General features: G+C 64.9%; 51 protein-coding genes and 1 pseudogene (2 of these 52 only partly in view). 19 read left to right on the forward strand and 33 right to left on the reverse strand.

Annotated features, from left to right (window positions below; all coding sequences use genetic code 11):
• On the forward strand, positions 1 to 485 hold the final stretch of the coding sequence (locus N0B28_RS24830) for a DUF3482 domain-containing protein (RefSeq protein ID WP_078480707.1). 880 nt of this gene lie to the left of the window's left edge; 485 of the gene's 1365 nt are visible here — the last part of the coding sequence; its start codon lies off the left edge, out of view; it ends in the stop codon at positions 483 to 485.
• Between the two features lie 78 nt (positions 486 to 563).
• Here the strand turns inward: N0B28_RS24830 and N0B28_RS24835 are convergent, their stop codons facing one another.
• The 6 genes and pseudogenes from N0B28_RS24835 to N0B28_RS24860 form a co-directional block, all read right to left on the reverse strand.
• The gene (locus tag N0B28_RS24835) at positions 564 to 1679 is read right to left on the reverse strand and encodes a TIGR03364 family FAD-dependent oxidoreductase (RefSeq protein ID WP_275729415.1); all 1116 of its coding nucleotides are present in this window, start codon (positions 1677 to 1679) and stop codon (positions 564 to 566) included.
• 107 nt (positions 1680 to 1786) lie between these two features.
• The gene (locus N0B28_RS24840; protein ID WP_054915526.1) at positions 1787 to 2812 is read right to left on the reverse strand and encodes a putative 2-aminoethylphosphonate ABC transporter substrate-binding protein; all 1026 of its coding nucleotides are present in this window, start codon (positions 2810 to 2812) and stop codon (positions 1787 to 1789) included.
• Between the two features lie 39 nt (positions 2813 to 2851).
• Positions 2852 to 4569, reverse strand: a pseudogene (locus N0B28_RS24845) (putative 2-aminoethylphosphonate ABC transporter permease subunit).
• Position 4570: 1 nt separating this feature from the next.
• Complete coding sequence (locus N0B28_RS24850; RefSeq protein WP_058541770.1) at positions 4571 to 5635, reverse strand: putative 2-aminoethylphosphonate ABC transporter ATP-binding protein; 1065 nt, start codon at positions 5633 to 5635, stop codon at positions 4571 to 4573.
• A 183-nt stretch (positions 5636 to 5818) separates the two neighbouring features.
• On the reverse strand, positions 5819 to 6688 hold the full coding sequence (locus N0B28_RS24855; protein ID WP_058541769.1) for a LysR family transcriptional regulator: 870 nt from the start codon (positions 6686 to 6688) through the stop codon (positions 5819 to 5821).
• A gap of 8 nt (positions 6689 to 6696) precedes the next feature.
• Complete coding sequence (locus N0B28_RS24860; RefSeq protein ID WP_275729420.1) at positions 6697 to 8979, reverse strand: heavy metal translocating P-type ATPase; 2283 nt, start codon at positions 8977 to 8979, stop codon at positions 6697 to 6699.
• Positions 8980 to 9063: 84 nt separating this feature from the next.
• On the opposite strand from N0B28_RS24860, the gene cadR reads away from it, so the two are divergent.
• The 3 genes from cadR to N0B28_RS24875 all read left to right on the forward strand — a co-directional run bounded on the left by cadR (position 9064) and on the right by N0B28_RS24875 (position 10474).
• Positions 9064 to 9507 carry a Cd(II)/Pb(II)-responsive transcriptional regulator gene (gene cadR, locus N0B28_RS24865; protein WP_043863455.1) on the forward strand — a complete coding sequence of 148 codons (444 nt, stop codon included), beginning with the start codon at positions 9064 to 9066 and terminating at the stop codon, positions 9505 to 9507.
• A 420-nt stretch (positions 9508 to 9927) separates the two neighbouring features.
• Positions 9928 to 10206: a hypothetical protein gene (locus N0B28_RS24870; protein ID WP_058541768.1), complete on the forward strand. Its 279-nt coding sequence runs from the start codon at positions 9928 to 9930 to the stop codon at positions 10204 to 10206.
• On the forward strand, positions 10199 to 10474 hold the full coding sequence (locus tag N0B28_RS24875) for a DUF3077 domain-containing protein (protein WP_058541767.1): 276 nt from the start codon (positions 10199 to 10201) through the stop codon (positions 10472 to 10474). Before N0B28_RS24870 ends, N0B28_RS24875 begins: the two co-directional genes overlap by 8 nt.
• 131 nt (positions 10475 to 10605) lie before the next feature.
• Here the strand turns inward: N0B28_RS24875 and N0B28_RS24880 are convergent, their stop codons facing one another.
• Genes N0B28_RS24880 through N0B28_RS24890 form a run of 3 tightly spaced genes read right to left on the reverse strand, consistent with a single transcriptional unit; the run spans position 10606 to position 13235 of the window.
• Positions 10606 to 11577, reverse strand: coding sequence for a thymidylate synthase (locus N0B28_RS24880; protein WP_088514635.1), 972 nt, complete (start codon positions 11575 to 11577; stop codon positions 10606 to 10608).
• Between the two features lie 48 nt (positions 11578 to 11625).
• Complete coding sequence (gene lgt / locus N0B28_RS24885) at positions 11626 to 12438, reverse strand: prolipoprotein diacylglyceryl transferase (protein ID WP_088514634.1); 813 nt, start codon at positions 12436 to 12438, stop codon at positions 11626 to 11628.
• A gap of 14 nt (positions 12439 to 12452) precedes the next feature.
• The gene (locus tag N0B28_RS24890) at positions 12453 to 13235 is read right to left on the reverse strand and encodes a sulfite exporter TauE/SafE family protein (RefSeq protein ID WP_088514633.1); all 783 of its coding nucleotides are present in this window, start codon (positions 13233 to 13235) and stop codon (positions 12453 to 12455) included.
• A gap of 129 nt (positions 13236 to 13364) precedes the next feature.
• On the opposite strand from N0B28_RS24890, the gene N0B28_RS24895 reads away from it, so the two are divergent.
• Positions 13365 to 14111 (forward strand): NRDE family protein, encoded by a 747-nt coding sequence (locus N0B28_RS24895; RefSeq protein ID WP_054915521.1) that lies wholly within the window; start codon positions 13365 to 13367, stop codon positions 14109 to 14111.
• 85 nt (positions 14112 to 14196) lie between these two features.
• Here the strand turns inward: N0B28_RS24895 and ptsP are convergent, their stop codons facing one another.
• A complete protein-coding gene (gene ptsP, locus N0B28_RS24900; RefSeq protein ID WP_043863450.1) occupies positions 14197 to 16476 on the reverse strand; it encodes a phosphoenolpyruvate--protein phosphotransferase in 2280 nt (759 codons plus the stop codon).
• 22 nt (positions 16477 to 16498) lie between these two features.
• Positions 16499 to 16978 carry an RNA pyrophosphohydrolase gene (locus N0B28_RS24905; protein ID WP_043863449.1) on the reverse strand — a complete coding sequence of 160 codons (480 nt, stop codon included), beginning with the start codon at positions 16976 to 16978 and terminating at the stop codon, positions 16499 to 16501.
• Positions 16979 to 17118: 140 nt separating this feature from the next.
• Between N0B28_RS24905 and N0B28_RS24910 the strand changes: the two genes are divergently transcribed.
• Positions 17119 to 17775, forward strand: coding sequence for an HAD family hydrolase (locus N0B28_RS24910; RefSeq protein WP_043863448.1), 657 nt, complete (start codon positions 17119 to 17121; stop codon positions 17773 to 17775).
• A 74-nt stretch (positions 17776 to 17849) separates the two neighbouring features.
• Here N0B28_RS24910 and N0B28_RS24915 read toward each other — a convergent pair whose 3' ends face one another.
• Together N0B28_RS24915 and ilvA are read right to left on the reverse strand one after the other, a co-directional pair.
• The gene (locus tag N0B28_RS24915; protein ID WP_058541766.1) at positions 17850 to 18278 is read right to left on the reverse strand and encodes a DUF2269 family protein; all 429 of its coding nucleotides are present in this window, start codon (positions 18276 to 18278) and stop codon (positions 17850 to 17852) included.
• Between the two features lie 40 nt (positions 18279 to 18318).
• Positions 18319 to 19833, reverse strand: a complete 1515-nt coding sequence (ilvA, locus tag N0B28_RS24920) for a threonine ammonia-lyase, biosynthetic (protein WP_054915520.1) — start codon at positions 19831 to 19833, stop codon at positions 18319 to 18321.
• Between the two features lie 136 nt (positions 19834 to 19969).
• Between ilvA and rpiA the strand changes: the two genes are divergently transcribed.
• Complete coding sequence (gene rpiA, locus N0B28_RS24925; protein WP_058541765.1) at positions 19970 to 20641, forward strand: ribose-5-phosphate isomerase RpiA; 672 nt, start codon at positions 19970 to 19972, stop codon at positions 20639 to 20641.
• Between the two features lie 87 nt (positions 20642 to 20728).
• Here the strand turns inward: rpiA and N0B28_RS24930 are convergent, their stop codons facing one another.
• From N0B28_RS24930 to N0B28_RS24945, 4 genes are all read right to left on the reverse strand, one after another.
• Positions 20729 to 21631 (reverse strand): SdiA-regulated domain-containing protein, encoded by a 903-nt coding sequence (locus tag N0B28_RS24930; protein WP_058541764.1) that lies wholly within the window; start codon positions 21629 to 21631, stop codon positions 20729 to 20731.
• Between the two features lie 77 nt (positions 21632 to 21708).
• The gene (locus N0B28_RS24935) at positions 21709 to 22641 is read right to left on the reverse strand and encodes an SdiA-regulated domain-containing protein (RefSeq protein ID WP_043863443.1); all 933 of its coding nucleotides are present in this window, start codon (positions 22639 to 22641) and stop codon (positions 21709 to 21711) included.
• Positions 22642 to 22803: 162 nt separating this feature from the next.
• Positions 22804 to 23469, reverse strand: a complete 666-nt coding sequence (locus tag N0B28_RS24940) for a fumarylacetoacetate hydrolase family protein (protein ID WP_043863442.1) — start codon at positions 23467 to 23469, stop codon at positions 22804 to 22806.
• Positions 23470 to 23507: 38 nt separating this feature from the next.
• Complete coding sequence (locus N0B28_RS24945; protein WP_275729436.1) at positions 23508 to 24905, reverse strand: FAD-binding oxidoreductase; 1398 nt, start codon at positions 24903 to 24905, stop codon at positions 23508 to 23510.
• A gap of 172 nt (positions 24906 to 25077) precedes the next feature.
• On the opposite strand from N0B28_RS24945, the gene serA reads away from it, so the two are divergent.
• On the forward strand, positions 25078 to 26307 hold the full coding sequence (gene serA, locus N0B28_RS24950; RefSeq protein ID WP_043863440.1) for a phosphoglycerate dehydrogenase: 1230 nt from the start codon (positions 25078 to 25080) through the stop codon (positions 26305 to 26307).
• Between the two features lie 70 nt (positions 26308 to 26377).
• On the opposite strand, the gene N0B28_RS24955 is transcribed toward serA, so the two are convergent.
• Positions 26378 to 26851, reverse strand: a complete 474-nt coding sequence (locus tag N0B28_RS24955) for a DUF4399 domain-containing protein (protein WP_058541763.1) — start codon at positions 26849 to 26851, stop codon at positions 26378 to 26380.
• 229 nt (positions 26852 to 27080) lie between these two features.
• On the opposite strand from N0B28_RS24955, the gene N0B28_RS24960 reads away from it, so the two are divergent.
• Positions 27081 to 27620 carry a transporter substrate-binding domain-containing protein gene (locus tag N0B28_RS24960; RefSeq protein ID WP_116052395.1) on the forward strand — a complete coding sequence of 180 codons (540 nt, stop codon included), beginning with the start codon at positions 27081 to 27083 and terminating at the stop codon, positions 27618 to 27620.
• On the opposite strand, the gene N0B28_RS24965 is transcribed toward N0B28_RS24960, so the two are convergent.
• Both N0B28_RS24965 and N0B28_RS24970 read right to left on the reverse strand, forming a co-directional pair.
• Positions 27617 to 28105, reverse strand: coding sequence for a DUF523 domain-containing protein (locus N0B28_RS24965; protein WP_229588982.1), 489 nt, complete (start codon positions 28103 to 28105; stop codon positions 27617 to 27619). The genes N0B28_RS24960 and N0B28_RS24965 overlap by 4 nt on opposite strands.
• Before the next feature lies 1 nt (position 28106).
• Entirely contained in the window at positions 28107 to 28739 is a 633-nt protein-coding gene (locus N0B28_RS24970) for a 2OG-Fe(II) oxygenase (RefSeq protein ID WP_043863436.1), read from the reverse strand.
• Positions 28740 to 28853: 114 nt separating this feature from the next.
• Between N0B28_RS24970 and N0B28_RS24975 the strand changes: the two genes are divergently transcribed.
• Entirely contained in the window at positions 28854 to 29603 is a 750-nt protein-coding gene (locus N0B28_RS24975; RefSeq protein WP_054915516.1) for a DUF2059 domain-containing protein, read from the forward strand.
• Here the strand turns inward: N0B28_RS24975 and N0B28_RS24980 are convergent, their stop codons facing one another.
• Positions 29604 to 30533, reverse strand: a complete 930-nt coding sequence (locus N0B28_RS24980) for an alpha/beta hydrolase (protein WP_058541761.1) — start codon at positions 30531 to 30533, stop codon at positions 29604 to 29606.
• Between the two features lie 163 nt (positions 30534 to 30696).
• Between N0B28_RS24980 and N0B28_RS24985 the strand changes: the two genes are divergently transcribed.
• Positions 30697 to 31254: a DUF6436 domain-containing protein gene (locus N0B28_RS24985; RefSeq protein WP_043863433.1), complete on the forward strand. Its 558-nt coding sequence runs from the start codon at positions 30697 to 30699 to the stop codon at positions 31252 to 31254.
• Here N0B28_RS24985 and N0B28_RS24990 read toward each other — a convergent pair.
• Positions 31251 to 31799, reverse strand: coding sequence for a sugar O-acetyltransferase (locus tag N0B28_RS24990; protein WP_043863432.1), 549 nt, complete (start codon positions 31797 to 31799; stop codon positions 31251 to 31253). The two genes, N0B28_RS24985 and N0B28_RS24990, sit on opposite strands and share 4 nt — an antisense overlap.
• A gap of 100 nt (positions 31800 to 31899) precedes the next feature.
• On the opposite strand from N0B28_RS24990, the gene N0B28_RS24995 reads away from it, so the two are divergent.
• A complete protein-coding gene (locus tag N0B28_RS24995; RefSeq protein ID WP_275729445.1) occupies positions 31900 to 34272 on the forward strand; it encodes a penicillin acylase family protein in 2373 nt (790 codons plus the stop codon).
• Positions 34273 to 34374: 102 nt separating this feature from the next.
• Here N0B28_RS24995 and N0B28_RS25000 read toward each other — a convergent pair whose 3' ends face one another.
• The 7 genes from N0B28_RS25000 to N0B28_RS25030 all read right to left on the reverse strand — a co-directional run bounded on the left by N0B28_RS25000 (position 34375) and on the right by N0B28_RS25030 (position 42674).
• Positions 34375 to 35268: an ABC transporter permease subunit gene (locus N0B28_RS25000; protein ID WP_043863430.1), complete on the reverse strand. Its 894-nt coding sequence runs from the start codon at positions 35266 to 35268 to the stop codon at positions 34375 to 34377.
• Complete coding sequence (locus N0B28_RS25005; RefSeq protein WP_173925095.1) at positions 35265 to 36146, reverse strand: ABC transporter permease subunit; 882 nt, start codon at positions 36144 to 36146, stop codon at positions 35265 to 35267. Before N0B28_RS25005 ends, N0B28_RS25000 begins: the two co-directional genes overlap by 4 nt.
• A gap of 35 nt (positions 36147 to 36181) precedes the next feature.
• A complete protein-coding gene (gene potA, locus N0B28_RS25010) occupies positions 36182 to 37324 on the reverse strand; it encodes a polyamine ABC transporter ATP-binding protein (protein WP_043863428.1) in 1143 nt (380 codons plus the stop codon).
• A gap of 58 nt (positions 37325 to 37382) precedes the next feature.
• Entirely contained in the window at positions 37383 to 38477 is a 1095-nt protein-coding gene (locus N0B28_RS25015; protein ID WP_116052398.1) for a polyamine ABC transporter substrate-binding protein, read from the reverse strand.
• 164 nt (positions 38478 to 38641) lie between these two features.
• Positions 38642 to 39739: a polyamine ABC transporter substrate-binding protein gene (locus N0B28_RS25020; RefSeq protein WP_043863426.1), complete on the reverse strand. Its 1098-nt coding sequence runs from the start codon at positions 39737 to 39739 to the stop codon at positions 38642 to 38644.
• A gap of 169 nt (positions 39740 to 39908) precedes the next feature.
• The gene (locus tag N0B28_RS25025) at positions 39909 to 41267 is read right to left on the reverse strand and encodes an aspartate aminotransferase family protein (protein ID WP_043863425.1); all 1359 of its coding nucleotides are present in this window, start codon (positions 41265 to 41267) and stop codon (positions 39909 to 39911) included.
• A gap of 48 nt (positions 41268 to 41315) precedes the next feature.
• Entirely contained in the window at positions 41316 to 42674 is a 1359-nt protein-coding gene (locus N0B28_RS25030; protein WP_043863424.1) for a glutamine synthetase family protein, read from the reverse strand.
• Between the two features lie 603 nt (positions 42675 to 43277).
• On the opposite strand from N0B28_RS25030, the gene N0B28_RS25035 reads away from it, so the two are divergent.
• Entirely contained in the window at positions 43278 to 44654 is a 1377-nt protein-coding gene (locus N0B28_RS25035; protein WP_043863423.1) for a glutamine synthetase family protein, read from the forward strand.
• 75 nt (positions 44655 to 44729) lie between these two features.
• Here the strand turns inward: N0B28_RS25035 and argA are convergent, their stop codons facing one another.
• Both argA and argE read right to left on the reverse strand, forming a co-directional pair.
• Positions 44730 to 46028 carry an amino-acid N-acetyltransferase gene (gene argA / locus N0B28_RS25040; RefSeq protein ID WP_043863422.1) on the reverse strand — a complete coding sequence of 433 codons (1299 nt, stop codon included), beginning with the start codon at positions 46026 to 46028 and terminating at the stop codon, positions 44730 to 44732.
• A gap of 123 nt (positions 46029 to 46151) precedes the next feature.
• Positions 46152 to 47309, reverse strand: coding sequence for an acetylornithine deacetylase (gene argE, locus N0B28_RS25045; RefSeq protein ID WP_253086252.1), 1158 nt, complete (start codon positions 47307 to 47309; stop codon positions 46152 to 46154).
• Between the two features lie 120 nt (positions 47310 to 47429).
• Here argE and N0B28_RS25050 point away from each other — a divergent pair, with 120 nt between their 5' ends.
• The gene (locus N0B28_RS25050) at positions 47430 to 48797 is read left to right on the forward strand and encodes a CYTH domain-containing protein (protein ID WP_054915510.1); all 1368 of its coding nucleotides are present in this window, start codon (positions 47430 to 47432) and stop codon (positions 48795 to 48797) included.
• A 3-nt stretch (positions 48798 to 48800) separates the two neighbouring features.
• Here N0B28_RS25050 and N0B28_RS25055 read toward each other — a convergent pair whose 3' ends face one another.
• A complete protein-coding gene (locus N0B28_RS25055; protein ID WP_043863419.1) occupies positions 48801 to 49265 on the reverse strand; it encodes an Lrp/AsnC family transcriptional regulator in 465 nt (154 codons plus the stop codon).
• A gap of 126 nt (positions 49266 to 49391) precedes the next feature.
• Between N0B28_RS25055 and N0B28_RS25060 the strand changes: the two genes are divergently transcribed.
• The 5 genes from N0B28_RS25060 to N0B28_RS25080 all read left to right on the forward strand — a co-directional run bounded on the left by N0B28_RS25060 (position 49392) and on the right by N0B28_RS25080 (position 53407).
• Positions 49392 to 49733 carry a hypothetical protein gene (locus tag N0B28_RS25060; protein ID WP_275729460.1) on the forward strand — a complete coding sequence of 114 codons (342 nt, stop codon included), beginning with the start codon at positions 49392 to 49394 and terminating at the stop codon, positions 49731 to 49733.
• 89 nt (positions 49734 to 49822) lie between these two features.
• On the forward strand, positions 49823 to 51565 hold the full coding sequence (locus N0B28_RS25065) for a GspE/PulE family protein (RefSeq protein ID WP_275729462.1): 1743 nt from the start codon (positions 49823 to 49825) through the stop codon (positions 51563 to 51565).
• A gap of 83 nt (positions 51566 to 51648) precedes the next feature.
• The gene (locus tag N0B28_RS25070) at positions 51649 to 52569 is read left to right on the forward strand and encodes an SPFH domain-containing protein (protein ID WP_043863416.1); all 921 of its coding nucleotides are present in this window, start codon (positions 51649 to 51651) and stop codon (positions 52567 to 52569) included.
• A gap of 2 nt (positions 52570 to 52571) precedes the next feature.
• Positions 52572 to 53021, forward strand: a complete 450-nt coding sequence (locus tag N0B28_RS25075) for an NfeD family protein (protein WP_054915507.1) — start codon at positions 52572 to 52574, stop codon at positions 53019 to 53021.
• 71 nt (positions 53022 to 53092) lie between these two features.
• Positions 53093 to 53407 carry a DUF2388 domain-containing protein gene (locus N0B28_RS25080; RefSeq protein ID WP_043863414.1) on the forward strand — a complete coding sequence of 105 codons (315 nt, stop codon included), beginning with the start codon at positions 53093 to 53095 and terminating at the stop codon, positions 53405 to 53407.
• A 62-nt stretch (positions 53408 to 53469) separates the two neighbouring features.
• Here N0B28_RS25080 and gcvP read toward each other — a convergent pair whose 3' ends face one another.
• Positions 53470 to 56098, reverse strand: partial view of an aminomethyl-transferring glycine dehydrogenase gene (gene gcvP / locus N0B28_RS25085; protein ID WP_196932020.1) — the 3' portion only. 245 nt of this gene lie beyond the right edge of the window; only the last 2629 of its 2874 coding nucleotides appear in the window; its start codon lies off the right edge, out of view; the stop codon is at positions 53470 to 53472.

Below are 56098 nucleotides of genomic sequence, written 5' to 3' on the forward strand. Positions count from 1 at the left end.
GCTGGGGCGATGACCTGTTCAACCCCGAGACCCTGAAATTGCTGGGCGTGCGCCTGGGCAGCGGGGTTGCCGCGGGCGCGGCGGCCGGTGCCGGGGTCGACCTGCTGGTCGGCGGCATCACCCTGGGGGCGGCCGCACTGGCCGGGGCGATTGCCGGGGGTGCGCTGCAGACGGCACGCAGTTACGGTTCGCGGCTGATGGGCAAGCTGAAGGGCCAGCATGAACTGACGGTGGACGACGGGGTGCTGCGCTTGCTGGCGTTGCGTCAGCGTCAGTTGCTGGCAGCGCTGGAGGGGCGCGGGCATGCGGCGACAGCTCGCATCAAGCTGACGTTGCCCAGCGACAAGGGCTGGCGCGAGGGCAAGTTGCCGGAGGCGCTGAGCAAGGCGCGGGCGCACCCGCAGTGGTCGTCGATGAACCCAGGGGCCAAACTCGGGCAGGCGGAGCGGCAGGAGCAGATCGACAGTCTTGTACAGGAGCTTTAAGGCCAATCGCGGGTCAAGCCCGCTCCCACAGAGAGTGTGCGATCCCTGTGGGAGCGGGCTTGACCCGCGATGGCGGTCTCAGATCAGACGTGCAATATGCCCCTCCGCCAACGCCGGCCCAACGCTCATCCCCACCCCGCTGTGCATCAGCGCCGCACTCACCCCCGGCGCTACCGCCAGCAGCGAAAACGGCCCCGGCCCACCCGAGCCGTACACCCCCTGCCAGCGCTCCAGCACCTCGATGCGCCCACCCAGCGTCTGCTCGGCCAGCTCGATCATCCAGTTGTCCACCTGCTCGGCATTGAACGGCGACGCATCGCTGGCGTAGGCATGCGAATCGCCGATGATCAGCTCGCCATGGGGCGTCGGGCTGATCAACAGGTGAATGCCGTTTTCCAGCAGGTGCGGGCTGTCGGCCTGCACCTCGGCGCGCAGGGCCTGCGCCTGCGGCAGGTCGGCATACGCCCCGTAATGCAGGCAGCTCAACCCGGTCAGCAGCGAATGCTGCAGATCCAGGCCGAAGCGTGGCCGGGCGCGCATCATCTGCAGGCGACATACCTGCGGCTGCAACTGCGCCATCGGCTCGGCGAGCAGCGTCTGGTAGTCGTGCCCGCTGCACACCACGATATGCTCGCCGCTGAAGCGACCGGCGGTGGTGGTCAGAAACCCCGGCTCCACCTCGCGCACCAGCGTGGAAAAGTGGAACTCGACGCCCAGTTGCTCGCGCAGGTAGTTGACCAGCGCAGGGATGGCCTCGCGCGAGTACACCTGCTGATCGTCCAGCCCACGCAGGGCGGCGCGATGATGGCGGAACTGGCCGTCGTACAGCGCATCGAGCGCGGCGCCCTGCAGCAGTTCGACCGGGTAGCCGTGCTCGAGTGCACGCCCGTTGCAGAAGGCTTCGAGCAGGTCTTGCTCCAGCGCGGTGCGGGCCAGCAGCAGCGAGCCGTTGCGCTTGAGCGCAAAGCCGGCGTGCTCGGCCCAGTGGGCCCAGATGCCGCGGCTGGCCTTGGCCAGTTCGAGCATCTGGCCGGGTGGCTGGCCGCTGACCAGGGCCTGGCCGAAGTTGCGAATGGAGGCGCCCAGCGGGGTGGCGCTGCGTTCGAACACCTTGACCCGCAGGCCGCGCCGGGCTGCGGCGTAGGCGTGGGACAGGCCGAGGATGCCGGCGCCGACGATGAGAAAATCTGACATGGGGGTTCCCTTGAGATGGTGGTGCGACTTTCGCCGGCAAGGCCGGCTCCTACAGACGGCGCAGACCTGTAGGAGCCGGCCTTGCCGGCGAAGGGAGCGAAGCGGATTTACTGCTGCGCCACCTTCTCCGACTTGCCGTCATAGCGCTTGCGCCACTCGGCCAGAATGCTGTCGCGGTTCTTCGATGCCCAGCCGAAGTCGTTCTTGATCAGACGCTGCTCGTAATCGGCCGGCAACTCGGTCTGCGGCTTGGCAATGCCCGGCTGCGCCAGCACCGCGAAGTTCTCCTTGTACAGCTCCATCGCCGCCGGGCTCGCCGAGAAGTCGGCCAGGCGCTTGGCCGCGGCTTCATGCTGACTGCCCTTGATCAGCGCAGTGGCCTCGATCTCCCAGCCCAGGCCTTCCTTGGGCAGCACGATATCCAGCGGCGCGCCCTGGCGCTTGAGCTGCACCGCCGGGTACTCGAACGAGATGCCGATCGGGAACTCTCCCGCCGCCGCCAGCTTGCACGGCTTGGAACCGGAGTGAACGTACTGGCCGATGTTCTGGTGCAGCTCGTCCATGTACTGCCAGCCCTGCTTCTCGCCGAAGGTCTGCAGCCATGCGCTCACATCCAGAAAACCGGTGCCGGACGAGGCCGGGTTGGGCATCACGATCTTGCCCTTGTACTCGGGCTTGGTCAGGTCCTGCCAGCTCACCGGCTTGCTCAGCCCCTGCTTCTCGGCCTCGATGGTGTTGAAGCAGATGGTCGCCGCCCACACGTCCATGCCCACCCACGCCGGCGGGTTGGCCGCATCGCGGTAGTTGGCGCCGATCTTGTCCAGGTCCTTGGGGGCATAGGTCTGCAGCATGCCCTGCTGGTCGAGGATCGCCAGGCTCGACGCCGCCAGGCCCCACACCGCGTCGGCCTGCGGGCGATCCTTCTCGGCCAGCAGCTTGGCGGTGATGATGCCGGTGGAGTCACGCACCCACTTGATCTCGATATCCGGGTTGGCCTTCTCGAAGGCCTGCTTGTAGGTCTTGAGCTGTTCGGCCTCCAGCGCGGTGTACACGGTGAGCTGGGTGTCGGCGGCCTGGGCCTGCACGGTCACGGCAGCGAGCACGGCAGCGGCAAGAGCAAGTGGCTTGAACATGGTGCGGTTCCTTTGAGCAGTACAGGGTTGGAAGAGCAATCAGTGGCCCGGCGCGCGCTGGCGCCAGGCCTGGGAGCGTTTGAGCAGGCCACGCGAGGCCCACGCCAGCAGCAGTGACACGCCGGCGCTGGTCAGCAGGATCAGGGTGGACATGGCGGCGGCACCGCCGACGTTGCCGGCATCGTCCATGTTCAGTACCGCCACCGCGGCCAGGATGGTGTCGGGGCTGTAGAGGAAGATGGCCGCCGACACGGTGGTCATCGCCGAGACGAACAGGTAGCGGATGATGTCCAGCAGCGCTGGCAGGCAGATCGGCACGGTAACCCGCGCAAAGTGGCGGTACAGCGGGGCCTTGAGCGACAGCGCGGCGGCCTCGAACTCGCTGTCGAGCTGGCGCAGTGCAGTGGTGGCGGTCATCTGCGCGGTGGTCAGGTAGTGCGCGATGGTGCACACCACCAGCAGCGTCATGCTGCCGTAGAACACATGCAGCGGGTTGCCCGGCAGGTTGAAGAAGAACACGTAGCCCAGCCCCAGCACCAACCCCGGCACGGCCATCGGCACGAAGCTGAGCAGGCGCAGCAGCAGGTTGAGACGGCCTCTGGTCTTCTCCATCAGGTAGGCGCCGCTGAAGATCACCGCGCTGCCGATCAGGGCGGTGCCCAGCGCCATGGTGATGCTGTTGCGGTAGGCCAGCCAGCCGCCGCCGGCGGTGTCGTCGAACTGGTAGTGCTTGAGCGACAGCGACAGGTTGTAGGGCCAGAACTTGACCAGCGAGGAGTACACCGCCATGCCCACCACCAGCAGCAGAATGGCGCACACCAGCAGCACGATGGCCAGGAAGCACGCATCACGCCGGCGGCTGGGGGCCGGCTCGAACACCTGGGCGCGACCGCTCATGGCATCGCCCTGGCGCCGGCGCAGCCAGGCATCCACCGCAAAGCTGAGCAGCGCCGGCACCAGCAGCACCATGCCGATCAGTGCACCACGGCCGAACTGCTGCTGGCCCACCACCGCCTTGTAGGCTTCCAGCGCCAGCACCTGGTAGTCGCCACCCACCACCACCGGCACGCCGAAGTCGGTGATGGTGAGGGTGAACACCAGGCAGAACGCGGCGAACACGGCCTGGCGCGTGGCCGGCCAGGTGATGCTGGTGAACGCGCGGCGTGGCCCGGCGCCCATGCTGGAGGCCGCATCGAACAACCGTGCGTCGGCCAGCGACAGTGCCGAGAGCAGGATCATCAGCGCATGCGGGAAGGTGTAGATGGCCTCGCCCAGCACGATGCCCCAGAAGCCATAGATATTGTCGCTGAGCAGCCCGCGCAGCAGGCCCTGGTTACCGAACAGGTACACCAGCGCGATGGCCGGCAGCATCGAAGGCGCCAGCAGCGGCAGCAGCGAGATCCCGCGCCAGATACGCTTGCCCGGAATCAGCGTGCGTTGCAGCGCATAGGCGAACAGGTAGGCGGTGGGCACCACGATGGCCGCCACGCTCAGCGCGACGGTGAGGCTGTTGCCCAGCAGCCAGTGGAAGTTGGCGCTGGCGAACAGTTCGCGGGCCCCGACCAGCCCGCCGCCTGCCCGGCATCGCTGCTGAAGCCGCGCCAGAAGATCGCCAGCAACGGCAGCAGCACCGCGACGGTCAGCAGCACCAGCAACAGCCATTTGCCGCCGGTCACGAACAGGCGATCACCCAGCGCGACGCCGCCGGTGGTCTTGGCCTTCGCAGGTGCGATCGGCAGGCTCATCGGCGCGCCCATGTCAGGCAAACACCTGCAGGCTGCGCGGCGGCAAGGCCACCCAGATATCCTGCGAGCCCAGGCGCGGCATCGACTCGGGCGCCACCTCGGCGGTGAGTGCGTGGCCGGGCAGTTGATTGAACTCGAAACTCATGCGGCAGCGATTGCCGAGGAAGGTGATTTCCCGCACGCGGGCCGGGAACAGGTTTTCTTCATGCACCGGCGGGTTGACGCTGATCGCCTCGGGGCGGCAGAACAACCGGCCACTGTTGGCCGCGCCCGCACCGGGGGCCAGGCGCAGGTTCATGTCACCCACCTGGGCATGGCTGTCGCTGCGCTGCTGGAATGGCAGCCAGTTGCCCTGGCCGACGAACTCGGCCACGAACGGCGTGGCCGGCTTGTCGTAGATGGCCTGCGGGGTGTCGTACTGCTCGACCTGGCCGTTGTTCATCACCGCGATGCGGTCGGCCATGAGCATGGCCTCGTCCTGGTTGTGGGTGACCATCAGGGTGGTGATGCCAAGTTGGCGTTGCAACTGACGCAGCTCGCTGCACAGGTGGTCGCGCACGCGGGCATCGAGGGCCGACATGGGTTCGTCGAGCAGCAGCAAGGAGGGTGCCGGGGCGAGTGCGCGGGCCAGGGCCACACGTTGTTGCTGGCCGCCGGAGAGCTGGCCGGGGTACTTCTTCTCGCTGCCGCGCAGGCCGACCAGGTCGAGCATGTCGGCCACGCGCTGACGGGATTCGTCGCGGCTGCTGGCGGTCAGGCCGTAGGCGATGTTGGCTTCGACGGTGAGGTTGGGGAACAGCGCGTAGGACTGGAACAGAATGCCGTAGTCGCGGGCCTGGGGCGGCAGCTCGGAAATGTCGCGGTCACCGATGTAGAGGGTGCCGCGGTCCTGGCGTTCGAGCCCGGCGATGCAGCGCAGCAGGGTGGTCTTGCCGCAGCCGGAGGGGCCGAGCAGGCACACCAGTTCGCCGGCGGCGATGTCCAGGGACACGTCGTGCAGCGCGGTGAAGGCGCCGAAGCGTTTGTGGATGCCGCGCACTTTCATCTGTGCGCCGGGGGTTGCGAGTGCGTTGTTCATGCCGGGACCTCACTGAACGAGTGAGGGCCATGCTAGGCGGGCAATGCGAAGGTTCTGTGGCGGTGGGGCAAAAGCGGGTGATAGTGGTATAGGCAGATTTTTGTAGGAGCCGGCCTTGCCGGCGAAGGGGGCACTGCGCAATCCCACAGGCCGCAGCGCGACATTCGCCAGCAAGGCTGGCTCCTACAGGGTCAGCGCCGAGACTTCCTGGGCCAGGCCGAGAAAGGCAGCAGGCAACCGCGCCTGGCGCCGTTCCTTGAGGCAGTACAGGTACTCATGCATCACCGGCGCACCCTCCAGCGCCAGCACCTTAAGCTCCGGGTTATGCGGCACCTCGTGGCGGGCGATGATGCTGATGCCGATGTTGCGCAGCACTGCCTCGCGGATCGATTCGCGGCTACCGATCTCCAGCAGCGAGCCCACCTTCACCCCCGCCTCGTCGAGCATCTGCTCGGTGAGCCGGCGCGTGGTCGAGCCCTGTTCGCGCATCAGCAGGCAATGCCCGCCCAGCGCACTCAGCGGCACCGCCTCACGCGAGGCCAAGGGATGGTTGCGGTGCACTGCCACCACCAGCGGGTCGACGCCCAGTACCCGCCGCACCAGCCGCGCATCCTCCACCAGCTGTGACGAGGCGGCCATGTCCACGCGGTAATCCTCCAGCCACTCCAGCACCTGCTGCGAGTTGCCGATCTCCACCGACAGCTCCACCTGCGGCAGGCGCTCGCGGAAGATCTTCACCAAGTCGAGAATGTAGTACGGCGCGGTGGCCGCAATGCGCAGGCCGCCCTGCCCCTGGCCGCTGTTGCGCAGGAAGAACTCGATATCCGACTCCTGCTGCATCAGCGCCTTGACCATCGGCATCAGCCGCGTGCCGTCGTCGCTCAGGGTCAGGCGGCGACCGCCGCGAAAGAACAGCTCGACCCCGTACTGGGCCTCCAGGTTGCGGATCTGCGTGGTCACCGTCGGCTGGCTGAGCCCGAGTTTCTTCGCCGCCAGGGTAATGCTGCCCAGGCGGGCCACCATGTAGAACGCCTTCAACTCGGAACTCAACATACCGCCTCTTACTTTCTGAGCAGGCGCAAGCCGTTGAATACCACCAGCAAGCTCACGCCCATGTCGGCGAACACCGCCATCCACAAGGTCGCCATGCCGGTGAAGGTGATCGCCAGGAAGATCGCCTTGATGCCCAGGGCCAGAACGATGTTCTGCACCAGGATCGCCGCGCTTTGCCGCGAGAGCCTGACGAACGCCGGGATTTTGCGCAAGTCGTCATCCATCAGTGCCACGTCTGCGGTTTCGATGGCGGTGTCGGTACCGGCCGCCGCCATGGCAAACCCGATCTCGGCCCGCGCCAGCGCCGGGGCATCGTTGATGCCGTCGCCGACCATGCCGACCCGATGGCCCTGGGCGTACAGGTCTTCGATGGCCTTGAGCTTGTCGGCCGGCAGCAGGTTGCCGCGAGCCTCATCGATGCCCACCTGCGCTGCGATGGCCTCGGCGGTGTGCGGATTGTCGCCGGTGAGCATGACGGTCTTGATACCCAGTGCATGCAACTGCGCAATCGCCTCGCGGCTGCTTTCCTTGACCGTATCGGCCACGGCGAACAGCGCCAGCGGGCCGGAGGCGTCGAGCAGCAGCACCACGGTCTTGCCCTGGCGCTCCAGCTCATCGAGCTGGGCTTCCAGTTCGGGCGAGCACAGGCCCAGTTCCTCGACCAGGCGATGGTTGCCCAGGTGGTACAGCACGCCGTCGATCCTGCCGCCCACGCCACGGCCCATCAGGGCCTGAAACTCGCTGACCTCGGCCAGCGGCTGATCGGCGTACTGCTGTGCGATGGCCATCGACACCGGGTGATCGGAACGAGCGCCCAGGCTCGCGGCGATGTGCTGGGCGCGGTCTTCGAAGCGCGCATCGAGCACGCGGTAGTCGGTTTGCACCGGTTTGCCGTGGGTGATGGTGCCGGTCTTGTCCAGCGCCAGGAAGCTGAGCTTGCGCCCGCCCTCCAGGTACACGCCGCCCTTGATCAGGATGCCCTTGCGCGCTGCGGCGGCCAGGCCGCTGACGATGGTCACCGGGGTCGAGATCACCAGCGCGCACGGGCACGCCACCACCAGCAGCACCAGCGCACGGTAGATCCAGTCGAACCACAGGCCGCCGAAGAACAGCGGTGCCACCACGGCCACCGCCAGTGCCAGCACGAACACCACCGGGGTGTAGATGCGCGAGAACTGGTCGACGAAGCGCTGGGTCGGGGCGCGGGCGCCCTGGGCTTGCTCCACGGCCTTGATGATGCGGGCCAGGGTCGACTGGCCGGCGGCGGCGGTCACGCGGTACTCCAGCGCACCGGACTGGTTGATGGTGCCGGCGAACACCTTGTTGCCGGGGCCCTTCTCCACCGGCAGGCTTTCGCCGGTGATCGGCGCCTGGTCGATGCTGGACTGGCCTTGCAGCACTTCGCCGTCCAGGCCGATACGTTCGCCTGGGCGCACGCGCACGGTGGCGCCAAGGGCCACCTGGCGCACGTCGACCTCCTGCCATTGGCCGTCGGCCTGGCGCACGGTGGCCAGGTCCGGGGCCAGTTGCATCAGGCCGCCGATGGCGTTGCGTGCACGGTCCAGCGAGCGCGCCTCGATCAGTTCGGCCAGGGTGAACAGCACCATCACCATGGCCGCTTCCGGCCACTGGCCGATCAGCACGGCGCCGGTCACGGCGATGCTCATCAGTGCGTTGATGTTCAGGTTGCGGTTCTTCAGGGCAATCCAGCCCTTCTTGTAGGTGCCCAGGCCGCAGCCGAGAATGGCCGCCAGCGCCAGCAGGGCCACGGCCCATTCCGGGGCGGCATTGGTGAAGTGGACGATCTCGGCGGCGAGTGCGGCGACACCGGACAGCGCCAGCGGCCACCAGGCTTTCTTCGGCGCAGCCCCTGCACCGCTGCCGGCCTCGCCCGCATCGTCGAGCGGTTCGGCGTGCATGCCCAGCGAGGTGATCGCCTGCTCGATGCCGCGGGTGTCGGGGTGGGTATGCGTGACGCCGAGGATACGGTTGATCAGGTTGAATTCCAGCTGCTCGACGCCGTCGAGCTTGCCCAGCTTGTTCTGGATCAGGGTCTGCTCGGTCGGGCAGTCCATGGCCTCGATCCGGAAGCGGCTCAGCCGCGCATCGCTGCTGGTGGTTTCACGCAGCTGCACCGGGGCCGGTGCGGCGGCGCCGGAGCAGCAGCTGCCGTGGGCAGGCGCGGGGCTGGCGTGGTCGTGGTCCGCGTGGTCGTGGGCATGATCGTGGCTATGTTCATGCTTGTGATCATGCGCGTGGCCGACGTGGTCGGGGCTGACAGGCTGGTTCATGTGGTTCATCCCTAAAGGTCCTGTTGCCAAGTGAACACCCTGTAGCCACTATAGGGTCAAGCAACCAACCGAGGTATTTTGCAGATGAAGATCGGAGAGCTGGCCAGGGCCACCGACTGCCCGGTGGAAACCATTCGCTACTACGAGCGTGAAAGCCTCTTGCCAGAGCCTGCGCGCAGCGAGGGCAACTACCGGCTGTATACCCAGGCGCACGTGGAGCGGCTGACCTTCATCCGCAACTGCCGCACGTTGGACATGACCCTGGAAGAGATCCGCAGCCTGCTGCGCCTGCGCGACAGCCCGGAGGACCAGTGTGAAAGCGTGAATGCGCTGATCGACGAGCATATCCAGCACGTGAAGGCGCGCATCGACGGGTTGGTGGCATTGCAGGGGCAGTTGCTGGAGTTGCGCCAGCATTGCCGGGCGCAGGAAACGCAGTGCTCGATCCTGCAGCATCTGGAGGTGAACGGTGCGGTGACAGCCCCGGAGGCGGAGCATTCGCATGTGGGGCGCAGCCATGGGCACTGACTGAGGGCCCTTTCGCCAGCAAGGCTGGCTCCTACAGGGGATCGCGGTGATCCTTGTAGGAGCCAGCCTTGCTGGCGAAGCGGTATGGCGCGCTTACACGGCCATCCTTCGTCTGCGATCACATGGGTCAAAAAATTTCCAGTCTAAATGCTTTCAGAACTATCCTACGCAAGCTGCCACCCTTTCTCCGTTGCTGAGAAGGCACATCAAGGCTAGTTTTCCCTAGTCGTCGATTTGGCGACCGGGTGTGAGAGCCCGTCCTTGACCTGATGGCAGCTTTGTCATGGCAGCTGTGCGCGGGCAGACTTTGGTCTGGCCGGGTTCCTAGGTCTCCGGTCTCTCACCCCGCGTACGGCTGCCACCCTACATCCTGTGAGAGGGATTGGGCGGTAGCTCCTGAGTGAACCTAGGAGTTACGCCATGAAAAAGATCGTCCCCGATCCGCCTGTTCTACACCCATTCACCAGCCCCTACTTCTCCATCCACAGCGACCTCGTTACCGCTGACTCCCTTGCCTTCGCTAGCGAATTGATGCGCGGCATCCATGAAACCACCAATGAATTCTGTAGAACCCACGCCAATGATCCAAGCCACAGTATGCTGCTGAGTGTGCTGCATTCGGCCGAGATGGCTAAAGCGTTGGTAGAGCATGCACTAGCCAACCTGCTAACTCTGGAACAAGGATTTCTGCATGAGTAACGGCCCGCAAGCTGGCACAGGCGAGACGATAGGTGCCGCGACGTTCATTCGAAGCCAAAACCCACCTACAGAACTCTTCCGAATCGTCCCCGGCATCCCCTGCGATTACGCACTGGAGCAGGCTTCGATCATGCTCGGCTGCGTGCACAAGCTCATTCTGAACGGTGTGATGGATGACGATGGCGCAGCGGTGTGGGCAGCTTATTACCTCAGCGGGTTCGCCAAGGCGCTGATCGATGATGCGGAGTTGGGGATGAAGCAGGCGTAACGGCGCATTGTGCGCCAAGGCTACAAACTGGACGTTAATTGACAGCCCTTTCGCCAGCAAGGCTGGCTCCTACAGGGGATCGCGGTGATCCTTGTAGGGGCCAGCCTTGCTGGCGAAGCGGTATGACGCGCTTAGACCGCCATCGGCGCCGTCATCGGCGCATGGTGCTCGTAGCCTTCCAGGCTGAAGTCGCTCGGCTCGATCTTCTCCAGCCACTCCGGCTCGTACACACCCGTCTTGGCATACTCCGGCACGCGGTCGGAGATCACCAGCCTGGGCGCCGCCAGCGGCTCGCGCTTGAGCTGTTCGGTGAGCATGTCCAGGTGGTTCTCATACACGTGCGCATCACCGATGAAGTAGGTGAACCAGCGCGGCGTGTAGCCGGTCAGGCGGCCCACCAGCGACAGCAGCGCGGCGCCTTCGGTGAGGTTGAACGGTGTGCCCAGGCCCAGGTCGTTGGAGCGGATGTAGAGGGTCAGGGAAATCTCCTTGGTCTCCACGTTCGGGTGAAACTGATACAGCAGATGGCACGGCGGCAACGCCATCTCGTCCAACTGCGCACAGTTCCAGCCATGGAACAGGATGCGGCGGCTGCCCGGGTCGTTGTGGATGGTGTCGATGCACTGGCGAATCTGGTCGATGGCCTTGTACAGCACCACGAACGCCTCGCCCTCTTCTTCTGCCTCGGCAATCTTCACGAAGCCATTGCTCTGCGCCAGCTCGATGGCCGCCGGGTTGCTCAGCGGGATGCGCTTGTAGGCCGGCCACTGGCGCCATTGCACGCCGTAGATCTCGCCCAGGTCGTCATGCCCCTGGCGGAAGGGGTTGGCCAGCCACTGGGCGTTCTCGTTGGCGTTCTGGTCCCAGACCTTGCAGCCCAGTTCACGGAATTCGCCGGCGTTCTTCACGCCACGCAGAAAGCCCACCATCTCGCCGATCGCCGACTTGAACGCCAGGCGGCGGGTGGTGATGGCCGGGAAACCCTTCTGCAGGTCGAAACGCAGCATGGCGCCCGGCAGGCTGATGGTGCGCACGCCGGTACGGTTGCCCTGCAGGGTGCCGTTCTCGATCACATCACGCACCAGCTCTAGATATTGCTTCATGTCTTACCTGTCTCGATACCGGCAGGGGCCAGGCCCCTGCCGGGAAAATTAAAGCGCGGCGCCCTTGGCACTCGGCGCGCGGCGGTAGGCCAGCCAGATCAGCGCGATACCGGCGACGATCATCGGCACGCACAGCACCTGCCCCATGGTCAGCCAGCCGAAGGCCAGGTAACCCAGCTGCGCATCCGGCACCCGCACGAACTCGACGATGAAGCGGAAGATGCCGTAGAACAGCGCGAACATCCCGGAAACCGCCATGGTCGGGCGCGGTTTACGCGAGTACAGCCACAGAATCAGGAATAGTGCCACACCTTCCAGGGCGAACTGGTACAGCTGCGACGGGTGACGCGGCAATTGCGCCGGGTCGCTGAACGGCGGGAACACCATGGCCCACGGCACGTCGGTGGCCTTGCCCCACAGCTCGGCGTTGATGAAGTTGCCAATGCGCCCGGCACCCAGGCCGATTGGCACCAGCGGCGCAACGAAGTCCATCAGCTCGAAGAACGACTTGTTGTTGCGCTTGCCGAACCACAGCGCCGCCAGCATCACGCCGATGAAGCCGCCATGGAACGACATGCCGCCCTTCCACACCTCGAAGATCAGCGTCGGGTTGGCCAGGTACGCGCTCAGGTCATAGAACAGCACGTAGCCCAGGCGCCCGCCGACGATCACGCCCATGGACAGCCAGAACACCAGGTCGGAGAGTTTCTCGCGGCTCCAGGTGGGGTCGAAGCGGTGCAGCCGGCGCGACGCCAGCAGCCACGCGCCGCCGATGCCGATCAGGTACATCAGGCCGTACCAGTGGATTTTCAGCGGCCCGATGGCCAGTGCCACGGGATCGATCTGCGGGTAAGGCAGCATGGTGACTCCTCTCGTTAAAGCAAAAAGCTCAGGCCTACACAGAACAGCAGTGCGGCGAACAGCCGCTTGAGCAGGCGTGGCGACAGTTTATGCGCCAGGCGCGCACCGAAACGGGCAAAGAACATGCTGGTCAGGGCAATCCCGAGCAGCGCCGGCAAATACACGAAGCCCAGGCTGTTGGGCGGCAGGTGCGCCTCGTCCCAGCCCAGCACGATGAAACTCAGGGCACTGGCCACCGCAATCGGAAAACCACAGGCCGAGGACGTGGCCACCGCCTGCTGCATGGGCAGGCTGCGCCAGGTCAGGAAGGGCACGGTGAGCGAGCCGCCGCCGATGCCGAAGATCGCCGAGGCCCAGCCCACCACGCCGCCGGCGGCGGTCAGGCCAAGCTTGCCGGGTACGCCGCGGCTGGCCTTGGGCTTGAGGTCCAGGGCCATCTGCACGGCCACCACCAGGGCGAACACGCCGATGATCTTCTGCAGGTGCGGGCCCTGGATCAGCGAGGCGGTCTTGGCCCCTACCCCGGCGCCGAGCAGGATGCCCACGGTCATCCACACGAAGATCGGCCACTGCACCGCGCCACGGCGGTGGTGCTCGAGGATGGCGTTGACCGAGGTGAAGACAATGGTCGCCAGCGACGTGCCGACTGCCAGGTGGGTCAGCACCGAGGCGTCGAAGCCCTGCAGGGTGAAGCTCAGTACCAGCACCGGCACGATGATGATGCCGCCGCCCACGCCGAACAGCCCGGCCAGTACACCTGCACAGGCGCCCAGCACCAGATAGATCACAAATTCCATTGTCGACCCCCAAAATCAGTTCGGCATGGTAACGGAAGGTGGGCCTGTGGCTCTAGTGAAGACACGTTTAGTCGATGGATAGCGAACGCCAGTGTAGGTAGAGTGGCTGAAAACACTGGGAGCGAACCTATGTGTCTGATTGCTTTTGCATGGCGCCCGGGGCATGCCCGGCCGCTGATCGTCGCGGCCAACCGTGACGAGTTCTATGCCCGCCCCAGCCAGGCGCTGGGGGCGTGGGAGGATGCGCCGGGGGTGTATGCCGGACGTGACCTGGAGGCTGGCGGCAGCTGGCTGGGGGTCGGACCGGGCGGGCGCTTTGCGGCGCTGACCAATATTCGGGACCCGCAGCAGGCGCAGGGTGCGCGCTCGCGCGGCGAGCTGGTGGCGGGGTTTCTGCGCGGCGAGCTGGGGGTGGAGGCTTACCTGGACCATGTGGCCAGCCGCAGCAGCCAGTATTCGGGATTCAACCTGCTGGTAGGGGACGCCGGGCAGCTGGGGTACCTGAATGCGCAGGAGGCGGCGCCGGTGCTGCTGGGCGAGGGGGTGTACGGCTTGTCGAATGCCGGGCTGGATACGCCGTGGCCGAAACTGCTGAAGATGCGGGCTGCGCTCGAAGACCAGCTGCAGGACCCGCGACCACAGCGGCTGCTGGCGTTGCTGGGGGATGAGCAGCAGGCCGAAGAGGCCGAGCTGCCGCAGACCGGTGTGGGGCTGGCGACCGAGCGGTTACTGTCGAGCGTGTTCATTGCCAGCCAGAACTACGGGACGCGGGCGAGTACGGTGTTGATTGTCGAGGCGGATGGCAGCAGGTTGATGGTGGAGCGCAGCTTCGGGCCGTTTGGGGGGCAGTTGGGCGAGGTCACCCTGCAGGTTTGACGCTTTCGCCGGCAAGGCCGGCTCCTACATCGACCTCCTGTAGGAGCCGGCCTTGCCGGCGAAGGGCCGCGAAGCGGCCCTGGCTTCACAGGGTCTTGGAAGCCCCAGGATTGATCATCCGTGACAACCCCAGGTTCTTCAGCGCCAGTTGCAGCGAGCTGTGGATAACCTGCGGGTTATCGATACCCATCGCCTGCTCCAGCAATTCCCTGGATTTGCTCATGCTGATCTGACGCAGCATCCATTTCACTTTCGGCAGGTTGGTGGCGTTCATCGACAGGCTGTCGAAGCCCATGGCCATCAGCAGCACCGCCGCTGCCGGGTCGCCAGCCATCTCGCCACAGATGCTCACCGGCTTGCCCTCGGCATGCGCCGCGGTCACCACGTGCTGCAAGGCCTGCAGCACCGCAGGGTGCAGGTAGTCATAGAGGTCGGCCACCCGCGGGTTGTTGCGGTCGACCGCCAGCAGGTACTGGGTCAGGTCGTTGGACCCCACCGACAGGAAGTCGACCATGCGCGCCAGCTCGCGGGTCTGGTAGACCGCCGCCGGAATCTCGATCATGACCCCCACCGGCGGCATCGGCACGTCGGTGCCTTCGTCGCGCACCTCGCCCCAGGCGCGGTGGATCAGGTGCAATGCCTCTTCCAGTTCGTGTATCCCGGAGATCATCGGCAGCAGGATGCGCAGGTTGTTCAGGCCTTCGCTGGCCTTGAGCATGGCGCGGGTCTGCACCAGGAAGATCTCCGGGTGGTCCAGCGTCACGCGGATACCGCGCCAACCCAGGAACGGGTTGTCCTCCTTGATCGGGAAGTACGACAGCGCCTTGTCACCCCCGATGTCCAGGCTGCGCATGGTCACCGGCAACGGGTGGAAGGCCGCCAGTTGCTCGCGATAGATCGCCAGCTGCTCCTTTTCGCTGGGGAAGCGCTGGTTGATCATGAACGGCACTTCGGTACGGTACAGCCCCACCCCTTCGGCGCCGCGCTGCTGCGCCCGCGCCACGTCGGCCAGCAACCCGGTGTTGACCCACAGCGGCATGCGATAGCCATCGAGCGTCTCGCACGGCAGTTCGCGCAGGGCGTCCAGGCCCTGGGCCAGCTGGCGCTCCTCCTCGACCACTTCGGTGTAGTGCTTGCGCAGCACTTCGCTGGGGTTGGTGTAGACGTCGCCCTTGTAGCCGTCGACGATCATCTGGATGCCGTCGACCTTCGAATACGGCAGGTCGACCAGGCCCATCACCGTGGGGATGCCCATGGCACGCGCCAGGATCGCGACGTGGGAGTTGCCCGAGCCGAGAACCGACACCAGCCCCACCAGCTTGCCTTCGGGTACTTCGCCGAGCATGGCCGGGGTCAGCTCTTCGCTGATCAGGATGGTGTTGTCGGGGTACACCAGGGTCAGCTGGCGGGCTTCCTGCAGGTAGGCCAGCAGGCGCCGGCCGAGGTCTTTGACATCGGAGGCGCGCTCGCGCAGGTAGGCGTCGTCCATCAGCTCGAAGCGGTTGACGTGCTCGCCCACCACCTGGCGCAAGGCGCCCTGGGCCCACTGGCCGGTCTTGATGACCTCCACCACCTCGCCGCCCAGGGCGACGTCTTCGAGCATCATCAGGTACACGTCGAACAGCGCACGCTCTTCGGGGCGCAGCTGGGTGGCGAGCTTGGCCGAGAGGTTGCGCATGTCGCTGCGCACGCCTTCGAGGGCGTTGTTGAACAGTTTGAGTTCGGCGTCGATGTCGGTGACGGTCTTGTCCGGCACCACATCCAGGTCGGCCGGCGGCAGCATCACCACCGCCGTACCCACCGCCGCGCCAGGCGAGCCCGGCACGCCGACGAACTTGGCTTCCTGGATACCCTTGCCCTGGCGCCCCAGGCCGCGAATCGAGCCGGTGGCCTCGGCATGGGCGATAACCCCGGCCAGCTGCGCACTCATGGTGACCAGGAAGGCTTCTTCGCCCTCGTCGAACTGGCGACGTTCCTTCTGCTGGATGACCAGCACGCCCACCACGCGGCGGTGGTGGATGATGGGTGCACCGAGGAAGGAGGCAAAGCGCTCTTCGCCGGTTTCGGCAAAGTAGCGATAACGCGGGTGATCGGCGGCGTTTTCCAGGTTCAGCGGTTCTTCGCGGGTACCCACCAGGCCCACCAGGCCTTCGTTGGGGGCCATGCTGACCTTGCCGATGGAGCGCTTGTTCAGGCCCTCGGTGGCCATCAGCACGAAGCGGTTGCTCTCCGGGTCGAGCAGGTAGACGGAACACACCTGGCTGCCCATGGCTTCTTTGACGCGTAACACAATGATCCCCAACGCCGTCTTGAGATCCTTGGCGGAGTTAACTTCCTGGACGATCTTGCGCAGCGTATTGAGCATGGCTCGGGGTCGAACTCCGTCGTCAGTCGCGCGCCAGCAGGCGCGGGGCAAGCTCTTTGAGAGCGCGGCGGTAAACCTCGCGCTTGAATGTCACCACCTGGCCCAACGGATACCAATAGCTGACCCAGCGCCACCCATCGAATTCCGGTTTACCGGTCAAATCCATCCGCACCCGCTGCTCGTTGGACACCAGGCGCAGGAGGAACCATTTCTGTTTCTGGCCGATGCACAGCGGTTGGCTGTGGGTACGCACCAGGCGTTGGGGTAAACGATAACGCAACCAGCCACGGGTGCAGGCAAGAATTTCAACATCCTGCCGCTCCAGGCCCACTTCTTCATTCAGCTCGCGGTACAGGGCGTCTTCCGGCGTTTCCTCGGGGTTGATCCCGCCTTGTGGAAACTGCCAGGCATCCTGGTTGATCCGTCGAGCCCATAGCACCTGCCCGAGATCATTGGTCAGAATGATCCCGACATTGGGGCGAAAACCATCGGGGTCGATCACGGCAGCAACCTCGCAAACGCATGTCGCCGCATTGTTCCACAAAGCTTGCAACGCCAGCAACGCGCCGCTCCACCTTATGTGCATAGCAGATAAAAGTCCGTATTCTGTGGGCCTTTTCAGATGTTATGCGAGTGACTTCGATGCGCCTGGCTTTATTCGATCTGGACAACACGCTTCTGGGTGGCGACAGCGACCACGCCTGGGGCGATTACCTGTGCGAACGCGGGATTCTCGACCCCATCGCCTACAAGAACCGCAACGATGCGTTCTACCAGGACTACCTGGCCGGCAAGCTGGACCAGGGCGCCTACCTTGAATTCACCCTGGAGATCCTGGCCAGGACCGAAATGGCGCAACTCGACGAATGGCACCGCGACTTCATGCGCGACTGCGTCGAGCCGATCATCCTGCCCCAGGCCCTGGCGCTGCTGCAAAAGCACCGTGACGCGGGCGACAAGCTGGTGATCATCACCGCCACCAACCGCTTCATCACCGGCCCGATTGCCCAGCGCCTGGGCGTTGAGACCTTGCTGGCCACCGAGTGCGAGATGGTCGATGGTCGCTACAGCGGGCGCAGCATCGACGTGCCGTGCTTCCGTGAAGGCAAGGTGACGCGCCTGAACCGCTGGCTCGAAGAGAATGGCTTGAACCTGGACGACAGCTACTTCTATAGCGACTCGATCAACGACCTGCCGCTGCTGGAGCAGGTGGCCAACCCGGTGGCGGTGAACCCGGACCCTACCCTGCGTGCCGAAGCCGAGAAACGCGGCTGGCCGGTGATCAGCCTGCGCGATTGAGGTGTGACCATTCGCCGGCAAGGCCGGCTCCTACAGCGCAACGGGTGTAGGAGCCGGCCTGGCCGGCGAAGGCATCAGACGGGTTTTGCACCCATCAGCCCGGCAATCGCGATGAAGCACACGGCGCAGAACACCGCCAGGCCCAGCGTCACCTTCGGGTTGCCTGCGCCCGGCGCCGTGCGCAGCCGGTTAAGGCGCACACTCAGCCAGAACCAGCTGAACGCCCCCACCGTATAGATCAGGCTGGAGCCCAGCACCCAGGTCTGCCCCAATGGCCAGCCGATCAGGTGCACCAGCCACCAGCCACTGAACGGCATGCTCACCAGGCATACGCCCATCAGCAACCATACGAACAGCAAAGGCCGCTGCAACAGGCGCGTGTGCGCAGTCACGTCACCCTTGCGTCGTGCCAGCCAGACCCACAGCGCCAGGCCCAGGGCACTGCCCAGCAGCACGACCGTGGCCAGTACGTGGGCGATTTTCAGGCTTGTCAGCAATTCCATGTCTTCTTATTCCTCAGGCGTTGCCCAACAGCGTAGCCGTTCAGCCCAGAAACAGCCGGTACGCCGGGTTGTCGGTTTCATCCCAGTACGGGTAGCCGATCTTGGCCAGTGCCGCCGGCACCAGGTGGCGCTCATCATCCGGCACCTGCAGCCCGGCCACCACGCGACCATCGGCCGCGCCATGGTTGCGGTAGTGGAACATCGAGATGTTCCAGCGCCCACCCAGCTTGTTGAGGAAGTTGAACAGCGCCCCCGGCCGCTCAGGGAACTCGAAGCGCAGCACCAGCTCGTCGCTGACCCGCGCCGCGTGCCCGCCCACCATGTGGCGGATGTGCAGCTTGGCCAGCTCGTTGTCGGTCAGGTCCAGCACCGGAAAACCCTGCGCGGTCAGGCTGTGCAGCAGGGCACTGCGCGGGTCGGTGTCGGGGTGGGTCTGCACCCCGACAAAGATGTGCGCCTCGCCGTCGGCGTGGTAGCGGTAGTTGAATTCGGTGATCTGGCGCTTGCCGATGGCCTCGCAGAACGCCTTGAAGCTGCCCGGCTGTTCGGGGATGGTCACTGCGATGATCGCCTCGCGGCCCTCGCCCAGTTCGGCGCGCTCGGCCACATGGCGCAGGCGGTCGAAGTTCACGTTGGCACCGGAGTCGATGGCCACCAGGGTCTGCCCGGTCACACCTCGCAGCTCAACGTACTTCTTGATGCCGGCAACGCCCAGCGCGCCGGCAGGTTCGGTGATCGAGCGGGTATCGTCGTAGATGTCCTTGATGGCCGCGCAGATCTCGTCGGTGCTGACGGTGATCACCTCGTCCACATGATCCTTGCAGATGTCGAAGGTGTGCTGGCCGATCTGCGCCACCGCCACGCCATCGGCGAACAGGCCCACCTGCGGCAGCACCACGCGCTCGCCGGCGGCCATGGCGGCCTGCAGGCAGTTGGAGTCGTCCGGCTCGACACCGATCACCTTGATCTCGGGGCGCAGGTATTTGACGTAGGCGGCAATGCCGGCGATCAGGCCGCCGCCGCCCACCGGCACGAAGATCGCGTCCAGCGGCCCGGGGTGCTGGCGCAGGATCTCCATGGCCACGGTGCCCTGCCCGGCGATGGTGTGCGGGTCGTCATAGGGGTGGATATAGACGAAGCCCTTTTCGTCCACCAGCTTGAGCGAGTAGGCCAGCGCCTCGGGGAACGAATCGCCATGCAGCACCACCTTGGCGCCCCGCGAGCGCACGCCTTCGACCTTGATCTCGGGGGTGGTCTTGGGCATCACGATGGTGGCCTTGATCCCCAGTTCACGGGCGGCCAGCGCCAGGCCCTGGGCATGGTTGCCGGCCGAGGCGGTGACCACGCCCCGCGCCAGTTCCTCGGCGCTCAACTGCGCCAGCTTGTTGTAGGCGCCGCGGATCTTGAACGAGAACACCGGCTGCAGGTCTTCGCGCTTGAGCAGCACGTGGTTGCCCAGGCGCTTGCTGAGCTGGCCGGCCGGTTGCAGCGGGGTTTCGACGGCGACGTCATAGACGCGCGAGGTGAGGATCTTCTTGACGTACTGTTCGAGCATCGGGAACGCATCACTGGGCAGCTGGGCGGGGCCTCGGAGTCTACCGCAGCGCCCGGTCGGGCGACCACAGCCAGTCTGTGGTTTTAGCCGCTATACTACGCGCCCTCACGATACCCCTGCCCGCTCCGGAGCCCGCATGACCCAGGACCAACTCAAACAGGCTGTCGCCCAGGCCGCTGTCGATTTCATTCTGCCCAAGCTCGATGACAAGAGCATCGTCGGCGTCGGCACCGGTTCGACCGCCAACTGCTTCATCGACGCCCTGGCGCTGCACAAGGGTGCGTTCGATGGTGCGGTCGCCAGCTCCGAGGCCACGGCTGCACGCCTGAAGGGCCACGGCATTCCGGTGTACGAGCTGAACACGGTCAGCGACCTGGAGTTCTATGTGGACGGTGCCGACGAGAGCGACGAGCGCCTGAACCTGATCAAGGGCGGTGGCGCAGCCCTGACCCGCGAGAAGATCGTCGCGGCCGTGGCCAAGACCTTCATCTGCATTGCCGACGCGAGCAAGCTGGTGCCGGTACTGGGCGCCTTCCCGCTGCCGGTCGAGGTGATCCCGATGGCGCGCAGCCATGTGGCACGTCAGCTGGTGAAACTGGGCGGCGACCCGGTGTACCGCGAAGGCGTGGTGACCGACAACGGCAACATCATCCTGGACGTGTTCAACCTGCAGATCACCAACCCGGTGGAGCTGGAAACCCAGATCAACGCGATCGTGGGCGTGGTGACCAACGGCCTGTTCGCGGCGCGCCCGGCGGACCTGCTGCTGCTGGGGACCGCGGACGGCGTGAAGACCCTGACCAAGTAAGCTTGCGGGGCGGCCTCATCGCGGGCCAAGCCCGCTCCCACAGGTTCGGTGTGATCTTGTGGGAGCGGGCTTGACCCGCGATACAGCCTACTCGGTCTTCTTGAATACGTAGAACAGGTTCGGCTCGCTCACCACATACAGCGTCCCGGCATCGTCCAGCGCAATCCCCTCGGCCTGCGGCACGCTCGCCTTCAACCCGGCAGACCCCTTGCGCAGCGACAGGCTGCTGATCGGCTTGCCCTTCACGTCCAGCTCCAGCACCAGTTGCGATTCGTCCGACAGGGCCAGCAGATGCCCGCTGCGCTCGTCGAACTGCAAGCTCGACAGGTCTCTCACGAACAACCGCGAATCACGCTTGCGGTCCTGCACCACGTGCACCGCAAAGGGCTGCTCCGGATTGTCATGGGGAAACCCGTGCACCTCGTAGATCAGCATCGGGTCGCGCTCCTTGGCCACGAACAGGCGCTTGCCGCCCGAGTCGTAGGCCAGCCCCTCGAAACCCTTGTTGCCGTTCAGGCCGATGCCCAGGGTAAGCTGCTCGGCATCCTTGGCATCCAGGAACGCGGTATCGGGCGCCACATGCACCCGGATCAGGCGCTGCTCGCGCTCGTCGGTGATCACGAAACTGCCCGGCCCCACATACTCCACCGCCTCGGGGTCGCCGAAACCGGTCAGGGGGATGCGCCGCACGATGCGCCCCTCCAGCGACAGCTCGATCAGTTCGGGGTTCTTGTTGGTGACCGTGTACAGGCTGTTGCGGTCCGGGTCGAAGGTCAGCGCCGAAATATCCGCCTGCAGCCCCTCGACCGGGCGTGCCTCGACCACCACCTGGTAGCGGCTCAGCCCCATGCCCTGCTCGGCCGGCTGCCACCAGGCCTTGAGGTCGAACCAGGCACGCTCGAACACGCGGTGCTGCTGCCCCGCCACGCCCAGGGCGGCAAGGGCCAGCAGACTGAAAACAAGAAAGACCAGGGGCAGGTAACGACGCATTCGGGAAGACTCGGCAGGGTTCGGGCGTCATCTAACCATAGCCAACTGAATCGAAGCTTAATGCCACTATGCGGGAGTCACTGCTTGCGAAAGCGGTAGAACAGGTTCGGCTCACTGACGATGTACAGGGTGCCCTGGTCGTCCATGGCCACGCCCTCGGCGCGAGGGATGCGCTTTTTCAGGCCGTTGAAACCGCCGAGCAGGGTCATGAAGCTGACCTGCTCGCCCCGCTCGTCCAGCTCCAGCAGCATGTTCGAGTCGGCCGACAGCACCAGCATGTGCCCGGTACGCGGGTCGACCCCCAGCGCCGAGAGGTTGCGCAGGTCCAGCTCGTCACTGGGCAGCGGCTGCTTGTCGCCGGTCAGCGGCGAACGGCCGTCGGTGCGCCAGGTGAACAGCCGCGGCGGACGCTCCTCGCCCAGCACGAGGCGCTGGTTGCGCGGGTCCCAGGCAATCGCCTCGAAGGCCTTGTTCTGATTGGCCGAAGGGCCCAGGTCGTATTGCGTGAAATCCTTGATGTTCAGTGCCTGGGTGCTGTCGTCCAGGCTGACGATGGTCATGGTGTGATCACGCTCGTCGACAATGGCCAACCGCCCGTCCGCCAGCACCGCAACCCCCTCGGGGTTGCTCCAGCCGTGAAGTGGCAGCTTGCGCAACACATCGCCGTCCAGGGTCAGCTCGACCAGGAACGGGTTCTTGCCCATGACGGCGAACAGGGTCTTGCGCTGGGGGTCGTAGGCCAGGTCGGAGGCCTCGTCGTCCTCCATGCCCGGCAGCACCTTGGCGTCGATATCGACCGTATAGCCCGGCAGCCAGATACTGGCCTGCTGTTCGCTCACCGACTCGAAACGCTCCTGCAGCCACAGCAGGCCACGGTCGTCCCAGTGCATGGCGATGGCCACGCCATAGCCGATCACCGCAGCCGTCACCAGCCAGGTAGACCAGCGCAACAGGAGACGACGCTTGCGCACAGGAGGGAGCGAACCGCTGGAAGGATAAGGTGTGGCCATCAGGTATTCCCGTTGTTTTTTTAGCCTGGCACGCAACACGCAGGCACGTTCACAAGGTTGATTCGCGGGGATTATCCGGATCATTTGTGAAAAAAACGGCAACGCCCGATCAAAGGCCGGGGAAAAGGTGGCAGTCGGCTATCGACTGCCACCCGGGGCAGGTCAGCGAACGCTGCCCTCGAAACGGCTCACACCGGGCAGTTCCAGCACCAGCTCATCGCCAGCGCTCAGCGGCCCGACGCCGGCCGGCGTACCGGTGAGGATCACGTCACCCGCCTGCAGCGCGAACTGCGAGGCCATGTGCTGGATCATCGGCACGATCGGGTTGAGCATCAGCGCGCTGTTGCCGTCCTGGCGCACCTCGCCGTTGATGCTCAGGCGAATGCCGATATCGGCCAGGTCCTCGAATGTGCTGCCAACCACGAAGGGCGTCAGCACGCAGGCGCCGTCGAAGCACTTGGCGCGCTCCCAGGGCAGGCCCTTTTCCTTGAGCTGCGCCTGCAGGTCACGCAGGGTCAGGTCCAGTGCCGGGGCGAAGCCGGAGATGGCGTCGAGCACTTCTTCTTCGGTAGGCGCCGGCGACAGCGACTTGCCCAGCAGCACCGCGATTTCCGCCTCGTAGTGCACCGAACCACGCTCGGCCGGGATCTTGAACCCGCCTTCCAGCGATACCACGCAACTGCCCGGCTTGATGAACAGCAGCGGCTCGGTCGGAATCGGGTTGTCGAGCTCTTTGGCGTGCTCGGCGTAGTTGCGACCGATGCACACCACCTTGCCCACCGGCAGATGAGTACGCGTGCCGTCTACATACTGGTGCTGATAGTTCATTGCCGACTCCTGGAACGATGTTATTGGCGCTGCTGGGTTCACTCGACGGCGAAGATCTTGCCCGGGTTCATGATCCCGTTGGGGTCGAACACCGCCTTCACTGCCTTCATGTACTCGATCTCGACCGGCGAACGGCTGTAGGTCAGGTAGTCACGCTTGGTCATGCCCACGCCGTGTTCGGCCGAAATCGAGCCGTTGTACTTCTCTACCGTCTCGAACACCTGCTTGTTGACCACCGCGCAACGGGAGAAGAACTCGTCCTTGCTCATGTCGTCGGGCTTGAGGATGTTCAGGTGCAGGTTGCCGTCGCCGATGTGGCCGTACCACACCACCTCGAAGTCGGGGTAGCGTTCGGCGACGATCGCGTCGATATCCTTGAGGAACGCCGGCACCTTCGACACGGTTACCGAAATGTCGTTCTTGTACGGGGTCCAGTGCGAGATGGTCTCGGAGATGTACTCGCGCAGCTTCCACAGGTTCTGCAGTTGCTGCTGGCTCTGGCTCATCACGCCGTCCAGTACCCAGCCCTGCTCGACGCAGTGCTCGAAGGTGGCCAGGGCTTCGTTGGCCACTTCCTCGGTGCTGGCTTCGAATTCCAGCAGCGCGTAGAACGGGCAATCGGTCTCGAACGGCGCAAGCACGTCACCGCGGCCCAGGACCTTGGCCAGGGCCTTGTCGGAAAGAAATTCGAAGGCGGTCAGGTCGAGCTTGCCACGGAAGGCGTGCAGCACCGGCATGATGGAGTCGAAATCAGGCGTGCCCAGCACCATCGCGGTGAGGTTGTTGGGTGCCCGGTCCAGGCGCATGGTGGCCTCGACCACGAAGCCCAGGGTACCTTCGGCGCCGATGAACAGCTGGCGCAGGTCGTAGCCGGTGGCGTTCTTGATCAGATCCTTGTTCAGCTCGAGCAGGTCGCCCTTGCCGGTCACGACCTTGAGGCCAGCTACCCAGTTGCGGGTCATGCCGTAGCGAATCACCTTGATACCGCCGGCATTGGTGCCGATATTGCCGCCAATCTGGCTGGAACCTGCCGACGCGAAGTCGACCGGGTAGTACAGGCCCTTGTCCTCGGCAAAATTCTGCAGCTGCTCGGTGATCACGCCAGGCTGGCACACCACGCTGCGGTCGAATTCGTTGAAGTCGAGAATCTGGTTCATGTAGTCGAACGCCACCACCACTTCGCCATTGGCGGCTACTGCGGCAGCCGACAGGCCGGTGCGCCCGCCCGACGGCACCAGGGCGACCTGGCGCTGGTTGGCCCAGCGCACGATGGCCTGAACCTGTTCGGTGCTCTTGGGGAACACGATGGCCAGAGGGGCTGGAGCAAAATGCTTGGTCCAGTCCTTGCCGTACGCATCAAGTGAAGCAGCGTCGGTCAGGACCTTTCCAGGCTCAACCAGGGTCATCAGCTCATCCAACAGCGCACGATCGGTCATCTACAGAACTCTCGAACAATTCATGGTCACCCTGAGCACGTTTCACGTGCCAGGGATGGGCGTAAACAGGGGTGCCTATGCTAGCATACGCACCCCCGCAGATCGTGCCGAAAGCCGATGCTGCGAGCGCTTCTTTCCCTGCCATTTTTCTCCGGGACACAGGTTTACGCAGATGAGCAAGACTTCTCTCGATAAGAGCAAGATCAAGTTCCTTCTCCTCGAAGGCGTCCACCAATCCGCCGTGGACGTCCTCAAGGCCGCCGGGTACAGCAACATCGAATACCTCACCGGCTCCCTGCCGGATGCGCAACTGAAGGAAAAGATCGCCGATGCCCACTTCATCGGCATTCGCTCTCGCACCCAGCTGACCGAAGAGGTCTTCGACTGCGCCAAGAAACTGGTCGCTGTCGGCTGTTTCTGCATCGGCACCAACCAGGTCGACCTGGACGCCGCTCGCGAGCGCGGCATCGCCGTGTTCAACGCGCCTTACTCCAACACCCGTTCGGTTGCCGAGCTGGTACTGGCCGAAGCGATCCTGCTGCTGCGCGGCATCCCCGAGAAGAACGCTTCCTGCCACCGTGGCGGCTGGATCAAGAGCGCGGCCAACTCCTTCGAGATCCGTGGCAAGAAGCTGGGCATCGTCGGCTACGGCTCGATCGGCACCCAACTGTCGGTACTGGCCGAAAGCCTGGGCATGCAGGTGTTCTTCTTCGACCCGCTGACCAAGCTGCCGCTGGGCAACGCGACCCAGGTCGCCAGCCTGCACGAGCTGCTGGGCCTGGCCGACATCGTCTCGCTGCACGTTCCTGAGCTGCCATCCACCCAGTGGATGATCGGCGAGAAGGAAATCCGCGCGATGAAAAAGGGCGCGATCCTGATCAACGCCGCCCGTGGCACCGTGGTCGAACTGGACCACCTGGCCGCCGCGATCAAGGACAAGCACCTGATCGGCGCCGCCATCGACGTGTTCCCGGTAGAGCCGCGCTCCAACGACGAGCAGTTCGAAAGCCCGCTGCGTGGCCTGGACAACGTGATCCTGACCCCGCACATCGGTGGTTCCACCGCCGAGGCCCAGGCCAACATCGGCCTGGAAGTGGCCGAGAAGCTGGTCAAGTACAGCGACAACGGTACCTCCGTGTCGTCGGTCAACTTCCCTGAAGTGGCCCTGCCGGCGCACCCGGGCAAGCACCGCCTGCTGCACATCCACCAGAACATTCCGGGCGTGCTCAGCGAGATCAACAAGGTGTTCGCGGAAAACTCGATCAACATCTCCGGTCAGTTCCTGCAGACCAACGAGAAGGTCGGCTACGTGGTGATCGACGTCGATGCCGAGTACTCGGACCTGGCGCAAGAGAAGCTGCAGCACATCAACGGCACCATCCGTTCGCGCGTGCTGTTCTAAACGCTTCGCCGGCAACACCGATACAAATGAAAAAGGCGCCCCTCGGGTCGCCTTTTTTCATGCCCGCGTTTTACTTCACGGTCACGGTGATCTTCTTCGATTCCACGCTTGGCTTGAACGGCACGTGGAACTTGTCGCCCAGCACCAGTTGCAGGGTGTGCTTGCCAGGGGTCAGGGTCAGCTGGGTTTCGGTCTGCGCCTTGCCAAAGTGCAGTACCTGCGGGCCGGCGGGCAGCGGCTGGCCGTTTTCCGGCATCAGGCTGGTGGGCAGCACCTGGTCGGCAGCCGGCGCCTTGTCGACGTCCACCAGCAGGTGATGATGGCCGCTATGCGGGGTGGCGTCGCCGGCCGGCTTGAGTTCCATGCCTTCGATGCCAAACTTGACGGTGAAGGTCTTGTCGACGGTGGCGCCATCGGCCGGGGAAACGATGAATACCTTGGCATCCTTGGGTGGTGCCTGGCTCACCAGGCCTTCGGCGGCGGCCAGCGCGGACACGCCCATCAACAAACCAGCGACGGCAGCACGCGAAAATAGGCTTTTCATTCACTTCTCCTGTGATTTACTTCGGTAACCCTTACCCCTGAATACCAGGGCAACGGTTCATTACGATAGATCAATTGCGCCAAGGCAAGCTTTAAAAAACGCCACGGAAAAATCTTCCCTGGCATCTAACATCCTCGGCCAAGTGCGGTCCTAGACACTGTTCGACCGCGACACACACAAAAAGTCGCGGCGACCGGACTCACTGCCAAAGACCAGGAAAGGGGCTTAGATGCGTTTGACTATTGGGGTACTGCTCACGGCCCTGCTGACCCCGTTGGCCCATGCCGAGCTGATCGACGAGGTCAACGATCGAAATGAACTGCGTATCGCGATCAGCGCCGATTCCTCGACCAATATCCGCAAGCAAGGCCAGTGGACCGGCTTCGAGATCGGGCTGGGCCAGGCGCTGGCCAAGGAGCTGGATGTAGGGGTGGAGTTCGTGCCCGTCGACCATGACGAGTTGCTGGACGGTGTGGAAAGCGGCCGTTACGACATCGCCCTGGACCAGATCACCGCCAGCCCCGAGCTCAAGCAGCGCCTGGGTGTCAGCGAACCCTATACCGACGGTGACGACGACAGACGCTATGTGATGCCCTTCCAGAAGGACAACCCGGCCTTCGAGAAAGCCTTGAACGCCGCCCTGCAGCGCATCAAGGACAACGGGCGCATGACCGAGCTGGCGCAGCAGGCGGCGCGGCCCGCTGTCGAGCCCCAGGCCCAGACCCACACCGAGGCGGCGGATGCTGCCGTGGACACCGACGCACCTTAGGCGTCGAGGGCATCCAGGGCCTGCACGGCCGCGTCCAGCTCCAGTTCGCTGAACACCTGCACCCCGGCCCGGCGCAACAGCGCCGTGGTCACGCCCTCACCTTCCACCCTGGTGCCGCTGAACGTACCGTCATAGGTCAGCCGGTTGCCACAGGACGGGCTGCCCGACTTGAGCACGGCCACCCTTATGGCGTGGCGCTGCACCAGTGCCAGCGCCAGGTGCGCGCCCTGCACGAACGGCGCGGTCACGTCCTCGCCAGCTACCGTCACCACCCGGGCCTGGCCCTCCAGCACCGCACTGCCCTGCCCACCGGGAATTTCCGCAGGTGGCCGCGGGGTCGGCAGGCCGCCGGCGACCTCGGGGCACAACGGCACCACGCGACCCTCCCGCTGCCAGCCCTGGAGCACATCCGGATGCCCGCTGGCGCGACCGTCATAGCGCACCGGCTGCCCCAGCAGGCAGGCGCTGACCAGAACCTTGTGCATGCTAGAAGGGCTCGTTGCCGCGCCGACGGAACCAGCCGGTGAGCGACAACCGCTCGCGGTTGGCCGGCAGCACTTCGTGGGGGATCTCGCCGGAGAGGAACACCACCAGGCAACCGCCGGTCGGCTGCACATCGTGTTCCACATTGTCCTTGAGGGTCATGCGCAACTGCCCGCCATGTTCGGGCAGCCAGTCTTCGTTGAGGTAGATCACCGCCGAGACCATGCGCCGGTCGTCGTCGCGAAAGCGGTCCAGGTGCTTGCGGTAGAAGCCGCCGGGCGGGTACAGGGCGAAGTGGCACTCGAAGTCTTCCAGGCCCAGGAACAGGCCGCGGTTCATCGCTTCGCGCAGGCCGTCCATCAACCCCAGGTACTGGTCACAGGCGTCCGAGTCACCGGGTTCGAGCCACTGGATATGGTCGTTGCGAATACCTTCGCGTACTTCCTGCGCGGGCCCTCGCCCGACCCCCGCAGGGGCCAGTTCACCTTCGGCGGCGCGGCGGCGGCACTCGGCCGCCAGTGCCCGCGTCAGCGGGGCCGGCAGGAACAGGTCGTGCTGCGACCAGCCACGGGTGGCCAGGTCGTCGACGATGCGCGACAGCAAGGGGTGATCAAGGGATATCTGCATGCCGCGCATAGTATCGAGCCGCCAGCAAAACCGACAGCGCCACTTGGCCGAGAGTGTGCATTGGCGTCTCGACAAAGCCCCGCCGGGCCACGGACAATAGCGGCCTGCCGACAGGAGTCCTGAATGCGCCGTTTGTTTTTTCTGCTGTTGATGATCTGCACCACGCCTGTCCTGGCAGATACCCACGACCAACTGTACAAGGTTGCCGGGTGGCCGGAGCAGCGCGCCCACTTCACCGATGCCCTCGATGCCGCCCAGCAGCGCTATCGCAACAGCCTGCCGCCTGCAGTCTTCCAGGCCCTGGTGAACAACAGCAACCAGCGTTTCGAACCCACCGCCGTCGACCGCCGCGCCGAAGCCCAGTTGCGCGCCAACCTCAGCGACCCCAAGCCTGCGCTGGCGTTTTTTCAATCCCCCCTGGGGCGCAAGATCGTGGCGGCCGAGCTGCTGGCCACCCGCCGTGACCAGTTGGCCAAGAATGCCAAGGGCCTGCCCAAGATCGAGGCCAGCGACAGCCGCCTGCTGATCATCGGCCACCTGGCCCAGGCCCTGCCGGCCCGCGAGGCCGGGGCCGAGGTCAGCCTGGCGATTGCCGGGGTGGCGGCCGACAGCCTGAGCCAGATGATCCCCGGCCTGCTCGGTGGCAGCCAGGCCCAGGGCCTGCTCGACGGGCAGCGCCAGCGCCTGATGCAGCAGATCGAGGCCGACCTGAACAACACCCTGCTGTATGTGTATCGCGGGCTGTCGGATGCCGAACTCGACGCCTTTGCAAGCTTTGCCGAATCGCCCGAAGGCAAGGCGTACTATGCCGCCGCCCTGGCCGCAATCCGGGCTGGCCTGGCGGTCGGTCAGAGCACCTCCGACCTGCAGTGATCAGCCCAGGCGCTGGCCGATGAAGGCAAAGTAGTCTCGGCGTATTGCCGGCAGCTCGTTGACCAGGTGGTGGCGGGCTTCGGGCATCAGCAGAATCTGCGGTTCGGCGAACTTGGCCTTGAGCACCTCAAGGTTGTACGGCCAGTCAACGGTCATGTCGGCCTGCCCCTGCACGATCAGCGGCTGGCGCGGGCTGCATGGCGCCACCTCGATACGCTTGACCCACGCCATCAGCGCCCCGACCCAGGCAGTGGGCAGGCGCCGCGGCTGCAGCGGGTCGGCCTGCAGGAACGGCAAAAAGGTAGGGTCGTTGCTGTTCTCGCTGAAGCGCCGCTCGATGCCGGTGACGAAGTGGCGCAGCACCTGATAGCTGAATTTCGACCAGCGCCACGCACGCGGGCGTACCAGCGGCGCCAGCAGGATCACCTGGCCCTGGGCCGGGCTGTGCGCGCCGTGATGCAGCAGGTGGTCGACCAGGATGGCGCCGCCGGTGCTCTGCCCACACAGGTGCCAGGGTTGCGGCAGGTTCAGCGCCTGGCCCTGCTCGAACAGCGCCTGCAGCACGTCCTGATACACCGCAAAGTCATCGATGCTGGCGCGCTCGCCACTGGACAGCCCATGACCCGGCAGGTCGCAGGCGATGACCGCGAACTGCCGGGCCAGAGCCCATTCGATGGCGTGGCGGTAGAGGCCCATGTGGTCGTAGAAACCGTGCAGCAATACCAGCGTCGCCACAGGCGCGGCGGGCAGCCAGACCTGGGCGACCAGCTCGAAGCCTGCGGTGTCGAAACGCCCCAGCCAGCTGTCGACGCCGGGAATGTCCAGGCTGTAGAAATGCCGGTACGCCTGCGCCTGGGTCGACAACGGCTGACGCGCGGCCAGCGGTTGCAGGCTGGCACGCAGGGAGTCGGGCTGGAATGACGCGGGCATGGAAGTTACCAACAACGGGGCAAAGGATTGACCTGTGATATTCATCTGTTGCGAACGGCGTGGCAAGCTGGGGGACTTTTTTGTTGCCTGTGCCGCCCCCTCGCCCGTAGGCGCCGGCCTTGCCGGCGAAAAGATACACCCCTTTCCAGAATTGGTACCCCCGATGCCCCGCCACCTGCTCACCGGACTCACCCTGCTCCTCTGCGCCGCCGGCCTGTGGTGGGCCTACGACAGCTTCCAGGGCCGCTACCTGCGCCCCTTCGACAACCACACCGCACTGTTCGCCGGCGACACTCTGCGCCTGCCAGAAGACATCGCCGGCCCCGGCCCCGTCCGCCTGGTGCACTTCTGGGACCCGGCCTGCCCCTGCAACGTCGGCAACCAGCAGCACCTGGCCGAGCTGACCGAGCACTTCGCCGCCCAGGGCGTGGAGTTCTACGTGGTGCAAAAGCCCGGTACCCACGGCCAACTGCCCGCCACCCTCGGCGCGCTCAAGCCACTGGCCGATCTGCCCGGCGCCGAGCACCTGCCGGCAAGCCCTGCGGTTGCGATCTGGGACCGCAACGGCCAGCTCGCCTACTTCGGCCCCTACAGCGAGGGTGCCACGTGCAATTCGAGCAACAGCTTCATCGAGCCCATTCTGCTGGCCCTCACCCAGGGCCGCAGCGTGAACGCCACCCACACCCTGGCGGTGGGCTGCTATTGCCCCTGGGCCGGCTAGCGTACCCGTGCCGGATTGCCCATCGCTGTCGCCCCCGCCGGCACATCGCGGGTCACCACTGCGCCCGCGCCGATGATCGCATCATCACCAATGCTCACCCCTGGCAGAATCAGCGCACCGGCACCGATCCACACGTTGCTGCCGATGTTCACCGGGCGCCCGCTCTCCAGCCCCGAACGGCGGATGGCCGGATCGCGCGGATGGTCGGCGGTGAGGATCTGCACACCGGGGCCGATCTGGCAGTCATCGCCGATGTGCACCTGCACCACGTCGAGGATCACGCAGTTGAAGTTGACGAACACGTTGGCGCCCAGCGTGATGTTGTAGCCGTAGTCGCAATGAAACGGCGGCCGGATCACCGCGCCTGCCCCCACCTTGGCGAAGTGCTCGACCAGCAGGGCATGACGCTGCTCGTTGAGCAGTTCGGGGGAATGGTTGTAGCGGTACATCCAGTGCTTGTTGGCGATCTGCTCGGCCTGCAGCTCGGGACAGCCGGCATGATAGAGCTGGCCGGCGAGCATTTTCTGCTTTTCACTGAGGTTCATCGGACCGTGGCTTCCTGGGATGGGTTAAGTTGCAGGGTCTATCCTGTGCCGAACATCTGACCGGCCAGGGCAAGGAACGATCCTCGCACAAGGAGCCCCGATGAAACGCAGCCTTACCCTTCTTGCGGTGCTCATCGCCGCCGTCGCCGGCGGCGGCTACTGGTATGCCCACAGCAAGTTGCCGCAACGCACCGGCGAAGTCACCGTGGCCGGCCTGCAGGCGCCGGTGAGCGTGCGCTACGACCAGCGCGGCGTACCGCACATCCAGGCGCAGAACGAAACCGACCTGTACCGCGCACTGGGCTACGTGCACGCCCAGGACCGCCTGTTCCAGATGGAAATCACCCGGCGCCTGGCCAATGGCGAACTGGCCGAGGTACTGGGCCCCAAGCTGGTGGAGACCGACACCCTGTTCCGCAGCCTGCGCATTGCCGAGCAGGCGCGCAGCATGGTCGCCCGCCAGGACAGGCAATCCCCGGCCTGGCTGGCCCTGCAAGCCTACCTGGAGGGCGTGAACGCCTGGCAGGACTCGCACCCCAGGCCCGTGGAGTTCGATGTGCTGGGCATCACACCGCGCCCGTTCACCGCCGAGGACACCCTGAGCATCGCAGGGTTCATGGCCTACAGCTTCGCCGCCGCGTTTCGTACCGAGCCGCTGCTGACCTACGTGCGCGATCACCTGGGCAAGTACTACCTCAGCGACTTCGACCTGGGTTGGGACCCCGAAGGCGCGGTGCAGACCCCGCCACACCTGGCCGCCGCCGACTGGCGCAGCCTGGGCCGCATCGCCCAGGTCAGCCACCAGGCGCTGGGCGATGCGGGCCTGCCGCAATTCGAGGGCAGCAACGCCTGGGCCGTCAGCGGCAGGCTCACCGCCAGTGGCAAGCCGCTGCTGGCGGGCGACCCGCATATTCGCTTCTCGGTGCCGTCGGTGTGGTACGAGGCCGAACTGTCGGCGCCGGGCTTTCACCTGTACGGCTACCACCAGGCGCTGAACCCGTTCGCCTCGCTGGGACACAACCGCGAGTTCGGCTGGAGCCTGACCATGTTCCAGAACGACGACCTCGACCTGATCGCCGAGCAGGTCAACCCGGACAACCCCGAACAGGTGAAGATCCACGGCCAGTGGCACGACCTCACCTCCACCCAGCAGCAGGTCCGGATCAAGGGGGAAGACCCGCTCACCCTCACCCTGCGCCGCTCGCCGCACGGGCCGATCATCAACCCCGCCGTCAGTGGGCATGAAAACGGCACGCCGATCGCGATGTGGTGGGCATTCCTGGAAACCGAGAACCCGATCCTGGAAGCCTTCTACGACATCAACCGCGCCAACACCCTGGACAGGATGCGTGCGGCCGCCGCCAAGATCCACGCCCCCGGCCTCAACCTGGTATGGGCCAACGCACAGGGCGATATCGGCTGGTGGGCGGCAGCGCAGTTGCCGATCCGTCCGGATGGGGTGAACCCGGCGTTCATTCTCGACGGCAGCACGGCCCAGGCCGACAAGCTCGGCTTCTACCCGTTCAGCGCCAACCCGCAGCAGGAGAACCCCGCCGCGGGCTACATCGTCTCGGCCAACTTCCAGCCGGTGTCGCCCACCGGCATGGTCATCCCCGGCTACTACAACCCGCCGGACCGCGGCCGCCAGCTCAACAACAACCTGGCCTCGCCCGGCGTGAAGTGGGACCTGCACAACAGCCAGGCATTGCAGCTGGACACGGCCACCGCCTATGGCCCGCACCTGCTCACACCGCTGCTGTCGGTACTGCGCCAGGTGGTCACCGACGTACACGAGCGCGAGCTGGTCGAGCAACTGGCCGCGTGGCACGGCGACTACCCGGTGGAATCGACCAGCGCCACGCTGTTCAACCAGCTGCTGTACGAATTCGCCCGCGCCGCCACCCATGACGAGCTCGGTGACGAATGGTTCGAGACGCTGCTGTCGACGCGCATGGTGGATACCTTGCTGCCGCGCCTGGCCGCGGACGTGGATTCGCAGTGGTGGGCGCGCAAGGGCAGCAACGCGCACAGTGACCGCGAAACGGTGGTCAAGCTGGCCTGGGACAACACCTTGGCGCACCTGCGCACCACCCTGGGCAAGGACCCGGCGAACTGGCAGTGGGGCAAGGCGCACACGTTGACCCACGGGCACCCGCTGGGTGCGCAGAAGCCGCTGAACCTGCTGTTCAACGTGGGGCCATTCGCGGCGCCGGGCGCGCATGAGGTACCGAACAACCTGTCGTCCAGAATCGGCCCGGCACCGTGGCCGGTGACCTACGGGCCATCGACGCGGCGCGTGATCGATTTCGCCGATGCGGGGACGGCGCTGAGCATCAACCCGCTCGGGCAGAGCGGCGTGGTGTTCGACAGGCACTATGCCGATCAGGCGCAGGACTATATCGACGGCAGGTATCAGCGGGCGCTGATGGGGTTGGCGGGGGAGACCGAGGGGACGTTGCGGCTGGTGCCCTAGTGCTGCTGTGCAGCCCATCGCGGGTCACGCCCGCTCCCACAGGGGTCTGCGGTGTTCGCAAAACCTGTGGGAGCGGGCGTGACCCGTGATGGCTTTTTCAGATCAGGCCGAGACCTGCGCCGCAGTGGCGCGGCGCACGTCCGGCTGCTTCCACGAGTCCGCGGCGCTTTCTTCGATGGCTTGCTGGATCGCGCGCTTGCGGCGCTCTTCGGCACGGCGGCTGAAGTACCAGACCATGAAGGTCACCAGCGACACGCTGAGCAGGATCAGGCTGGCCACCGCGTTGATCTCCGGCTTCACGCCCAGGCGCACCGCCGAGAACACTTCCATCGGCAAGGTGGTCGAACCCGGCCCGGACACGAAGCTGGCCAGCACCAGGTCGTCCAGCGACAGTGCGAACGACATCATGCCGCCCGCCGCCAGCGACGGCGCGATCATCGGGATGGTGATCAGGAAGAACACCTTCCACGGCCGCGCGCCCAGGTCCATGGCCGCCTCTTCGATGGACAGGTCCAGCTCGCGCAGGCGAGCCGACACCACCACCGCCACATAGGCGGCGCAGAACGTGGTGTGAGCGATCCAGATGGTGACGATGCCGCGCTCCTGCGGCCAGCCGATCATCTGCGCCATGGCCACGAACAGCAGCAACAGCGACAGACCGGTGATCACCTCAGGCATTACCAGCGGTGCGGTGACCAGGCCACCGAACAGCGTGCGCCCCTTGAAGCGGGTCACACGGGTCAGTACGAACGCCGCCAGGGTACCCAGCGCCACCGCGGCCACCGCGGTGTAGCAGGCGATCTCCAGCGAGCGCATCACCGAGCCCATCAGCTGGGTGTTGTCGAGCAGGCCCACGTACCACTTCACCGACCAGCCCCCCCACACCGTCACCAGCTTGGAGGCGTTGAACGAGTAGATCACCAGGATCAGCATGGGCAGGTAGATGAACAGCAGGCCTACCACCAACATCAGTTTGGAGAAACTGAAACGCTTCATGCCCTGCCCTCCATCTCTTTGGCCTGGCTGCGGTTGAACAGCAGGATGGGCACGATCAGGATTGCCAGCATCACCACCGCCAGGGCGGATGCCACCGGCCAGTCACGGTTGTTGAAGAATTCCTGCCACAGCACCTTGCCGATCATCAGGGTTTCCGGACCGCCCAGCAGCTCGGGGATCACGAACTCGCCCACCACCGGGATGAACACCAGCATGCAGCCGGCCACGATGCCGTTCTTGGACAGCGGCACGGTGATTTTCCAGAAGCTGTTGAAGGTGCTCGAACCCAGGTCGGACGCCGCTTCCAGCAGGCTCTGGTCGTGTTTGACCAGGTTGGCGTAGAGCGGCAGGATCATGAACGGCAGGTACGAATAGACCACGCCGATGTACACCGCCAGGTTGGTGTTGAGGATCTGCAGCGGCTGATCGATCAGCCCCAGCCACATCAGGAAGGCATTGAGCAGCCCGTTGTTGCTGAGGATGCCCATCCACGCATACACGCGGATCAGGATCGCCGTCCAGGTCGGCATCATGATCAGCAGCAGCAACACGGTCTGCATTTCCTTGCGCGCGTTGGCGATGGCATAGGCCATCGGGTAGCCGATCGCCAGGCACAGGATCGTGCTGATCAGGGCCATCTTCAACGAGCCCAGGTAGGCCGCGATGTACAGCTCGTCCTCGGTCAACAGGCCATAGTTGGCCAGGTTGAGTACCAGCTGCACCTTGTCTTCGAGGTAGGTGAAGATCTCGGTGTACGGCGGGATCGCCACGTCGGCTTCGGCAAAGCTGATCTTCAGCACGATGAAGAACGGCAGCATGAAGAACAGGAACAGCCACAGGAACGGCACCCCGATCACCAGGTGACGCCCTTCGGGTATCAATCGCTGAAACGCTCGCTTGAGCTTGCGCGCTGTCATGACCGCAGGACCACGCCGCTGTCGTCTTCCCACCACACGTAGACCTGGTCATCCCAGGTCGGCCGGGTGCCCTGGCGCTCGGCGTTGGCGACGAACGACTGCACGATCTTGCCGCCTGGCAGCTCCACGTAGAACACCGAATGGCCACCCAGGTAGGCGATGTCGTGCACCTTGCCATGGGACCAGTTGAACTCGAAGCTCGGCTGCTCGGTGGTCACCAGCAGTTTTTCCGGACGCAGCGCATAGGTGATGCGCTTGTCTTCGACCGAGGTGGTCACACCGTGGCCCACGTAGATCTTGCGCTCGAGCTCGGGGCTGGCGATCAGCGCGTGGCCCTCGGCGTCCTCGACCACTTCGCCTTCGAACAGGTTGACGTTGCCGATGAACTCGCACACCAGGCGGCTGGTGGGGGTTTCGTAGATATCGATGGGGCTGCCGATCTGGGCAATCCAGCCCAGGTGCATGATCGCGATGCGCTGGGCCATGGTCATGGCCTCTTCCTGGTCGTGGGTCACCATCACGCAGGTCACGCCCACGCGCTCGATGATCTCCACCAGCTCCAGCTGCATCTGCGAACGCAGTTTCTTGTCCAGCGCGCCCATCGGCTCATCGAGCAGCAGCAGCTTGGGCCGCTTGGCCAGCGAACGGGCCAGGGCCACACGCTGGCGCTGGCCACCGGAGAGCTGGTGCGGCTTGCGCTTGGCGTACTGGGTCATGTGCACCAGCTTGAGCATCTCGGCCACCCGCGCCTCGATCTCGTCCTTGCTCATGCGGTCCTGCTTGAGGCCGAAGGCGATGTTGTCGGCCACGCTCATGTGCGGGAACAGCGCGTAGGACTGGAACATCATGTTGATCGGCCGCTCGTAGGGCGGCATATCGGTGATGTCCACGCCATCGAGGAAGATCCGCCCTTCGGTCGGGCGCTCGAACCCTGCCAGCATGCGCAGCAAGGTGGACTTGCCCGAGCCGGAGCCACCGAGCAGCGCGAAGATCTCGCCCTTCTTGATCTCCAGGGACACATCGTCCACCGCTACGGTTTCGTCGAACTTCTTTGTAACCCGGTCGATCTTGACCAGCACCTGTTTAGGTTGCTGATCGCCTTCTAGGGCTTTCTTATAGGCACCGGAGGCAACTGCCATGTGTGAAACTCCCAACAAGATTTTGGTGCCCGCCCCTGCCGTGACGGGCCCTGGATAGTTACTTGCCCGACTTGATCTTGGTCCAGCTTCGGGTCATCAAACGTTGCACTTTGGGGGGTAACTCTGAGTTGACGTACAGCTTGTCCAGCACCTCTTGCGGTGGGTAAACCGCTGCGTCGGTTCGCACGCTCTGGTCCATGAGTTCGCCAGCCTTGGGGTTCGGGTTGGCGTAACCGACGTAATCGCTGACCTGGGCGATGACCTCAGGCTTGAGCAGATAGTTGATGAAGGCGTGGGCCTCTTTGACGTTCTTGGCGTCCTTGGGAATCGCCAGCATGTCGAACCAGAGGTTGCCGCCTTCCTTGGGGATCGCGTAGGCGATTTCCACGCCCTTGCCCGCCTCTTCGGCGCGGGACTTGGCCTGGAACACGTCGCCGGAAAAACCGGCGGCCACGCAGATGTCGCCGTTGGCCAGGTCCGAGATGTACTTGGACGAGTGGAAGTAGGTCACGTAGGGCCGTATGGCCAGCAGCTTCTTCTCGGCGTCGGCGTAGTCCTTGGGGTTGGTGCTGTTGGGGTCGCGGCCCATGTAGTTGAGCACCGCCGGCAGCATCTCGTCGGCCGAGTCGAGGAACGCCACGCCGCACTTGGAGAGCTTCTTGATGTTTTCCGGCTCGAACAGCACGGCCCATGAATCGATGGTGTCGGTGCCCAGCACGGCCTTGACCTTCTCGACGTTGTAGCCGATGCCATTGGTGCCCCACAGGTAGGGGACCGCGTACTGGTTGCCCGGGTCGTTCTTCTCCAGGCGCTTCATCAGGGCCGGGTCGAGATTGGAATAGTTGGGCAGCAGCGTCTTGTCGAGCTTCTGGAACGCGCCCGCCTTGATCTGCTTGCCGAGGAAATGGTTGGACGGCACCACCACGTCATAGCCGGTGCGACCGGCCAGCAGCTTGCCTTCCAGGGTTTCGTTGGAATCGAAGACGTCCTGCACCGGCTTGATGCCGGTCTCCTTTTCGAAGTCCGCAAGGGTGGTCTGGCCGATGTAGTCCGACCAGTTGTAGATATGCACCGTGGGCGCCGCCTGGACACTGATCGCCAGCGTCAGGCTCGCTGTGGCCAGGACGGCCTTGCGAAAATGTGAAGTAGACAAGTGGGAGGTCCTCTACAAAAGTGCCCGAGTCGTTTGGCAGATACGCCTGCGGTACCGGCAAACCGGCGCGCAACTTACCTTCGATACACCCATCGAGCAAAAAGAATTTGCCCTCGAGCCCCGTTCAGGCACTGTTTTTCAGTGCCTGACGGGAAAAACCGGATTTATTTGCCCGATTTGATCTTGGTCCAGCTGCGGGTGATCAGGCGCAGGGTGCCTGCATCCAGGTCGCTGATCGCGTACAGGTGCTTCTTCACTTCATCCGACGGGTAGATGCTCGGGTCGCCGGAGATGTCCTTGTCCACCAGAGCGGTGGCTGCCTTGTTGCCGTTCGGGAAGCGCACGGCGTTGGTGATCTCGGCCATGACTTCCGGCTGCATCAGGAAGTCCATGAACTTGTAGGCTGCTTCGACATTGGTGGCGTCCTTGGGAATCGCGACCATGTCATAGAAGGTGCCGGCGCCTTCTTTCGGAATGCTGTAGGCCAGCTTGACCTTGTCGCCCGCTTCGTGGGCACGGGCCTTGGACTGCTCCAGGTCACCCGAGTAACCCACGGCCACGCAGATGTTGCCGTTGGCCAGGTCCGAGATGTACTTGGAGGAATGGAAGTACGCCACCGATGGGCGAATGCTCAGGAACAGGTCTTCGGCGGCCTTCAGGTCTGCCTTGTCCTTGCTGTTGGTCGGCTTGCCCAGGTAATGCAGGGCCGCCGGGATCATTTCGGTCGGTGCGTCGAGGAAACTCACGCCGCAGCTCTTGAGCTTGGCGATGTTTTCCGGCTTGAACACCACGTCCCACGAGTCGATCTTGTCGACGCCCAGCGCGGCCTTGACCTTCTCGGGGTTGTAGCCGATGCCGATGCTGCCCCACATGTACGGGAAGGCATGCTTGTTGCCCTGGTCACTGGCATCGCCCACGGCCTTGAGCAGGTCTTCGTCGAGGTTCTTCCAGTTCGGCAGCTTGGACTTGTCCAGCTCCTGGTACACACCGGCCTTGATCTGCTTGGCCAGGAAGTTGTTGGACGGTACCACCACGTCGTAGCCCGACTTGCCGGCCAGCAGCTTGGCTTCCAGGGTTTCGTTGCTGTCGAACACATCGTAGACCACCTTGATGCCCGACTGCTTCTCGAACTTGGCGATGGTGTCCGGCGCAATGTAGTCGGACCAGTTGTAGACGTGCAGCACCTTGTCGTCCGCCTGAACAGCACCGGCCATCAACCCCGCGAGGGTAGCGGCCAACAGCGTCTTGCCCATTTTCTTCATGCGTAATGCTCCAGAATTTTTTATAGAAACCATCTGTTCAGCGACCGACTCGTTCGGCGCAAGCGCTGGGCGACTGAAACAGTCGCTAGTCTGGCAAGATCCACGGCGCGGTTTCAACCAGAGTGCGCCGCAGATCGCCATTCAACCCAAGGCTGAGCCTAGCACCTGCTCACTTCAACGCTTCGAGCGTCAGGTCCAGGCATTTGCGTGCCTTTTCCACCAGCTCGTCGATCTCCTCGCAGGTGATGACCAGCGGCGGCGCGATGATCATGGTGTCGCCCACGGCGCGCATGATCAGCCCGTTGTCGAAGCAGAACTGGCGGCAGATCATGCCCACGCCCTTGCCCTCGTAACGGGTGCGGGTCGCCTTGTCCTTGACCAGCTCGATCGCGCCGAGCATGCCCAGGCCACGGACCTCGCCCACCAGCGGATGATCGTTCAGCTCACGCAGACGTTTCTGCAAATACGGTGCCGTTTCTGCCTGAACGCGCTCGATGATTTTCTCGTCGCGCAGGATCCGCAGGTTTTCCAGGGCCACCGCTGCCGCCACCGGGTGGCCGCTGTAGGTGAAGCCGTGGTTGAAGTCGCCGCCTTCACTGAGCACGGCAGCCACTTCGTCACGCACGATCACGCCGCCCATGGGGATATAGCCCGAAGTCAGGCCCTTGGCGATGGTCATCAGGTCGGGCTTGAGGCCGTAGTAGTCGGTACCGAACCACTGGCCGGTACGACCGAAACCGCAGATCACCTCATCGGCAATGAACAGGATTTCGTACTTGGCGAGGATTTCCTTGATCTTCGGCCAGTAGGTTTCTGGTGGGATGATCACCCCGCCAGCACCCTGGATCGGCTCGGCGATAAAGGCGGCGACGTTGTCTTCGCCGACCTCGAGGATCTTCTTCTCCAGTTGCTCGGCGGCCCATACGCCGAACGCGTCCGGGGTCATGTCGCCGCCTTCGCCGAACCAGTACGGCTGCGCAATATGCACGATGCCCGGCAGCGTACCGCCCTGCTCGTGCATGCCGCTCATGCCGCCCAGGGCAGCGCCGGCCACGGTGGAGCCGTGATAGCCGTTGACCCGACCGATGATCACCTGCTTCTGCGGCTTGCCCTTGAGCGCCCAGTAATGGCGGACCATGCGCAGGTTGGTGTCGTTGCCTTCGGAGCCGGAGCCGGTGAAGAACACATGGCTCATGCCCGCAGGAGCCACCTCGGTGATCGCCCGGGCCAGCTCCAGCGCCGGCGGGTGGGCGGTCTGGAAGAACAGGTTGTAGTACGGCAGCTCGCGCATCTGGCTGGCTGCCGCCTCGGCCAGTTCTTCACGGCCGTAGCCGACGGCCACGCACCACAGCCCGGCCATGCCGTCGAGGATCTTGTTGCCCTCGCTGTCCCACAGGTGCACGCCCTTGGCCTTGGTGATGATCCGCGGGCCTTTTTCCTTCAGCTGCTTGTAGTCGCTGAACGGCGCCAGGTGATGATCACGACTCAGGTCTTGCCACTCGCGGGTTTGCGGGTTCTTGACGCTCATGTGCTTCTCCGATGACTGACGGCCGCGCTCCTGCGGCCCCGGGGTTTATCAGACCGCGAACAGCAGGAACTCGCGTTCCCAGGAGCTGATCACGCGTTTGAAATTTTCATGCTCGGCGCGTTTGGTGGCGACGTAGCCTGCGATGAATTTCTTGCCCAGGTACGGCTCCAGCGCGCTGCAGTTCTCCATGCGTTCAAGGGCGTCCTCGATGGTCAGCGGCAGGCGCAGGTTGCGCCGCTCGTAACCGCGGCCCTTGACCGGCGCGCTGGGGTTGATGCCTTCGACCATGCCGATGTAACCGCACAACAGGCTGGCGGCAATCGCCAGGTAAGGGTTGGCGTCGGCGCCGGGCAGGCGGTTTTCCACACGCCGGTTCTGCGGGCCGGCATCCGGCACGCGCAGGCCCACGGTGCGGTTCTCCTCGCCCCACTCCACGTTCACCGGCGCCGAGGTGTCGGGCAGGAAGCGGCGGAACGAGTTGACGTTGGGGGCAAACAGCGGCAGCACCGACGGGATGAACTTCTGCAGGCCACCGACGTGGTGCAGGAACAGCTGGCTCATGCTGCCGTCTTCGTTGGAGAAGATGTTCTTGCCGGTGTTCACGTCGATGATGCTCTGGTGCAGGTGCATCGCACTGCCCGGCTCGCCGGTCATGGGCTTGGCCATGAAGGTGGCGGCGACGTTGTGCTTGAGCGCGGCCTCGCGCATGGTGCGCTTGAACACCAGGATCTGGTCGGCCAGCGACAGCGCGTTGCCGTGACGGAAGTTGATTTCCATCTGCGCGGTGCCGTCCTCGTGGATCAGCGTGTCCAGGTCCAGGTGCTGCAGTTCGCACCAGTCGTAGACGTCCTCGAACAGCGGGTCGAATTCGTTGGCGGCCTCGATGGAGAACGACTGGCGACCGGTCTCGGGGCGACCCGAGCGGCCGATGGGCGGCTGCAGCGGGAAGTCCGGGTCCTCGCAGCGCTTGGTCAGGTAGAACTCCATCTCCGGCGCCACGATCGGCTGCCAGCCTTTGTCGGCGTAGAGCTTCAAGACCTTCTTGAGCACGTTGCGCGGCGACAGCTCGACCGGGTTGCCCTGCTTGTCGTAGGTGTCGTGGATCACCTGCGCGGTGGGCTCGATGGCCCATGGCACCAGGAATACCGCGTTCTCGTCGGGGCGGCAGATCATGTCGATGTCGGCCGGATCGAGCAGCTCGTAATAGATGTCATCGTCGACGTAGTCGCCGGTCACCGTCTGCAACAGCACACTTTCGGGCAGGCGCATGCCCTTTTCGGCAATGAACTTGTTGGTGGGGGAGATCTTGCCGCGCGTGATACCGGTGAGGTCGCTGATCAGACACTCGACTTCGGTGATCTTGTGCTCTTTCAACCAATCGGTGAGCTGGTCGAGGTTGTTACTCATAAATACCTCAGGAGGTAAATGTCTGGACTGACGTCAGGACGCCCAGGCTGGGCCGTCCTGCTCATTCTGGATGCCGCACGACGCTAAAGCAAAGCACCTGCCACGGGGCGAACGCGCAGGGCAATACCCGCTGGGCCGCCTGGCCGGCTATAGTGGTGGCAGTCGATTACAGAAGAGGGTGCGATACCGGGCATGCAGCCCAGGCCGTCAATTATTGCGGCCAGGTGGCGGTGCACGGCCACGCGGTATCTGCCGTGGGTGCGGCGGGCGTGCAGACCGATCCGCGCGGTGCGGCCGGTGACGCCGATTGTCGGCTGGCGAGACATGTAACCCCCGGTATTATTGCTGTTATGGGTTGCAACCGAGCTTAGCCTTGTTCATTTTTTTACACAACACCCCTGTAAAAAATAGAATACGGCCCGCTCAAAGTCGCTGTCTCGCTACCAAAGCAGGCCTTGTCGACGCCCTCATTTGCAGCAAAAATGCCGCTTCAGCGCCGTTTTAGGGCATGATGGGGCTGGCTTGACTTCAGCAGGGCTTTCGCGTTGACTGAACCTGCAAGCCCCCATTGATTGATATTTTTAACAACAAAGGTGTTGCATCATGTCGGTACCCCCGCGTGCCGTTCAGCTTAACGAAGCGAACGCGTTCCTTAAGGAACATCCTGAGGTTCTCTACGTTGACCTTCTGATTGCAGATATGAATGGTGTGGTGCGTGGCAAGCGCATCGAACGCACGAGCCTGCACAAGGTTTACGAGAAAGGCATCAACCTGCCGGCCTCCCTCTTCGCCCTGGACATCAACGGTTCCACCGTCGAAAGCACCGGCCTGGGCCTGGACATCGGCGATGCCGACCGTATCTGCTATCCCATCCCCGGCACCCTCTCCAACGAGCCCTGGCAGAAGCGCCCTACCGCGCAGCTGCTGATGACCATGCACGAGCTCGAGGGCGAGCCGTTCTTCGCCGACCCGCGTGAAGTGCTGCGCCAGGTGGTGAGCAAGTTCGACGACCTGGGCCTGACCATCTGCGCCGCGTTCGAGCTGGAGTTCTACCTGATCGACCAGGAGAACGTGAACGGCCGTCCACAGCCGCCGCGCTCGCCGATCTCGGGCAAGCGTCCGATCTCCACCCAGGTGTACCTGATCGACGACCTCGACGAGTACGTCGACTGTCTGCAGGACATTCTGGAAGGTGCCAAGGAACAAGGCATCCCGGCTGATGCCATCGTCAAGGAAAGTGCCCCGGCGCAGTTCGAAGTGAACCTGCACCACGTGGCCGACCCGATCAAGGCCTGCGACTACGCGGTACTGCTCAAGCGTCTGATCAAGAACATCGCCTACGACCATGAGATGGACACCACCTTCATGGCCAAGCCGTACCCTGGCCAGGCGGGCAATGGTCTGCACGTGCATATCTCGGTGCTGGACAAGGATGGCAAGAACATCTTTACCAGCGAGGATCCCGAGCAGAACGCCGCATTGCGTCACGCGATCGGCGGTGTGCTCGAGACCCTGCCGGCGTCGATGGCGTTCCTGTGCCCGAACGTCAACTCGTACCGCCGTTTTGGTGCCCAGTTCTACGTGCCCAACTCCCCGACCTGGGGCCTGGACAACCGTACCGTGGCCTTGCGCGTACCGACCGGCACGCCGGACGCCGTGCGCCTGGAGCACCGTGTGGCCGGTGCCGACGCCAACCCGTACCTGCTGATGGCAGCCGTACTGGCGGGCGTGCACCACGGTCTGACCAACAAGGTCGAACCGGGCCCGGCGATGGTGGGCAACTCCTACGAGCAGAACGAGCAGAGCCTGCCGAACAACCTGCGTGATGCACTGCGCGAGCTGGACGACAGCGAGATCATGGCCAAGTACATCGATCCGAAGTACATCGATATCTTCGTGGCCTGCAAGGAAAGCGAGCTGGAGGAGTTCGAACACTCCATCTCCGACCTTGAGTACAACTGGTACCTGCACACCGTGTAAGGTCAATTCGCCGGCAAGGCCGGCTCCTACAGGGTCGATGTGACCGTGTAGGAGCCGACCTTGCCGGCGAAGCCCTTAAAGCGCCTTCTCGAAGATCTTCGAATTGCGCTGGTAGTTGTACAGCGAAGCCCTCGCCGCAGGCAGCCGCTCCACCTCGCTGGGCACGAAGCCGCGTTCGCGGAACCAGTGCGCCGTGCGCGTCGTCAGCACGAACAAGGTCTTCAAGCCCATCTCCCGCGCCCGTGTCTCGATGCGCTCCAGCAACTCGTCGCCACGCCCGCCATGCCGGTATTCCGGGTTCACCGCCAGGCACGCCAACTCGCCCGCCTCCGAATCGGCGATCGGGTACAGCGCCGCGCAGGCAATGATCATCCCCTCGCGCTCCACCACACTGAACTGCTCGATCTCGCGCTCCAGCACCTCGCGCGAACGCCGCACCAGGATGCCCTGCTCTTCCAGCGGGCTGATCAGGTCCAGCAGGCCGCCGACATCCTCGATGGCCGCCTCGCGCACCTTCTCGAACTGTTCCTGAGCCACCAGCGTGCCGCCACCGTCACGGGTGAACAGCTCGGTGAGCAGCGCACCGTCCTCGGCATAGCTGACGATGTGGCTGCGCGCCACACCGCCACGGCAGGCTTCGGCGGCCGCGTCCAGCAACTCGCCCTGATAGTCCGAGCCCAGGCGTTGCAGATGCGCCGGCACCTGCTGCGGGCGCAGCTCACGCACCAGCCTGCCGCTCTCATCCATCAGCCCGCGCTCGGCGCCGAACAGCAGCAGCTTGTCGGCCCCCAGCTCGATGGCCGCACGGGTGGCGACGTCTTCGCAGGCCAGGTTGAAGATCTCGCCGGTGGGCGAATAGCCCAGCGGCGACAGCAGCACGATGGAGCGCTCGTCGAGCAGGCGATTGATGCCCTTGCGATCGACCCGGCGCACCTCGCCGGTGTGGTGATAATCGACGCCTTCGAGCACGCCGATGGGGCGCGCAGTGACCAGGTTGCCGGCGGCCACGCGCAGGCGCGAACCCTGCATCGGCGAGGCGGCCATGTCCATCGACAGGCGCGCCTCGATGGCGATGCGCAGGTGGCCGACCGCGTCGATCACGCATTCCAGGGTGGCCGCATCGGTGATGCGCAGGCCGTGATGGTAGTGCGCGCTCAGGCCGCGGGCGGCCAGGCGGCTTTCGATCTGCGGGCGCGAACCGTGCACCAGAACCAGGCGCACGCCCAGGCTGTGCAGCAGCACCAGGTCGTGGACGATATTGCCGAAGTTGGGGTGCTCGACCCCGTCACCGGGCAGCATGACCACGAAGGTGCAGTCGCGGTGGGCATTGATGTAAGGCGAAGCATGACGCAGCCAATTGACGTATTCGGGCATAACCAGAGCCTGTAGAAACCTGTGGAAAAAGGACAAGAACGGAAAAGCACACAGCGCTCGAAGGGTTATCGTCGCAACAGGTCTGGCGTCACGCGCATTCTCCTTGGGTAAAAACGGTTGAAATCAGCGGGCAATTACCGGGTTGAGGCAATAATGCCCGATCAACTCACGCAATAGACGCACGGTAGGCTCCAGGCGTGACATTTCGAGGTATTCGCCCGGCTGATGGGCACAGCTGATGTCGCCGGGGCCCAGCACCAGGGTTTCGCAGCCCAGACGTTGAAGATAAGGCGCCTCGGTACCAAAGGCCACCGCCTCGGCCGTATGCCCGGTAAGACGCTCGGCCACGCGCACCAGTTCGGCGTCGGCGGCCTGCTCGAACGGCGGCACCTCGGGAAACAGCGGCGCGTAGTCGATCTGCACCTGGTGCTGTTCGGCCAGCGGCGCCAGCTTGCTGCGGATCGCCGCACGCAGCACTTCGGGGTCCATCCCCGGTAGTGGGCGCAGGTCGAACTCCAGGGCGCACTGCCCGCAGATACGGTTGGGGTTGTCGCCACCGTGGATGCAGCCGAAGTTCATGGTCGGCTGCGGCACGCTGAACTGGGCGTTGCTGTACTGCTGCTGCCATTGCCGGCGCAGGCCCATCAGCTCGCCCATCACCGCATGCATCGCCTCCGAGGCGCTGTGGCCCAGGCTCGGATCGGACGAATGACCGCTGCGCCCGAGGATATCGATGCGCTCCATCATCACCCCCTTGTGCAGGCGGATCGGGCGCAGCCCGGTCGGCTCGCCGATCACCGCTGCACGGCCCAGCGGGCGGCCGGCGTCGGCCAGGGCGCGGGCGCCGGACATCGAACTTTCCTCGTCGCAGGTGGCCAGGATCAGCAGCGGCTGCCTGAACGGCTGCTCGAGCAGCGGGCGTACCGCTTCGATCACCAGGGCGAAGAAGCCCTTCATGTCGCAACTGCCAAGGCCCACCCAGCGCCCGTCAACCTCGGTCAGCTTGAGCGGATCGGTCTGCCACAGCTGCGGGTCATAGGGCACCGTGTCGCTGTGCCCGGCCAGCACCAGGCCGCCGGGGCCGCTGCCGTAGCTGGCCAGCAGGTTGAACTTGCCCGGCGTAACCTCCTGCAGCTCGCAGGCAAAACCCAGGTCACCCAGCCAGGTGGCCAGCAGGTCGATCACCGCGCGGTTGGACTGGTCCAGGCTCGGCTGGGTGCAACTGACCGACGGCGTGGCGATCAGGGCGGCGAACTGGTCTTTGAGCGGCGGCAAAGGCATGCGCATTCTCCTCGGTACGAGGCCCATCATAGGGCTATCGGGCACCTGGAATAAACCGTCAGCGGCCGACTCCTGTACACTGCACGGCCAAGACGCACCCAGTCATCGAGCCTGCCAGCAATGAACAAAGAAACCGAACTCAAACTGCGGGTCAGCCGCGAGACCCTCGCTGCCCTGCGCGAACACCCGTTGCTGAAGAAGCGCAACAAGTCCGGCTGGCAGCAGCGCGAGCTGCTCAATCAATATTTCGATACCCCAGAACGCGACCTGGCCGCGGCCAAGGTGGCCCTGCGCCTGCGCCGTGACGGCGACGTGGTGATCCAGACCCTCAAGGCCCGTGGCCACAGCACCGCCGGGCTGTCGGTACGCAACGAGCACGAATGGCAGCTGCCCAAGGCCAAGCTCGACCTCAAGAAGCTCGACGAGCAGGTATGGCCGGCCGAGCTGGCCGACCTGGACAAGAAAACCATCAAGCCGCTGTTCAGCACCGACTTCACCCGCGAGTACGCCGAAATCGCCTGGGGCCGTGGCAAGGCCAAGGTGGTCATCGAGGCTGCGCTGGACCTGGGCCATGTAGTGGCCGGCAAGCAGAAGGAAGCCATCTGCGAGCTTGAGCTGGAACTGCGTGAAGGCGACCCGGCCGCACTGCTGGAACTGGCCGCCGAGCTGGCCGCCAGCCTGCCGCTGATGCCGTGCGACATCAGCAAGGCCGAACGCGGCTACCGCCTGCTCGACCCCTCGAGCTTCGCCGTGAGCCTGCCGCCTGCTGAACTGAACGCCGAGATGCCGCTGGACGATGCCTTCGCGGCACTGGCCTGGCACCTGCTGGGCAGCAGCCAGCGCCTGGCCGAGCAGTACCTGTTCAACGGACACTGGCGCCTGCTGCAGGACTGGGTCCAGAGCCTGGCCGAACTGCGCGCCCTGCTCGGCAGCCTGGGCCAGGCCGCGCCACGCCCGACCACCAGCGCCCTGCGTGCCAGCCTCGACGCCCTGCTCGAGGACTGGCGCCCGCTGGTGCTGGCCGGCAACGACGACGAAGACGTGCGCCGCGCGGCGCCCGAGCAGTTCGCCGAAGAACTGCTCGACACCCGCTGGGGCCAGTTCTCGCTGGACACCTCGCGCTGGCTGCTGGCCCGTGGCTGGACCGTCGAGCGCAACAAACGTGGCGACCGCCAGGGCGCTGCGCAACTGGGCAACTGGCTCAAGGTGCTGCTGTCGGACGAAGCCAACGCGCTGCAACTGCCGCTGTACCACCGCCAGCCTGAAGACCTGGCCGAACAGCTGCCGCGCATCGAGCGCCTGCTGGCCTGGCTGCACCATGCCCGCCAGGTGCTGGAAAGCCCCGACCTGGACCGCCTGTTCGGCGAGCTGAACAAGCTGCACGAACTGGCCAGCCTGCCAATCAGCGACGACGTGCTCGAAGCCCGTGTGCATCAGGCCATGGCGGTGTTCCAGAGCCGCGGCTGGAAGCACCTGCTGCGCAAGTGACGGCTACACCGGCAAGCTGGTCGTGGACTTGATTTCGGACAAGGCCACGATCGAGTTGACCTCCTGGATCCCCGGCACCATCGACAGCTTTTCGAAGAAGAACCGTTCGTAGGCTTCGATGTCCGGGGTGACGATGCGCAGCAGGAAGTCCACTGCGCCCATCAGCACATAGCATTCCAGCACCTCGGGAAACTCGCGGATCGCCTCGGTGAATTCGGCGAAGTTGGTCCGCCCGTGGGCGTTGAGTTTGACCTCGGCGAAAATCTGCGTGTTCAGGCCGATCTTCTTGCGATCGAGCAGGGTCACCTGCCCGCGAATCACCCCCTCCTCCTTGAGCCGCTGGATCCGCCGCCAGCACGGCGACTGCGACAGGCCGACCCGTTCGGCAATCTGTGCGCTGGACAGCGACGCATCCTCCTGCAGCAGAGCCAGGATACGTCGGTCGTAGGCGTCCAGTTGGCTTTGCATGTTTTATCCCCTCAAGGCGCCATTAATGAATCGAACAATGCGCAGATTACGCAGATCGCTCGATCATAGAGAAAAAATACCCGGTTGAAGATGTAAAAATTCCTCCATCGAAACCGGAGATTTCCCATGAACGCCCACGAACGGCTGGACAGCCCCGTCACCCCGCTGCGCAGCGATGTCTGGGCCGCCAATGCGGCGCACAGCAGCGTGCGCTACAGCCTGCAGGTGGAAGCCGAGCCGGACAGCCTGTGCCGCGTGCTCAACCTGTTTGCCCTGCAGTTCCTCACCCCGCACCAGGTACAGATGCAGCAGCAGGACGACCTGTTGAACCTGGAGATCGGCGTGGCCGGCCTGAGCTGGCACCGCGCCGAACTGATTGCACAGAAAATGCGCAACCTGATCTGTGTCGCCCAGGTCAGCGTCGAGCCTCTGGCGGCCCCGCGCATGCCGTTGCAGCAGGCACGCTGAACAGAAAAATCCGGCAACCCTTGCGACAGGCCCTGTGGTCCGCTGGCAGCTAGCCTTGGCTGGCCGCCCGACCTTCGCAAGGAAGCCCCATGCCTGCCACGCCGCCCGATCGCTGGCTCGACCTCGACACCCTGCTCGCCGAACTGCTCGCCCAGCAACGCATCAGCCCCGCCTGTGCCCGCCCCTGGCCGCAGGCTGCCAATGAACCCACACATCCGCTGGAGCGCATCGCCCGACGCGGCCTGAACGACCTGCAACGCCCCGGCCATACCCTGGACCTCGATGCCCTGGGCGAATGGCTGGGCCGCCAGGCCGGCCAGCGCCATGTGCGCATCGACCCCCTGGCACTGCAGGCAGCCAGCCTCGGCGGGCTGATGTCGGCCGCATTCGCGCGGCGTCACCAGATTCTGGCCATCGCGGTGGATGCCCACACGGTGACCGTCGCCAGCGCCCAGCCCTACGTACGCAGCTGGGAGCGCGACCTTGGGCAGGTGCTGCAACGCAGGGTGCAGCGGGTGCTGGCCAGCCCGGTGCAGATCCGTGAGCTGAGCCAGGCGGTGTTTCGCCTGGCCCACTCGGTCAGTGGTGCCAGCCAGCAGGCCGTGCCCGGGCCCGAAGGCGCCAGCCTCGAGGCACTGCTTGACCTGGGCAACAGCGCAGGCGACGTCGATGCCAACGAGACGCACATCGTCGGCATCGTCGACTGGCTGTTGCAGTACGCCTTCGAGCAGCGCGCCAGCGATATCCACATCGAGCCGCGCCGCGACCAGGGCCACCTGCGCCTGCGCATCGACGGCCTGCTGCACCCGGCCTACCAGTTCCCGCCGGCAGTGACCCTGGCGGTGGTCAGCCGGCTCAAGAGCCTGGGGCGCATGAACGTCGCGGAAAAGCGCCGCCCGCAGGATGGCCGCATCAAGGCCCGCTCGGCCGCCGGCGCCGAGGTCGAGCTGCGCCTGGCCACCCTGCCCACCGCGTTCGGCGAGAAACTGGTACTGCGTATCTTCGACCCGCACCTGCTGCACCAGGACTTCACCCAGCTGGGCCTGGACGGCAAGGCGCTGCAGCACTGGCAGGCGATGCTGCGCCAGCCCCACGGCATCATCCTGGTGACCGGGCCGACCGGCTCGGGCAAGACCAGCACCCTGTACGCCACCCTCAAGCAACTGGCCACGCCACAGGTCAACCTGTGCACCCTCGAAGACCCGATCGAACAGCTCGAGCCGGCCTTCAACCAGATGCAGGTGCAGCCCGGCATCGACCTGGGCTTTGCCAACGGTGTGCGTGCGCTGCTGCGCCAGGACCCGGACATCATCATGATCGGCGAGATCCGCGATGCCGACACCGCGCAGGTGGCGATCCAGGCCGCGCTCACCGGCCACCTGGTGCTCTCGACCCTGCACACCAACGATGCCTGCGGCGCCGTCGGGCGCCTGCTGGAACTGGGCATCGCGCCGTACCTGATCCGTGCCACGCTGGTCGGCGTGCTGGCCCAGCGCCTGGTGCGCACGCTGTGCCCGGCGTGCAAGGTGGCGCAGCCGCTCGACATGGCGCACTGGCGCGAACTCGACCCGCAGGCGCCGCTGCCCACCGCTACCTGCCAGGCTGAAGGCTGCCGCGATTGCCGGTACACCGGCTACCGGGGCCGCACCGGCCTGTTCGAGCTGCTGCCTGTGAGCCCACGCCTGCGCGAGCAGCTGTCGGGCGACGTCGACCTGGCAAACCTGCGCCGCCAGGCCCGGGCCGAGGGGCTGGGCAGCCTGCGCACGAGCGGCGCGCAAAAAGTCGCCGCAGGGCTGACTACACTGACAGAAGTGATTCGCGTTACTGCATGAAATGAAATGATCCGGCGCTGGCCTGCACAGCTGACCACATGCCAAGCTTGCGCACTTTCAGTCCTGCTGACCAAGGAAACGTCATGCAAATCGGAATGGTAATGCTGTTGTTCGTGGGCCTGGCCCTGGCGCTGGTGTTCATGGGGTTCAAGGTGGTGCCGCAGGGTTTCCAGTGGACCGTGGAACGCTTTGGCCGCTACACCACCACCCTCAAGCCGGGCCTCAACATCATCGTGCCGGTGATGGACCGCATCGGGCGCAAGATCAACATGATGGAAAGCGTGCTGGACATCCCGCCGCAGGAAGTCATCACCGCCGACAACGCCACCGTGCAGATCGATGCGGTGTGCTTCTTCCAGGTGGTCAACACGGCGCAGGCCGCCTACGAGGTCAACAACCTCGAGCACGCCACCCGCAACCTGCTGCAGACCAACATCCGTACCGTGCTCGGCTCCATGGAACTGGACGCCATGCTCAGCCAGCGCGACGCCATCAACGAGCGCCTGCTGCGCACCGTGGATGAAGCCACCGCACCGTGGGGCATCAAGATCACCCGTATCGAGATCAAGGACATCAGCCCGCCGGCCGACCTGATGGCCGCCATGTCCGGGCAGATGAAGGCCGAGCGGGTCAAGCGTGCGCAGATCCTCGAAGCCGAGGGCCTGCGGGCGGCAGCCATCCTCACCGCCGAAGGCAAGAAACAGGCGCAGATCCTCGAGGCCGAGGGTGAGCGTCAGGCGGCATTCCTGGAGTCGGAGGCCCGCGAGCGCCAGGCCGAAGCCGAAGCCCGCGCCACCCAGGTGGTGTCCGAGGCCATCGCCAACGGCAACGTGCAGGCCATCAACTACTTCGTGGCGCAGAAATACGTCGATGCGCTGGGCAAGCTGGCCTCGGCCAACAACAGCAAGGTGGTGCTGATGCCGCTGGAGGCCAGCCAGGTGATCGGCGCCGTCGGCGGCATCGGCGAAATCGTGCGGGCCACCTTCGACGGCAAGAAGGGCTGAGCATGTGGGACTACCTGCAACACCTGTCGTTCTGGGACTGGCTGGCGCTCGGTACGCTGCTGCTGATCCTGGAGGTGTTCGGCGCCGGCGGCTACCTGCTGTGGATCGGGGTGGCGGCGGCGGGCGTGGGCGTGATCACCTTCGTCGTCCCGCAGCTGCCGTGGACCTTGCAGTTCCTGCTGTTCGGCCTGCTGTCGGTATTCACCGCAGTGTTCTGGTGGCACCGTCAGCGCAGCAATGCCAGCCCCAGCGATGCGCCGGGGCTGAACATGCGCGGCCAGGAACTGATCGGCCGGACCTTCGTGGTGCAGGAGGCCATCGTGGGCGGTCGCGGCAAGATCAAGGTCGGCGACGGGGTGTGGATGGTCCGCGGGCCGGACCTGCCAGTGGGCACCCCGGTGCAAGTGCTGTCGCAGGACGGCGCGATACTGCAGGTTGGCCCCGCACCGTAGGCCCTGGGGAACTTGCCTGGGGAAATCACGATCCAACGCACCATAATAGCCCCCACACTGGAGTAAGCCCCATGCGCGTCAAACTTGCGGTTGCCACCCTTGCCTTGTTGTCGCTGCCGGTTGGCTCGGCGATGGCAGATGGCTTCTGGCGTGATGTGATTTCGTCCGGTGCCACCACCGGCTCCACCTACCTGACCTTCAAGGACCACAAGCTGGTGGTGGCGGCGCAGGAAGATGCCAGCAGCTATGTGGCCAGCAACGGCCAGATCAGCGGGCCGTATCTTGAGGCTGCCATGCAGCGTGTGCGTGCCGAGCAGCCAGGGCTGCAGGTCAGCGACATGGAGCTGGCCAATGCGATCCTGGCGCAGAATGCCGTGACCGAGTAATCACCTCGCCGGCAATGCCGGCTCCTACAGGAGCCAGCCTTGTCGGCCACGAGGCCCTGGCCTCAGCGATAATCCTCCACCGGCACACACGCACAGAACAGGTTGCGGTCCCCGTACACGTTGTCCACCCGGTTCACCGCCGGCCAGTACTTGTGCAGCCGCGCATGGTGGCTCGGCGCAACACCCTGCTCGATCGAGTAAGGTCGTTCCCACACCCCCAGCACATCCGCCAAGGTATGCGGCGCCCGCTTGAGCGGGTTGTCCTCGGCTGGCCAGTTGCCGTTCTGCACCTCTGCAATCTCGGCCCGAATCTTCAGCATCGCCTCCACGAAGCGGTCCAGCTCGGCCTTGGACTCGCTCTCGGTCGGCTCCACCATCAAGGTGCCCGGCACCGGGAACGACATGGTCGGCGCATGGAACCCGTAGTCCATCAGGCGCTTGGCCACATCCTCTTCGGTGATTGCGGTCAGCGCCTTCAAGGGCCGCAGGTCGAGGATGCACTCATGCGCCACCCGCCCATTGCGCCCGCGGTACAGCACCGGGAACGCCCCGCCCAACTGCTGGGCCAGATAGTTGGCCGACAGGATCGCCACCTCGCTGGCATCGGCCAGTTGCGGCCCCATCATGGCGATGTACATCCAGCTGATCGGCAGGATGCTCGCACTGCCCCAGGGCGCCGCACTGACCGCAGTGTTCTGCGGGTCGGGGCCGGGCACCGGCACCACCGGATGGCTGGCCACGAACGGTGCCAGGTGTGCACGCACGCCGATCGGGCCCATGCCCGGCCCGCCACCGCCATGGGGAATGCAGAAGGTCTTGTGCAGGTTCATGTGCGATACATCGGCACCGATGTCCGCCGGCCGCGCCAACCCGACCTGGGCATTGAGGTTGGCGCCATCCATGTACACCTGGCCACCGTGGCTGTGGATAACTTCGCAGATCTCACTGATGCCTTCCTCGTACACGCCGTGGGTCGACGGGTAGGTGGCCATCAGGCAGGCCAGGCGCTCACCCGCCGCCTGGGCCTTGGCCTTGAGGTCGACCAGGTCGACGTTGCCCGCCACATCGCATTCCACGATCACCACCTGCATGCCGGCCATCTGCGCAGACGCCGGGTTGGTGCCGTGCGCCGAGGCCGGGATCAGGCAGATATCGCGCTGACCCTGCTGGCGGCTGCGGTGGTACTTGCTGATCGCCAGCAGCCCCGCGTATTCACCCTGGGCACCGGAGTTGGGTTGCATGCAGATGGCATCGAAACCGGTGATCGCGCACAGCCAGCGCTCCAGCTCGTCGATCATCGCGGTATAGCCCTGGGCCTGGGTGAGCGGCGCGAACGGGTGCAGGTTGGCGAAGGCCGGCCAGGTGATGGGGATCATCTCGCTGCTGGCGTTGAGCTTCATGGTGCACGAGCCCAGCGGGATCATCGACTGGTTGAGGGCCAGATCCTTGTTCTCCAGCTGCTTGAGGTAACGCAGCATCTCGGTTTCGCTGTGGTGCAGGTTGAACACCGGGTGCGTCAGAAACGCCGACTGGCGCTGCAAGGCGTCGGGGATGCCGCTGTGCTGCGCCTGGGCATCCAGCTCGGCCACGCTCAGCCCATGGTCGGCGCCCAGAAAGATGCCGAACAGGCGCAGCACCGTGGCCTCGTCGCAGGTTTCATCCAGGCTTACGCCCAGGTGCCCGCGGCCCAGGATGCGCAGGTTGATCTGCGCGGCCTCGGCGCTCTGGATGATCGCGGTCTGGCTGCCGCCGACGTCCAGGGTCAGGGTGTCAAAGAAGTGCTCGTTCAAGCGCTTGAGCCCCTTGGCTTGCAGGCCGGCAGCCAGGATCACCGTGAGCCGGTGCACCCGCTGGGCGATGCGCCTGAGCCCTTCGGGCCCGTGGTACACGGCATAGAACCCGGCGATGTTGGCCAGCAGCACCTGCGCGGTGCAGATGTTGGAGTTGGCCTTCTCGCGGCGGATGTGCTGTTCGCGGGTCTGCAGGGCCATGCGCAGCGCCAGGTTGCCGCGCGCGTCCTTGGAAACGCCGATGATGCGCCCTGGCATGGCGCGCTTGAAGTCGTCGCGGCAGGCAAAGTAGGCCGCGTGCGGGCCCCCGTAGCCCATGGGCACGCCAAAGCGCTGGGTCGAGCCGAGCACCACGTCGGCGCCCTGCTCGCCCGGCGGGGTCAACAGCACCAGGCTCAGCAGGTCGGCGGCGACGCAGGCCAGCGCCTGCTGGGCATGCAGCTGCTCGATGGCCGGGCGCAGGTCGTGCACCCCGCCGTGGGTGTTGGGGTATTGCAGCAGCGCGCCGAACACCCGGTGCTTGTCCAGGTTGTCCAGCCCATCGACGATCAGCTCGAAGCCGAAGCCCTCGGCGCGGGTCTGCAATACGGACAGGGTCTGCGGGTGGCAATGTTCATCGACGAAGAACGCATTGCTGCGCGACTTGGCCATGCGCCGTGCCAGAGCCATGGCTTCGGCAGCGGCCGTCGCTTCGTCGAGCAGCGAGGCATTGGCCAGGTCCAGCCCGGTCAGGTCGATGACCATCTGCTGGTAATTGAGCAGCGCCTCCAGGCGACCCTGGGCGATCTCCGGCTGATACGGCGTATAGGCGGTGTACCAGCCGGGGTTCTCCAGCACGTTGCGCAGGATCACCGTGGGCGTCAGGGTAGCGTGGTACCCCATGCCGATCAGGCTGGTCCAC

The sequence above is a fragment of the Pseudomonas sp. SD17-1 genome (assembly GCF_029201585.1).
In the GTDB taxonomy this organism is placed as follows: domain Bacteria; phylum Pseudomonadota; class Gammaproteobacteria; order Pseudomonadales; family Pseudomonadaceae; genus Aquipseudomonas; species Aquipseudomonas palmensis.

Coding starts and splice junctions, on each gene's coding strand:
- cadR (WP_043863455.1), top strand. CDS start 9,064: ATGAAGATCGGAGAGCTGGCCAGGGCCACCGACTGCCCGGTGGAAACC.
- N0B28_RS25080 (WP_043863414.1), top strand. CDS start 53,093: ATGCGCGTCAAACTTGCGGTTGCCACCCTTGCCTTGTTGTCGCTGCCG.
- N0B28_RS25070 (WP_043863416.1), top strand. CDS start 51,649: ATGCAAATCGGAATGGTAATGCTGTTGTTCGTGGGCCTGGCCCTGGCG.
- N0B28_RS25065 (WP_275729462.1), top strand. CDS start 49,823: ATGCCTGCCACGCCGCCCGATCGCTGGCTCGACCTCGACACCCTGCTC.
- N0B28_RS24855 (WP_058541769.1), bottom strand. CDS start 6,688: ATGTTGAGTTCCGAGTTGAAGGCGTTCTACATGGTGGCCCGCCTGGGC.
- N0B28_RS25055 (WP_043863419.1), bottom strand. CDS start 49,265: ATGCAAAGCCAACTGGACGCCTACGACCGACGTATCCTGGCTCTGCTG.
- N0B28_RS25020 (WP_043863426.1), bottom strand. CDS start 39,739: ATGAAGAAAATGGGCAAGACGCTGTTGGCCGCTACCCTCGCGGGGTTG.
- N0B28_RS24960 (WP_116052395.1), top strand. CDS start 27,081: ATGCGTTTGACTATTGGGGTACTGCTCACGGCCCTGCTGACCCCGTTG.
- N0B28_RS24870 (WP_058541768.1), top strand. CDS start 9,928: ATGAAAAAGATCGTCCCCGATCCGCCTGTTCTACACCCATTCACCAGC.
- N0B28_RS24835 (WP_275729415.1), bottom strand. CDS start 1,679: ATGTCAGATTTTCTCATCGTCGGCGCCGGCATCCTCGGCCTGTCCCAC.
- N0B28_RS24990 (WP_043863432.1), bottom strand. CDS start 31,799: ATGAACCTCAGTGAAAAGCAGAAAATGCTCGCCGGCCAGCTCTATCAT.
- N0B28_RS24840 (WP_054915526.1), bottom strand. CDS start 2,812: ATGTTCAAGCCACTTGCTCTTGCCGCTGCCGTGCTCGCTGCCGTGACC.
- N0B28_RS24995 (WP_275729445.1), top strand. CDS start 31,900: ATGAAACGCAGCCTTACCCTTCTTGCGGTGCTCATCGCCGCCGTCGCC.
- N0B28_RS24970 (WP_043863436.1), bottom strand. CDS start 28,739: ATGCGCGGCATGCAGATATCCCTTGATCACCCCTTGCTGTCGCGCATC.
- N0B28_RS24890 (WP_088514633.1), bottom strand. CDS start 13,235: ATGGAATTTGTGATCTATCTGGTGCTGGGCGCCTGTGCAGGTGTACTG.
- serA (WP_043863440.1), top strand. CDS start 25,078: ATGAGCAAGACTTCTCTCGATAAGAGCAAGATCAAGTTCCTTCTCCTC.
- N0B28_RS25050 (WP_054915510.1), top strand. CDS start 47,430: ATGAACAAAGAAACCGAACTCAAACTGCGGGTCAGCCGCGAGACCCTC.
- N0B28_RS24880 (WP_088514635.1), bottom strand. CDS start 11,577: ATGAAGCAATATCTAGAGCTGGTGCGTGATGTGATCGAGAACGGCACC.
- N0B28_RS25075 (WP_054915507.1), top strand. CDS start 52,572: ATGTGGGACTACCTGCAACACCTGTCGTTCTGGGACTGGCTGGCGCTC.
- N0B28_RS25000 (WP_043863430.1), bottom strand. CDS start 35,268: ATGAAGCGTTTCAGTTTCTCCAAACTGATGTTGGTGGTAGGCCTGCTG.
- N0B28_RS24935 (WP_043863443.1), bottom strand. CDS start 22,641: ATGGCCACACCTTATCCTTCCAGCGGTTCGCTCCCTCCTGTGCGCAAG.
- N0B28_RS24860 (WP_275729420.1), bottom strand. CDS start 8,979: ATGAACCAGCCTGTCAGCCCCGACCACGTCGGCCACGCGCATGATCAC.
- N0B28_RS24940 (WP_043863442.1), bottom strand. CDS start 23,469: ATGAACTATCAGCACCAGTATGTAGACGGCACGCGTACTCATCTGCCG.
- N0B28_RS24850 (WP_058541770.1), bottom strand. CDS start 5,635: ATGAACAACGCACTCGCAACCCCCGGCGCACAGATGAAAGTGCGCGGC.
- N0B28_RS24975 (WP_054915516.1), top strand. CDS start 28,854: ATGCGCCGTTTGTTTTTTCTGCTGTTGATGATCTGCACCACGCCTGTC.
- N0B28_RS25060 (WP_275729460.1), top strand. CDS start 49,392: ATGAACGCCCACGAACGGCTGGACAGCCCCGTCACCCCGCTGCGCAGC.
- N0B28_RS25035 (WP_043863423.1), top strand. CDS start 43,278: ATGTCGGTACCCCCGCGTGCCGTTCAGCTTAACGAAGCGAACGCGTTC.
- ptsP (WP_043863450.1), bottom strand. CDS start 16,476: ATGCTCAATACGCTGCGCAAGATCGTCCAGGAAGTTAACTCCGCCAAG.
- N0B28_RS24955 (WP_058541763.1), bottom strand. CDS start 26,851: ATGAAAAGCCTATTTTCGCGTGCTGCCGTCGCTGGTTTGTTGATGGGC.
- N0B28_RS24895 (WP_054915521.1), top strand. CDS start 13,365: ATGTGTCTGATTGCTTTTGCATGGCGCCCGGGGCATGCCCGGCCGCTG.
- N0B28_RS24945 (WP_275729436.1), bottom strand. CDS start 24,905: ATGACCGATCGTGCGCTGTTGGATGAGCTGATGACCCTGGTTGAGCCT.
- N0B28_RS25025 (WP_043863425.1), bottom strand. CDS start 41,267: ATGAGCGTCAAGAACCCGCAAACCCGCGAGTGGCAAGACCTGAGTCGT.
- ilvA (WP_054915520.1), bottom strand. CDS start 19,833: ATGCTCGAACAGTACGTCAAGAAGATCCTCACCTCGCGCGTCTATGAC.
- argA (WP_043863422.1), bottom strand. CDS start 46,028: ATGCCCGAATACGTCAATTGGCTGCGTCATGCTTCGCCTTACATCAAT.
- argE (WP_253086252.1), bottom strand. CDS start 47,309: ATGCCTTTGCCGCCGCTCAAAGACCAGTTCGCCGCCCTGATCGCCACG.
- N0B28_RS24980 (WP_058541761.1), bottom strand. CDS start 30,533: ATGCCCGCGTCATTCCAGCCCGACTCCCTGCGTGCCAGCCTGCAACCG.
- N0B28_RS24930 (WP_058541764.1), bottom strand. CDS start 21,631: ATGCGTCGTTACCTGCCCCTGGTCTTTCTTGTTTTCAGTCTGCTGGCC.
- rpiA (WP_058541765.1), top strand. CDS start 19,970: ATGACCCAGGACCAACTCAAACAGGCTGTCGCCCAGGCCGCTGTCGAT.
- N0B28_RS24910 (WP_043863448.1), top strand. CDS start 17,119: ATGCGCCTGGCTTTATTCGATCTGGACAACACGCTTCTGGGTGGCGAC.
- N0B28_RS24965 (WP_229588982.1), bottom strand. CDS start 28,105: ATGCACAAGGTTCTGGTCAGCGCCTGCCTGCTGGGGCAGCCGGTGCGC.
- N0B28_RS25030 (WP_043863424.1), bottom strand. CDS start 42,674: ATGAGTAACAACCTCGACCAGCTCACCGATTGGTTGAAAGAGCACAAG.
- potA (WP_043863428.1), bottom strand. CDS start 37,324: ATGGCAGTTGCCTCCGGTGCCTATAAGAAAGCCCTAGAAGGCGATCAG.
- lgt (WP_088514634.1), bottom strand. CDS start 12,438: ATGCTGCCTTACCCGCAGATCGATCCCGTGGCACTGGCCATCGGGCCG.
- N0B28_RS24985 (WP_043863433.1), top strand. CDS start 30,697: ATGCCCCGCCACCTGCTCACCGGACTCACCCTGCTCCTCTGCGCCGCC.
- N0B28_RS24875 (WP_058541767.1), top strand. CDS start 10,199: ATGAGTAACGGCCCGCAAGCTGGCACAGGCGAGACGATAGGTGCCGCG.
- N0B28_RS24915 (WP_058541766.1), bottom strand. CDS start 18,278: ATGGAATTGCTGACAAGCCTGAAAATCGCCCACGTACTGGCCACGGTC.